This window comes from Marinomonas sp. UCMA 3892 (genome assembly GCF_012726345.1).
Taxonomy (GTDB): Bacteria; Pseudomonadota; Gammaproteobacteria; order Pseudomonadales; family Marinomonadaceae; genus Marinomonas.
This window is the reverse complement of the sequence record NZ_PTXN01000003.1, coordinates 57,672-115,342: the sequence shown is the minus strand read 5'-3', so window position 1 is coordinate 115,342 and position 57,671 is coordinate 57,672. Positions and strand designations below refer to the sequence as shown.

The window sequence follows — 57,671 nt, the reverse complement described above, 5'->3', positions numbered from 1 at the left end:
TCGAAATTGCCATCGCCAATGCTCAACCCCAATGCGCCGATAACGAAAGCACCACCAGCATTCCAAGGCACAAGAGGAGAAACCAAGGTGCCGCCTTCTTCGATTGCACGGGAAAGGTTAAGTGTTGAATACTTCATTCCGCGATAGACTGGCGCATACATACGACCTGGTAGTGCTATTGATAAGTACGGGTCGCCAGCGACAAGGTTGGTTGCAACCGATGTTAGTGTGGCAGATGTCTGAACCCCCTTGAAGGTTTTTACTTTGGTCATAATGGCACTGATGATGGCTTCTAAACAACCTGTTCTCTCAAGTGCACCACCAAAACCTAGTGCAATCAAAATCAACGAGATAGTCCACATCATAGATTGGATGCCACCACGATTAAGTAGGCTGTTAATGGCATCAGAGCTTGTTGTGATGGAATAACCGCTGTTGGCATAGGTTAGGATGTCGTGGATGCCGGCACCTTGAGTAAATGCTGCAACAATTGCGCCTGCAATTACCCCCGCGAATAAAGAAGGAATTGGCGGCATGCGTCTAACGGCAAGTACAATAACGACTAAGGCCGGAGCCAGTAACCAAGCAGAAATTTCGAAATTTCTTTGTAGAGACGATGTGATGGCAGTGATGCGTTCAAAAGAACCATTGTCGTTGTCGATTAAAGTAAAGCCTGCGATTAGATAAATAACCAAAGCGATTAGCATCGCTGGGATAGTAGTTGGCATCATATTTTTGATGTGGGAAAACACATCCGTGCCTGTCACTGCTGGTGCTAAGTTAGTGGTATCGGAAAGAGGTGAAACCTTATCACCGAAGAAAGCACCAGATACAACTGCGCCGGCAGTCCAGTACATTGGAATTTCAAAACCTGCACCAATCCCCATTAGGGCTAGGCCGACTGTGCCGACTGTGCCCCAAGATGTACCCAAAGATAGCGATACAACGGAACAAAGAATCATTGCCGCGGCTAAGAAGATTTGTGGTGATAGTAATGTTAGTCCGTAATAAATCAAAGTAGGGACGGTACCGCTGGCAATCCAAACCCCGACCAGCATGCCAACTAAAATCAATACGGATACAGAAGGCATAGATACGTGGATTACATGAAAAATTCCTTCTTCAATTTGCTTCCACTTTAAGCCCTGTTTAATACCAACTAACGCTGTAATGGCTAAGCCAATAGCAAGAGGTATATGCGGTGTGAAATCACCAAAATAGAAGATTTGCACGCCGAGTAACGCAAGAGTGAGTATGACAGGGACAAGGGCAAGCGCAAGGCTTGGCTTCTGTGTCTCTGATTGTTTTGTGTTGATAGCCATATGTCGTTCCTTTGTTCTTTTTTATTGGGTTCGGATAAAGGAAATAGACATGACGAAATGTCATATTCCATTTTTCTTAATTAATGTTGTAGCAGGAAGGGATAATTAATTCACAAACAAGTCGTAATACTTTGTATGAAAAATGTGAAATAGAAATAGCAAAAAATGCCTTGTTAATCCGCTATTTGATTGGGAAACATTAAATATCACGAGTATTTTTTTTATGAGTTGATGACAAAAAATATGATGAGACACCTTATTTAAAAACTATATCAAATAGGGGGCTCATATTGCTTGCTCTATTACTGTGCATGATGAAGCGGTTAGTTAATCCTAAATAAGCTAGAAAGAATCATCAATGATGACGTGCTGATCAAGGGATAAGTGAAATTGCACCAAGATTGAGCTGAGCAGAAAGAATGCTGTGTTTTGTGGCTTTGTTACTACTTCTGAGAAAAAGTGAATGTCAGCATTTATTTGCTCTGTGATAGCTTTCGTTACGAAATAGTTTTATTTAATGATAGGATTGAAATGAATATTAACAGCTGTTTACATGTTGTGGATTCATTTACATTTAGTTGATATTTTTTGGAAATATTATGCTCTTATCTTTTCTTATCTTAATTGTTATAGTTCGTTGAACAGCCATGAGATGGCTTGTTTAGCACTAAAAATAACGATAATAAAATGATCATGAAACACCTGATTTAACTTTTACCTTTTGTAGTACTTAGCTATGTTAATGTCAGACATTAAAATTCTCGTGGTTGACGATTCTAGCGTCATCAGAGAAACACTCGAAAGCTACTTTGCAGAAGAAGGCTATACGGTCTCAGGGGCTGATACTGCAGAAGCCGCTGAACAGTTATTGAGTGAGCAAGAATTCGATCTTATTCTTCTAGACATTCGTTTACCTGGTAAAGATGGATTGACTTTGACCCGTGAATTACGGAGCCGTTCAGAAGTCGGAATTATTTTAGTAACAGGTAAACAGGACGATATCGACCGCATCATAGGGCTAGAGTGTGGAGCGGATGAATACGTTTGCAAACCTTTCAATGCGCGAGAAGTATTAGCTCGTGGGAAGAACCTTATTCGCCGCGTTAGGAATCAGAGAGAGCTTGCTAAAAAACCAATAGAAGAACCCGTATTTCGTACGATTGGAACATGGCAATTAGATACGTCGCGCCGTGTTTTGCTTAAGTCTGACCGCAGTGTGAGCCAATTAACTGAAGGTGAATTTCAGCTTTTGTTAGCGCTTAAGGCAAATGAGGGGGTTGCTTTGACGCGTGATCAACTTATGGACCGAATCAAAAATCGTACATGGAACGCTACAGATCGCACGATTGATGTTTTAATAGGCCGAATTCGTCGTAAATTAAGTGAAGACCCACACTGTCCACAAATGATCATTACTGTTCATGGTGTTGGCTACCTCCTTAGTAATAATCCTCAAGACGATTTGTAATGCGAGCGGTGATAAAGCGATTATTTGTGGTGATTGTTAGGAAAAAAAACGTTCACCGCGCAACACTCTATTATAGATTTGAAATATACAGCAGAGCTCTTTGGTTATGCTTTATCTGGTTGAGTATGTTGTTTTCTTGGAGTGCTTTAGCTGAAAACGATGCGTTGTCAGTCTCTCATCCACCGCAGAATGGCTTATCTGGATTAACGATAAAAGTGTGTGGAAACAGCGCTTATCCACCCGTTTCATGGGTGAATGCTGATGAAAAAATTGATGGTGTCAACGTTGCCGTTATTAGAATGTTATTAGAGCCACTTGGCGTGAAGGTTGATGCTCGTCAAAATAGCAATTGGCGGCGATGTCTCAAAGAAGCCGAGTTAGGCAACGTTGATATGCTGTCAGGATTCAAAACGTCGAAACGTCAACAGTTTCTAACCTACCTAGATGCTCCAGTTATTCGTGAGTCAATTTACCTGTATTACCCTATTGAGCATCCACTGGTATTTACAGACTGGAAGTCTTTGGCTAGCTTGCGGGTTGGCTCGTTAATGGGCGACAGCTTTGGTAATAAAGTGGATGCCGCTCTACATGAATATCCGAACTTAGAGCTTGTCTCGACTCAGGACCAAAATCTATTAAAGTTGGCTGATAATCGTTTAGACGTTGTACCCATGGGAAAATTATCAGGTCAGTTGGATGTACAGCGATTGGGTTTAGAAGGCAAGATTGGTCACACAAAAACAGATGTTAGCGATTTTTGGTATCTCGCGATTTCCAAAAAGTCTCCTTTAGTTAAGTGGCTGCCCTTATTAAATCAGCGTTTAGACAGATTATTGAAAGACCCTAGCATGGTGCTTGAGCTGGTGGAGCGTTATCACCAAATTTACAATGCTGATCTTGGTTTTAATGGGGAGTTCGATTACTAGTTATGCGCCGATCAATACGGTTCACTTTATTCCCCAATTTATTACGTTATAAGCAAATGCATCCGCTGGCTTATCGTATCTTCATTAAACTTTTGTCATTAAGTTTGTTGCTGGCTCTTATCTCGACTAGCGTTCAGGTGTTCAACGAATATCGGCGCGAGCGAGCCTCGATGCAGCAGCAAACCGATTACATTACATCATCGCATATTGAAGGGGTGCGAAAAGGTTTATGGGATCTTGATAGCGAACAATTAGAATTGCAGCTAAAAGGTATTATGAACTTTTCCAATGTGAATGCGGTTACCTTGCATTCTGCGGATTGGCAAGATGACATCATAGTCGGGGATAAAGACTCGATTGTGAACAATAATAATGGTACCACTTTGCCTATCTATTACATCGACCGAGATGGCAAGCAGACGCAGCGTATGCTTGGCGAGCTAACGGTGTATCATGATATGGCGGCTATTCAGTCAAAATTGCTGCGATCTGCTATCGAAATTGCGCTTTTTCAAAGTCTTCTGGTGTTAATTAATGGAGTTTTGTTACTGCTTATTGTGCATTTTATGGTAACGCGGCATCTGGAATACATGGCCAGTTATACCCGCTCTATCGGTGCTGGAAATCTCAAAAAAAAGCTTATATTGCCGCATAAAACACCGCGTTCAGAAAGTGATGAAATCGATTCTGTTGTGAATGCGATGAATGACATGCGAGAAGCAATTTTAGCGGATATCAAGCAAAAAGATGTGATCGAAGCTGAATTGCGCTATCACCGAGATCAGCTGCAAGAGCAAGTGAGCCGCCGGACTCGACGATTACAAGATGCTAAAGAGACGGCTGAAAAAGCGAACTTAGCTAAGAGCCAGTTTTTGGCAACTATGAGCCACGAAATCAAAACGCCGTTGAATGGTATTTTGGGTATGGTGGAGTTACTACAGAGCCAGCCTCAGTCCTCTCAGAGTCACGAGAAGCTTTCCGCGATTTACCAGTCTGGGGAGGCTCTATTAGAAATTCTCAACGGTCTATTGGACTACGCTCGTCTAGAAGAAGGTATGTATAGTCCGGAGATTCTGCCGTTTTCAATTAGTGAGCTAGTAAATTCCACGAGCTTGCTGTTTTTGGCTCAAGCCCAGCAACAAAATACGCAGTTGAATGTACAGATTAGCGATCAATTACAGGACCGCTACCAGGGAGCCGTTGGTGCGTTACGGCAAATTTTATCAAACCTTGTGTCTAATGCCATTAAGTTTACTCGAGATGGCTCTGTAACCATTTCTGTAATGCCTGCAGAGGAGAATCCTGAGCAATCTAGTGGTGTACTTATTGAGGTAGAAGATACGGGAATGGGCATTCCTGATCGCTATCTTTCACATATATTTGAGCGCTTTAGCCAAGCAGATGAAAGTGTCACACGACAATTTGGCGGTACAGGGCTGGGGTTAGCTATTACAGCCCAATTGGTGAGGTTGCTCGAAGGTGAAATGGGTGTAGAAAGTGAGGAAGGCCGTGGCAGTGTCTTCTGGTTCTATGTGCCATTAATTGCGATAGATAAAGCCGATATCGCCTCGGTTGAGGCTATTGAACCGCCTCGGAAACTAGCGCCTATGTCGATTTTACTGGTTGAAGATACGCCAATTAATCAAGCCGTTACTACGGAACTATTGGAGCAGGATGGACATCAAGTGACACTTGCTGTGGATGGCCAAGAAGCGCTTCATAAAGCAAACAACAGTCACTTCGATTTGATTCTGATGGATATTCATTTACCCTCGTTAAGTGGTTTAGATGTTGCTGATCAAATACGCAATGGTGGCCAGATAAATGCTCAAACGCCTATCGTAGCGCTCACCGCTAATGTTCTGCCAAGCAATGTAAAACAATGTCATGATATTGGCATTCGAGCTGTTATCCCTAAGCCCTTTAAACGTGAATTGCTTTATCAGGTAATGGGGGAGCAGCTCAACCTCAACAACCAGATAGCACTAGACCAGCAAGTAAGTAGCGGCTTGTTAAACATCAGCCTTATTTACTCTCATCTAACCGCATTGGGTCAGCAGCGTTTACAAAAATTGGTGTCGCTGTTTTCGTCGTCGATTGAGCGAGGCTTGGAAGAGTTGACTGAAATGAATGCACAAAAAGATTTGTACGAGTTGGCAGACATTACTCACCGTTTAGCAGGGGATTCTGATGCTGTCGGTGCACAAACCTTAGCAGCGGCTTTCCGCGAATTAGAAAACCACTGTAATGACAGCACCAAAATGGATTTTAGTGTTGAAATAAACGCATTGAGACCGCTTTATGAAGAGACGTTAGATATATTGTTAAACACTGTTCATGGCCATTAAAATCGGTCGACTCGCAATGCCTTCATTGGAATTCGCGTCGGACGCAATTCTAGTTTTTCCAGTAATAGCTCTGCACTTATCGCGGCCTGTGTAATCCCCAAATGCTGGTGGCCAAAAGCAAAAGACAAACGAGAATAAATAGGGTGCTGGTCAATTACTGGTAAGGAGTCTGGCAAAGAAGGCCGATGCCCCATCCATTCGCTCGACTGAAGTTTAGGGTTATCGAATAGTTTAGGTAGCAAGCCTTTGGTGTGCTCGCGTAAAACCTGATAACGCTTTTTGATTGGTGGTAAATCTAATCCTCCTATCTCACTCATTCCTACCGCACGCAGTCCTGCATCTAGTGGCGACAAAACTAACTTTCGGTCTGCCGATAAAATAGTGTGATGTATGCGTGTTTTATCGTTGGGGAAAGTTACGTGATAACCACGTTCAGCTTCCAATGGCACATGAATTCCGACCTGTTCTAGCAACGTTTTACTCCAAGCACCAGCGCAAATGGAAACGCGATCAAATGTCTCTGTTTGTTGTGTTGTGACTAACCTAATGCTGTCTTCATAAGGTTGAATGGCGTTCACTCTAGCGGTGATAAAGCTTCCTCCACGTTTTATAAATGCCTCGAATAATGCTTTGCAAACATCATAAGGGTCCGATAACCGATGAATTTCTGGGAAGAAAACCGCATGGCTGAGCGTTTGGGATAGTTCAGGCTCTAACAAGGCTAACTTGTTCCCATCGACTAATTCGCAGGAAATGTCGTAGCTGTGCATTTTTTCAATCAACTTTGAAGCTTCATCACGTTTATCGGGATTTTCCCAAACAACCAAATGCCCACCTTTGATGAGAAGAGCTTCCGCGCCGATATCGGTTAAGGTGCGTTTCCAAGCGCCAACAGATTCTTTATTTAGCTGATGTATCATCTCTGTTCCGCGTTGCGCCTGATCGGGTTGAGCTGCTTTTATGAAACGCCAATACCATGGCGCAGCTTTTGTTATATAGCGTATTGGTGTACAGATTGGTCCTTTTGGATTTAACCAAAGCTTGGGAGCAGATCTAAGTACCTCTGGTGTTCCCAGTGGGTCGATGATCTCTGTGGCTAAATACCCTGCATTGCCTGAGGACGTAGATTTACCCGGAGCCTTATCGTCAATCAATATGACTTTGTGGCCTCGCCTTTGAGCTTCTAGTGCCACACATAAACCGACGACACCCGCACCTACGACAGCAAAGCTGCTTGTGGTCTCTGGTTTTTTATTGTCCAGCGTAGGTGATTGGGTGTTGTTTTCCATTGATTTTCTCCAAAAAAGTGCGTATTTGATGTTGTTAAGTCGATTGAATTTTGACTAAAAAATGTTATGAGCTCTGGTACGCCAGAATTGCCGCGGCTAAATCTTCACGGGAATCACCTACAGATTTGAATAAAGTGATGGCTTGATCTGGTTGGCGAAGAGATGATCTGCCTTGATGAGTATTGCCACAAAGCTCAGTTAACTCCGCGTGAATGTCGTCAGCCGAGATAGCTCCTTCTCTAATGGGTATGATCAAATCACCTGTTTCGGATAGGGCACCAGCTCGAGTATCGACAAATATTTCTGCTTTTTGCATAGCTAGGTTATCTACTTCGCGCATGGTTGGAGTGAAGCTACCGACTAAGTCTACATGCACGCCAGGCTTGAGCCATTCACCTAGAATGATGGGCTCGTTAGCAAGTGTGGCACAGCTGATGATATCTACGGTACCTGCGATTTCTGGAAGTTGCTCTGTGTTACCGACACGAGCATCAATGCCTTGGTTTTGTAGTTCGGCGACAAACTCTACCGCTGTCGATACAGTTCGGTCCCAAACCCAGACGGTTTCAATAGGACGAACACTACAGTGTGCAGGAACAAGATGATGGCCCATTCTCCCTGCGCCAACCATCAACATAGAACGAGAATTTGGGCGAGATAGAAAGCTAGAAGCCAAGGCTGATGCCGCTGCAGTACGTATGGCTGTTATTACATTACCATCCATTTGTGCCAAGGTTTGTCCTGTGTTGCCGCAACTTAAAGTGTAAAGGCTGGTTAATCCTGGTAGGCCTTTTGCGTTATTACTCGGAAACACGCTGACTTGTTTTACGCCCAAATATTTACCTTCAATCCATGCGGGCATCAGTAGCAGGGTGGCTTGGGCTTCGCCTGGTACGTCTATAAAATGGTGATGACGAACGGGAGACTGAACGTCATCGATGAAAATATCGCGTAGAGCGTTGATCACTTTTGGCCATGTTAAGTGTTCGCGTAAGGTTTCGGCTGAAATTTGCATGTCACGACTCCTATCTATTGAGTGAAGTATCATCCTAGCAAGTTGGTTATTCCTTTAGTTGTCCAAAACTATGACGATTAATACCAAAGCTATGCAGTGCCATAGGGAGCTGCTATAAATATAGTCGTTATGATATTTAAGGTAAGCTGTAGTGCTATGAACAGTGAAATTCGTCACAATTTGATCTCGACACAGCAAGGTGAGCATCTGCATGATTTTTCTCAAATCCTGATCGGGTGGAAAGGAAAAATGACATGTGAATTGCCTCAATCTTCGGGAGCGTTGGGGCGTGGGCACTTTGCGTTAGCACCGAATAACATTCCGCACTTATTTTCGGGGCAGACCAAGGATTGCGAGCTGCTGGTGGTAGATATGCATCGCCAAGATCCTTTAATGACTTACATTGCCGAAAGTTCAGGTTCTTCTCTGGATATTTTATTGTCTTCAGCGCCATTCTTTTCCCAGTTACCTGTTGAATTGATTGGCTGTCTTGAATTTACCGCCAAGCAATTACAGCATGCGTCAGAACAAGTAAGGCGTCGAGTTAGCACACAGATGCTGCCTATGGTGCTGCTGCAGGTGACTGACATCGTCACTGAACAAGACAGTACATGGAGAAGTGTTGCCCATCAGCGATTAGACTTAGTGATTCTCAACAGTTTGATTGATAGTAAGCCTGATCAGACTTTTAGTAACGAATGGCTTGCACATTATTTCAATATGAGTGAAAGCCATTTTTATGTAGTGTGCCAAAAGCAGTTTGGTATGAGTCCACAAAAATATATTTTGACGCGTAAACTGCAACAAGCACATCAACTAATTATGACATCATCGATTCCTATTGCCCTACTGGCGGAAAAATATGGGTTTTCTAATGCTTCTTCGTTCTCGCGAGCTTATCGCAAAATTATAGGTTTTTCGCCAACACACAAGCGTAGTAAATAGTTATTGTTTCACTTTGTAAGACGTTGGTTAATTTGTGTTTTTTCGTTACAAAAATGTTCTTATTTTTGGACGGATAATAGTGTTTTATATGCCAGCTATAATTCTTAGGTGCATTTTTTGCTAATCTAGTAACTTTTTGTCAGTTTTTGCTTTAATCATTTGGAATCTTGTGGACATGGCTATTAAGTCGCGCTTTTTAATATCGACTACTCTAATCTTGTTGCTCACAGGTTTTTTTTCTTGGCTTTCAATGAGAGTTTTGGCCGAAGATATTATTGTTAGCTGGGTTGAGCGCTATGCCGAGAAGCAGATTCAATATGATAAAGTACGAACTTTATTACCATTGATTCAAGAAGTGAAATTATCTAAAGAATTTGCTGAGCTTGAATCGCTAAAAGCGTGGGCTAAACATCCATTTAATGACGCTTTAAAACAGCAAGCGCTTTATGATACAGAAGCATTTCGACATCGCTTTTCGGATAAATCTTACTTCATCGCCTTAAAAGGGAATGAGCACTATTATTATAGTGATGGTAAGGAAGCATCTAATCTTGATCCTTATCGGTATACACTTCACGAATCTAATCCTGATGATGCATGGTTTTACCAAATCATGGCGAAAAAGCTAAATCTACATTTGAATGTAAATCCAGATGTAGAATTAGGGGTTATTAAGCTTTGGAGTGATGTCTTAATACGTAATGGTGATGACGTTTTGGGAGTGGTAGGGACAGGCTTAGATCTTTCAGGATTTTTACGCCAAATGGTTGAAAAACAAGATATTTATTCAGCTATTGTTTTTATTAACAATGAAGGCTCTATTCAACTTTATCAGAGAGAAGAATTAATTGATTACTCTTCATTAACGAAACAATCCGAAAATAAAAGCTTAGTTTTTCAGCTGCTGGATGATGAACAATCTCGCATGCAGTTAAAGCAAACCTTGGGAATGGCAAAAGAAGCGCCTAATCATGTCAAAACCTCTCCTGTGTATAAAGATGGTGTTCGTCAACTTGCGAGTGTTGTTTACATACCTGAAATCGATTGGTTTCAAGTGAATTTTATTGATATCAATGGTTTTCTTCCTCTGACAGAGTTTTCAGGGTTGCTAGTCGTGTTTTTCATTAGCCTTGTATGCGCTTTAATCGTGTTCTATCTATTGCTCACGCTGATTGTGACAAAGCCATTGTCTGAGTTGGATCTTTCTATTGGGTCATTGGATAAAAAACAGTATCGAGCGCCAAAATTAGGCCGTTTTGCTGGCCTAGAAATCAAAAAACTGGTTTCCCATTATCAGAAGATGTCGACATCTCTATTGGAGTATCAGCTTGAACTTGAGAATAAAGTTGCTGAGCGTACAGAGGCATTGAGTCGCCTTGCTAAGCTTGATCCTTTGACTGAGCTATATAATCGCCGGGGTTTTGAAGTGCATATGACCGAATATATGCAGCGTTGGCAGAAAAACCACCATTCATTTGGTCTAATTAATGTGGATGTTAATCGTTTTAAATTAGTTAATGATTTACATGGGCACGCTGCAGGGGATCTAGTATTACAGGAAATTGCTACCTACTTAACCAATGTTGTTGGAGATAAGGGTGAGGTGGCTCGCTGGGGAGGGGATGAGTTTTTGATACTCGTAAAGCAAAATAGTGATCAAGACCTAGTCACTATATCTGAGCAACTACAGAGCGACCGTGAATCACTTGTTATTCGGATTAATGAGCAAGATATTACGATTCAATTTAGTGTGGGTAGTGCATTGGTAGAAGATAATGACACATTAGAAAGCCTATTACACAGAGCGGATAAAGCAATGTATGCGGTTAAGTTCAGTAATCGCTAATGGTGTTACTCAATGATTTTTTTGCGCGAGATATGATGTGTTAACAATGTTTTGATGGACGATTTACGTTAGGTGTCTGATCTGCTTGGGAGCTATGGCGTGTTTTTTTATATTTCATAATCATGTAAGTAAAAAACATAATGCCTTTTTTTTCAGTATTTTTTACTTAATTTGGCTAATTTTAATTATTTTGCATATCTCTATTTTTATAAAAAAGCAATATATATCAAATAGTTAAATTTAAGTTTTATAGTCTTAAAAAATTAAGTAAAAAATAAGAATAATTCTTGATGTTGTTTTGTTGTAATAAAGTTACCGAAATGTATTATTGGTTACGAAAACACACGTTTTTTGTTAATGCTCTATTTATTATAAAAACAACATAAAATTAGGTCTGAAATCATGAAAAAAACTATCCTAGCTACTGCTATTGTTAGCAGCATCCTATCTGTTAGCGCCGCTCATGCCGCTCCTATATTTGACGCCAATTTCGAGTTAAACACAGACGCTGTTGATACTGAGACTGGCGATACAACTTATGACCAGAATGGTCGTGTCGAATTGAATGCATATAGTAAGCATACTGCGGGTGATAACTTCTTTGCTGGTAAAGGTACTGTACTATTGAATACTGATGGAGAAGCAACTGTTGATGATGCTTTTATCCAACTAGGTAATAGTACGTGGGATTTCCAGCTTGGCCGTTTTGAAGCAATCAACTTATTCCCATTAGCGAAAGATACTTTGATTGTTCATGTTAGCGATGATTATGTGTATCAGGCCAATAAAGTGCGTGGTCGTATTGGCGATGGCGGCGGTCAAATTGCTTTCCATTACAATGCTAGTGAAAAGCTAAAATTTGAAATCGATACTTTGTATGGTGATGGTTCCACTAAAGCTGACGATACTAGCCCTTATGGTGATAATACCACTGCGATTTCGGGTATTCGCCCGTCTGTGACTTTTATCACAGATGCAGCAACAATTTCTGTGGGTTATGAAAGCGTTAAATACGATACCTTAACTGGTCCAGCTAATGCCCCTACTGCTACAGGCAAAGTTGACTTATCCGGTTATGCCGTTACTGCAAATTTTGATGTTGCTGATGCAAACGTAAACGTTTCTGCTGCTTTCAGTAAAGATGACGTTACAGACAAAAAGATATCCTCATTCGTCGCTAACATGGTTTATGGAAACTTTGGTTTGGGCGTAATTGGATCAAATGTTGATAATAAGACGGGTAATGATCCATCTATGTTAACAACCTATATTGCCTATACTGTTCCGTTATTAGATATTGAAAATGCAACGGTGACATTTGCTGGTTCATATTCGACTGCTGATGACGTAGCAGCAGGCGCAAATGATAAAACAACCGCGGCACGAGTTCGCTTTAACTATGGTTTCTAATAAATAGTTATAAAAAGAGCAATATCGCTAGTTATTCCCTTTTCTAGTGATATTGATCTTTAAACTGTTGACAGATAAGACATAGTTGAAAACAAGAGCGATATCGTTGGTTACTCCCTTTTCTGGCGGTATTGTTCTTAACTTGTATTACTTCCTTTCCTTTTTTAATTTTTCCTTATCTTCAATTGAAGCTTTACTCCCTTCAAATTAATGCGGCTCCATATTAGTAAAGACAGTAGAACCTCTGGGTATTTCTACTGCCTAATTAGGTTTTTACATCATTGAGCGACTATTCATTGAATGGATTAATATCAAAATGTCTTCTTCGCTATATTGCTGACCGTTGAATACAGGTAAATTACGCAACGGCATATCTGCCACCATAGATTCCGCCATCAGACGATCTGCTTCGGCTGCTGAGTTGTTTTGATCTCCCCCCATCATTTGTGTAAACACAGATAGCATGTCATCGAAAAGAGGCTTTCCTAATGGCTCGTTGGCAATGTCGCCTAAGGTCGAATTCACTGTGTAAGGCGTAATGGGTGTTGGTGTTGGAATGTCGTAACCCAATAAAGCACTAAAAGCTGCGTCGTTGAAGTCGCGTTTAGCCGGATCAAAATACGTAGCCAAAGCGCAATTTGGTTGCTCGGCCACGATGCCTGTCTCTAAGGCGATTGTCGCGGTGTCTCGAATGTCATTAACAGAAGAGCCTATATGAATTTGATAGTCACCACTTTCGGCAATCCAAGCCGCTTTTTCTTTGTGCCAATAAGCGAAGGCTCGATAATCCAGTTCGAACATAACTTCTTTGCTCTCACCCGGCTCTAAAAAGACTTTCTCAAAGGCTTTGAGCTCTTTTGCTGGGCGAGGTTGTGACGGAGATTTTTGTCCCACATAACACTGGACGACTTCTGCACCAGCCTTATCACCCATGTTGCTAATGGTAATTTGCAGCTTGATGGAATCGCTTTCATTAAATTGCGTTTTATCACCGCTGAGCAGTTTCAAATGATAGTAAGTGAAATTGGTATAGGACAAACCATGACCGAATGGGAACAGCGCTTTCGTTTTAGTGGTATTGAAATAGCGATAACCTATCCAAATCGCCTCGCGGTATTGAACTTGCTTAGTGGTACCTGGGAAATAGGGTTGGCTTGGCACATCTTCTAAATTGGCAGGGAAGGTTTCGGCCAATTTACCACTTGGGTTGACCTCACCAGACAAGATTTTTGCAATCGCTGACGCACCTGCTTGGCCGCCTAAATAGGCTTCAAGTATGGCGGCGGTTTTATCTACGAAAGGCAATAATACGGGGGCGCCATTCTGTAAAACAACCACGGTTTTATTGAGCTGTTCGCCAAGGGCTGCTATAAGGTCCAGCTGGACTTGTGGAAGATTCAGGTGCTGGCGGTCAAAGCCTTCTGATTCATATTTTGGCGTTAGCCCGGCAAACAAAAAGACTACATCTGCTTGTTTTGCCAACTCAATCGCCTTGGCGATCTCGGTACTATCTTCCGCATCATTAAGGTGATAACCCGCAGTATAACTGACGTTATCATTACCAAATTGTTTTTTAATTTCGTCGAGAGGCTGTTCCAATTTGAATGGATTAATTTTAGAGCTGCCCGCGCCTTGGTAACGAGTGTTGTTGGCTAAAGCGCCAATAACGGCGATTTTCTTTCCGACGGGAACTGGTAATAAGCCATCATTTTTCAATAGTACACAGGTTTCTTCTGCGATTCTTGCTGCGAGTTCATGGTGAGCTTGTAAGTCTGCTTGAACTGTATTGGCTTCTAGAGAAGCTTGTGATTTCAGAATCAGTTCCAATACTCGAGCGACGGATTTATCTAAAGCTTCTATCGTTAGCTGGCCGTTCTCCACAGCAGTAATGATCTTCTTAGTATTCATCTCACCAGAGCTTGGCATCTCAAGATGCTGACCGTTTTTAACGCCTTCTACACGGTCATTATTTGCGCCCCAATCGGTTACGACAATGCCTTCAAATCCCCACTCGTTAACTAGAATATCATCAAGCAGTTGTTTATGCTCTGCCGCGTACGTGCCGTTTATTTTGTTGTAGGAGCACATGACAGTCCAAGGTTGTGTCTGTGTAACCGCTCTTTCAAAAGCGGGTAGGTAAATCTCACGAAGAGTTCTTTGGTCGACGATAGCATCGACTGTCATACGGCAGTGTTCGTGATTGTTCACCGCGAAATGTTTTAAGCTGGTGCCCACGCCTTGGCTTTGTACGCCTTTGATCCACGCGGCCGACATATCGCCTGCAAGTAATGGATCTTCGGAAAAGTATTCGAAGTTACGACCACCTAATGGGTTACGTTTAATATTGGTGCCAGGTCCAAGCAAGACAGACACATCTTCGGCGCGGCATTCTTTGCCAAGTGCTACCCCCATTTCTTCAATAAGCTTGGTATTCCAAGATGCCGCAAGCCCTGATGCTGTTGGGAAACAGGTGGCTTTTACCGCTGCGTTTAGGCCGACATGATCGCCTTCGCCTGCTTGTTTACGTAAACCATGGGGCCCATCAGTCACCATGATGGAGGGTAAGTCTAAGCGTTCAATACCATGTAGATTCCAAAAGTTCTTGCCAGTACAGAGCATGGCTTTTTCTTCTAAGGTGAGTTCGGCTAAGAGTTGTTTGATTCTTGTGTCACTCATTGTTTCATCCTTTTTAACTTTGTGGTGATGGCTTCATTCCATCCATTAGCAATTGAATTAAAACCGGGGTGAGTTTAGGGGTAGCTTCTTGCTCAATTTCCATTAGGGCATCTCGGCGTAATAGCATGCGCCGGAAGAAGGTGGTGATCGCGTTGAAAATAGTGACCATCAAATAGTCGGCTGGAATATCACTGCGGATACTGCCTTCTTTTTGTCCAATAAGCACAAGGTTGTATAGGGATTGTGAGATGCTATCTGGCATCAGTAGCTGCTTTAGATTTTCTCGAAACCCGCTAGGGATGCGTGAGCCTGCATAATAACCATCAAATTCGGCAATGAAACGGTCGTCGTCGGCATATTGAAGATCTGAATAGGCCTGCATTAACACGCCAAGGCCTTCGTGAATGCTGGAATAGTGATGTGCTTGGATTTTTTCTATGATGCCTTCATAAACGCTGATCTTACGTGCGAGAACCACCACCAGAATGGCAAAACCTAAATCGTATTTGTCTTGATAGTAGCGGTATAAGGTATTGCGACTCATGCCTATGGCAATCGCAATATCTTTCATTTGGGTATCTGCAAAGCCGTTTTCGATAAAAAGTGCTTCGGCAATATTGATGATTTTGTCCCGAGTGGCTTCGGTTTGATGGATCATTCTAGAAGTCATAAAAATGTTACACTTGTTATATTTGTTGCTATCTAATCTAAAAGGCGTGCTGTATGGAGTCAAGGTTTTAATGGTGGAAAAGGACTGAATAAAATGGAGTGGATGAAATGGAGTGGATGAAATCAAAACCAAAAAGTGACGTTGAGAAACATCACTTTAGTGTGTAACAGATAGGGGAATAGTTTGCTTTTAAGGTACTAGATGAGCAATGTTCGCAAGGCCTTCACGGCGCTTTCTGGTGTGGTTAGTACAGGAATAGTCAGTCTTTCTCGAATTAAAGGAGCAGCTTTAGCAAGAGAGAACTGTCCCAACACTAGCACGTCGATATCGTTTAGTTGGAAACAGGCCTCGGCAGCAAGCCTATTGTGAGTATCCACATCACCGCTTTTTAATGCAGTTAAAGCACCTTCAACTAAAACAGGAAGTACATTAATGGTTTTACCCAGTGACTCAGCCATAGTTTCTAATTCAGCTTTGAGCGCAGGTAAAGAAGGGCCAAACGTAACCATCAAACCGATACGATTACCCATTTTAATAGCTTCTTCAAAAGCCGATTCATTTGGCCGCAAGACCGGTATTGTTAGCTGACTTTTAACCGCATTAATAGCAGGGCCAAAGGCAGAACAAGTGAATAAAATAGCATCGGTTTTATTTGCTTTACCAGTAGTACGTGCAGCGTAGTCCGCTAACTCGCTAAAGCGCTCCATCATAGCGTTATCGAGTTTACCGGCATTCGCTAAATCGATGGCCAAGGAGGTATCCAACAAGTCAAAACAAAACGCTTCAGGCCATTCTTTGAGGAAGGTTTCACGGGCTGGAATGACAGATTCTTCTAAAGCATGGATCAAGGCAATACGAGGTTGATTCGTCATAAACAGTCTCTTAGTGTTGATCATGACACACCAATACGGGGTACAGGTATTGGTGTGTTTAGGATTATTTGTTATCGATGAGATCGTCGTTTTCGATAACGCGCAAGGTCATTAAATCACTGTCTTTGGTAATGACCAAGGTTGGATCCACGCGCAAACAACTACCTGCGTAATGTCCTGCTACAGAAAAAGTACAGACTTGTGAGCGATAACCCTCAATGTCTGGCAGTTTCCATAGAGCTTGGAAGATTTGATCTTGATGAGAAAAACGACCAGCGGTTTCTTCCATTAAGGCATCTTCGCCATCGTACATGCTGATGTTAAAACCACAGCGACCAGCAATCGGTTTGCTCACGTAGCCGTTAGTTTTTAGCTCATCACTTAACTCAAATGACGATTCCAATAAATACGGATGATCGGGGAAAAGCATCCATAAAACGGGCAAAATCGCCTTATTACTAGGAATAAGCGTCCAAAGTGGTTCATAGACCATTACGTCTTTACGCAATAATACATCGACTAAACGTGGAGCTTCGCTACGAGGCACATCGGTTTTGTAATTTCGTAGACGCTGCTCATCGTCATCGCATTCAGCACGGATTTGATCGAGGGCCGTTTCCCATGCCCAAGTTTTCCATACCCAGCGGATCTTAACGCCATCTGCGTCAACAACATCTCCGTCTTCATCCCATCTTAGGCTACTGACGCCTTTTATTACTTTGCAATTCAGCCCGGCTTTTTCCATGGTGCGTTTCATGAAAAGAGCGTGGTAATTCTCTTCAAGGTCCGTGTCCTGCATGATGTGAATCACGCCTTTTACCTTGCTATTTTTCCAAGCTTCTATCAATTCATCGACCAGTTCAGTTGCTGAGCCTTCACCTTCATTGGCACCATAATGCTTGGCCCACTTTTCTTGGATGATACCGGCTTCCATATAGCAAGAAGCAGAGTCACAGTTGTACTCGTAGACCTTGATACCTTGCGATGAAAGACTGAAATCAAAGCGTCCAGTGATCATCTGATTGCGGCGATTATCCCAAGACTGGTGGATTTTGGGCCACAAGGCAGGTGGAATATTAAAGCTAGAAAGAAGATCATCGTTTTGTAATACGTAATCTGTGGCATGCATAAACAAGGCGTGCAATTCATTGGTTGCGCGTTTTAGCTCACGTTCGGCGCTTTCCGTCATCACCATATATTTGTAGTCGTCTTCCGGTCGACTGGCGAGCTTATGTCCGCCCATCATATCTACAAAGGCTTCTTCTGCGGGATTGGCTACATTTAACCAAGCGCGAGATGCTTGGCCTTTGTTAGGAACGTGGCGTATTTGCAAGTCAAACAAGGCAGGATCATCGGGTTCGATTTGTTCGGAATGGGTCTCATCATCGGTTTGTATTACCCAGCCCATTACTGAAGCATCACCATAAGAACAACGTAGCCAATAGCCGCCGTCTTCGCTAACGCGAGCATCTAATACTCGAGAATAGTCTTGGCCTTCTTGCCACACTTGATGACCGACGTTTTGCTCGACCAAGTACAAGCGATCTGGCAAGACTTTTGTCACAATTGCCACGTGTCCGGTCACTTCAAACTCACCGCCTTCGTTCCAAATCAGCAGGGCGCCGACTTCTGGATGACGCAAGGAGCCATTACGAAATGATTTTAGCGGCAAGCGGCTTTCGTCGGCGATTAGGCGTACTGAGGTGAGGCGAAAAATATCATATGCCATGGCGACGTCATCAAAGATGTAACCTTTGTTTAGATACAGCCAACGACGGGCAAACTCTACGCATTGCCATTTGTAGCCCATAAAAATACCGTCAACATAACTACGATAAGCGTGACGGTTTGGTAGCTCATTATCATCAGCGGAATCGTAATCGGAAGAGTAAACCGGCACATTACCTGGAGCTATGCCTAACAAGGTGCCAAATGGAGCCATTGGCCTATTGGAATCAGATGTCATTAGGTTTAATTCCCTCACACAGAAAGTGTTTTAAAGGGTAAAAGAAAGGCGACATAACTATCGTCTGGTGCTCGCAATATAGACCTTGAAAAGTTCAGCTGCAAGCACTGGTAGTGCTTATTTTTCGAGCTACTATTTATTGAACTTGGAATGCCTATTCAGGAAAGAAAGTGCACTAGATTGTTTTTTAAAATAACTGCCATATGTAGTGTTTATCCTTGATATCAAGATTGAAACTTATTCCGGAGTTCATAATGACAAGCACAGAAACAAACCTGTTCAGCCCAGTAAAGTTGGGGAGCTTAGAGTTGCCAAATCGTTTTATTATGGCTCCTTTAACCCGCACTCGTGCACCAGGGCATCTGCCAAATGCTTTGATGGCCGAGTACTATGCTCAGCGAGCAAGTACCGGATTGTTGATTACGGAATGCACAATGGTAACGGAAGGTTCATCCACATTTGGCGATGACCCCGGTATTTATTCGCAAGAGCAAATAGAAGGCTGGAAACTAACTACACAAGCTGTACATGAAAAAGGCGGCCGTATTTTTATGCAAATTTGGCATGGTGGCCGTGCTGCGCATCCTTTGTTAAATGGTGGTAAAGAGTCGGTATCTGCCAGCGCGATTGCCATTGACGGTGAAACCCATACTCCAGAAGGCAAAAAACCGTACGCCGTGCCTCGTGCGTTAACCGTTGAAGAAATAAAAGACATTGTTAATGACTTTCGCCAAGCGGCAATTAATGCAAAAGAAGCGGGCTTTGATGGCGTAGAAATTCATGGTGCTAACGGTTATTTGATTGACCAGTTTTTACGTGAAAGCTCAAACCAGCGCACCGATGAATATGGCGGTTCTTTAGAAAACCGTGTGCGTTTTTTGACTGAAATTTTAGAAGCTGTAACAGATGTTTTGGGCAGCGGCCGAGTTGGTTTGCGCTTGTCGCCTTTAAACACTTTCCAAAGCATGAGAGAAAATGACCCCGTTACTTGGACGCGCTTTTTATCCGAGCATTTAAATCAGTTTAACTTGGCATATTTACATTTAATGCGTGCAGACTTCTTTGCGGAGCAACAAGCCGATGTTGTGAGCGTGGCTCGTGAGCACTACAAAGGGCATTTAATGGTTAATATGGGTTATTCACCTGAAGAAGCCAATCAAGTGATTGAGAGCAATCAAGCGGACAGTGTGGCCTTTGGTAAAGGCATTCTGGCGAATCCAGATTTTGTTGAGAGAGTTCGAGTGGGAGCTGAGTTAAACGAGCCTAACCCTGATACTTTCTACACATCTGGTAAAGAAGGTTATACCGATTACCCGTTTATGACAGCGTAGAACACTATCCTGATGTAACCTAAAACGCCAAGGCTAGCCTTGGCGTTTTTATGTCTACTGGATTTATCCGTGGGGAAGAAAGGCTCTTACGAGGATAAATAAAATCGAAGAGCCTAAAATAAACAACCTAGTGCAGTGTAAAAAGCCGCAGTAATACAGCCGTAAGAAATCAATTTAGCATCTGTGGTCGCCAGTCCTGCGGCGACCTCGCTGGATGTTCCCATTAAACCGCCAACTAAGCTTATTTGTTAACTTTAAATTGAGCGCTTAATGATAAAAGCTCGCTGCTAATTTTGGATAAGTTTTCACTAGCACTTGATACTTCATTCGCTCCTTCAGATGAGGAATTACCTAGAATTACAATTTGCGTAACGTTTTTATTTATTTCTTCCGCTACCAAGCTTTGTTCTTCCGCAGCGCTTGCTATTTGGATGTTCATATCGGTTATTGCTGTAACTCCTCTAGATATCTCGCTTAGTGCATCTTTAGCTTTGTAAGCTTGTTCTATTGTTTGGTTCGCATGTTCTTCGTTCACCGCCATAGCGCTTACTGCTTCCTTGCTACGATTCTGAAGCATATTAATAATGTCATTGATTCGTAGTGTCGATTCTTGGGTTCGAGCCGCCAACGTACGAACTTCATCTGCAACGACAGCAAACCCTCGTCCTTGCTCTCCTGCTCGTGCTGCTTCGATTGCAGCATTTAATGCCAGCAAATTAGTTTGTTCAGCAATGCCGTTAATTACATCAAGGATTTGAGAAATTTGTTGGCTATCTTCGCTGAGTCGGTGAACAACATTAGAGGAATTTTTTAGCTCAACATTTAATTTTTGTAAATGAGACTCTGTGCTTTCAATGGTCTGCAATCCTATCTTTGCAGCGTTATCAGCATCTCTGGCGGAAGTGGCTGCCATTGATGCGTTGTTAGCTATTTCATTTACAGTGGCGACCATCTCGTGCATTGCTGTAGCTAGCTGCTCACTCTCACCTTGCTGCTGTAGCATATTTTTTTGAGTCTGGTGACTGACATCAGCTAAATGCTCAGAGGATGTAGCAAGTTGATTCGTTGTCCCCGTGATTTGCTTAACAATATTTTCGAAGGTTTCTAATAAATTATTAATATTGTTACTGATTTCTGATATTTCATCTTTCCCTGCTATTGCTACTCTTCGAGATAAATCTTTATTAAGGCTAATATCATTAATAAAACGATTGAGCTTCATTATTGGTGTAGTGAGCTTACTCGAAAAAAACAATCCAATAATGACCGCTAAAATACTAGCTCCAAGCAATGATAGGAGTGCAGTTATTAGGATTGAATGAGCTAGATCTGTAGCTGCTTGAAATGCTTCTTTTGTATCAATTTCGCTTATTAGTACCCAATTTAAGCCGGAAAAATTAACCGGAGTATAAGAAGATAAAACTGAAATGTTTCGATAGTCGAAGATTTTTTTATTTCCAGACTCTCCTGCCAACGCAGCTCTTACTGAAGGGGTATCTATTGTTTGAACCCCAACATTATTTTTTCGAAGTGATATCTCTTCTATTTCTATTTGAGGTATTTTAGTACTTTTGAGACTGGCTATATAGCTATCTGGATTTTCAGCCAAAAAACGATTAATACTTGCAGCTTTTAGATTATCGTTTACAAGGTAGCTCTCTCCAGAAAGACCTAGACCAGAGTTAGACCAATCATTATCGCCAGTCATGATGTTATTAATTTGATCGATAGGGATTTGAAAAGCCAATACTCCTACTTTTTTTCCGTCTACAAATAGCGGTTTTGCTATAAATGAAGCTGCAGCGCCATAAGAAGCGGTATAAGGAGAAAAGTCTACAATGGCGTATTTTTCGTTGTTGCTGAGTTCATTTGCTTGGCGGAAGACATTTGCTAGGCCGCTATCTATATTAGTTTCATTCATTAGCGAAGTTGCGAAATCTATTTCTTTGTAGACGCTATAAACTACCTCGCCAGAAGTTGAAATCAAAAAAATATCATAAAGTCCGAACGTTTCTAAGTAGCTACGAATATAAGGGTGATACTGAGCATGTACTTGATCATAAATTGCGGCAGATTTTGCAGCATCCAGTTTATGTTTAGCACCAAGAGGCTGTTTGTTATTCGAGATGTAACGAAACTGTAAGGATTTTTCTTTGGTACTTAGAGAATCCATAAGCATATTAATATCTATAGACTTATGATTTAGTCTTTCATATTCTTTTGAAAATACAGTTTCGTAGTAAGATGCTAGGTTAGTGTTTTCTTCTGTTGTTAGACTCCCATCTGCGTTCTCACTTTCAAAAGCAGAACTGAAATCTACCATCGCTGTTTTAATGGTCGGATTGTTAGATTGAGCAGTTATTTGATTAACCGTAGAGTTTAAATAACGCTCAATACTTTTTTTGCGAGCTTCACGAACCGAAATTAATTTATCGGTTGCAGATTGTTCTAATGACTCACTTGATTTTTCTTTCGTTTGGAAATAAATAACGCTTGTTAATAAGGATAGCGATAAGATCGTGGACAATAGAAAAATGAAAGTGGTTTTCGCCTTAATAGACATATTTTAATCCTCAAATACGATGTCTGAGAATTCTAATTTCTTAGTGTTTTTATTCAAGTTACATGGTGTTGTGGAAATGTTTCCTTTCTGTAATGTTAAATTTTTTTCAGTAAAATAGCTGGCTTTTGATGTGAAACAAAACCTAATTTTGAACGTGAAACATAACTGTGAAAATAGCGACGATAGCCTTTGACTCAGCGTTCTTTTTTCATGGAAAATGAGTTTCTATCTACTAATGTACGTGCCTCACTTTTAACAGGGTAAAACATCGTGACCATCGCTTCAGTTCTTATTTCCAAGTTGCCCTCTGTTGGCACTACTATTTTTACCAAAATGTCCGCTCTTGCGGCCGAAAAAGGGGCGATTAACTTGTCGCAAGGATTTCCAGACTTCCCACCTGACTCTCGATTATTGGAGCGCGCATCCCAAGCTATTTTAACCGGCAATAATCAATATTCACCTATGACAGGCTTGCCGATGCTCAGAGAGGCAATTGCCCGTTTGATCGAGGGGCATTATGGCCGAAAAGTTAATTCGAATGATGATATTACGGTGACGAGTGGGGCATCGGAAGCCATTTTTGATGCGATTGCAGCTTTAGTTCATGACGGCGATGAAGTGATTTTATTCGATCCCGCCTATGATTTATATGAACCCGCGGTGACGTTAGCGGGCGGTGTTTGTCGACGAGTGATCTTGAAAGCGCCAGACTTCCGTCCTGACTGGCAGGCGTTTTCTGAGTTGCTAACGGATAAGACGCGTTTGGTCATCATCAACACGCCACATAATCCAACTGGCAGTTGTTGGTTGGAAGAGGATTTAGAATCTTTGTGGCAAGCAATTGCCCAGCGTGACATCTATGTCTTATCCGATGAAGTGTATGAATTCATTCACTTTGGTAAATCCGCAGTAAGTGTTCACCAACACCCTGAGCTAATTAAACGAAGCTTAGTCGTATCTTCTTTTGGTAAAAGCTTTCATTTAACTGGCTGGAAGGTGGGCTATATTGTGGCTCCGAAAGCCTTAACGGTTGAACTGCGAAAAGTGCATCAGTTTGTTTCTTTCTGTACGGCCACGCCGTTGCAACAAGCCTTGGCGGAGCATTTAATAGCGGAACCTGAAGCCAGCGCGGGATTGTCAGGGTTTTACCAACAAAAACGGGATGTATTGCGAAACGCGTTGGCAGACAGTCGATTCACTCTGCTACCTTGTACTGGGACCTATTTTCAATTGCTGGATTACAGTGAGATTAGTGATTTGGACGATGTGGCTTTCTGTGAATGGCTTATTGATCAAGTCGGTGTGGCAGCGATACCTGTGAGTGTTTTTTATCAGCAACCACCAACAAATCAGCGCCTCATTCGCTTATGCTTCGCGAAAGAAGAAAGTACCTTGTTAGACGCTGCTCAGCGGCTAGCTCGCCTATAAAGTGACTCGGCGAAACATAAGGTTCGCCGAGCTGTATTTTACTGAGGCAAGGTCTCAAATGCCGGAACCTCGCTGAGGTGCTCGTCCCAGTTGCCTTTGCTGCCCATAAATATGTGGGCTTGCGGTGTTATGTCTACCTCGCTATCTAGGCATCCGGCTGGAACCACGACCACGTCACGCGCTTTTGCATCGGTTGGAACATTTGATCCGCATGCAGAACAAAATGTGCGTGAAAATGGGTGTTTTCGAGCTGATAAAAACTAAGCTTGTCTTCACCACTTAGCCAAGTTAGCTTCGCCCCAGGAGCGAATAAGTTAGCGCAATGGGCGCTTCCTGATGTTTTTTGACAGCGGCTGCAATGACAAAGGAAGAACTTCTTAAACTCGCCTTCCAATTCAAATTTAACCGCGCCACATAAGCAAGATCCAGTGTGAAGATGGCTCATAATTACTCGCTCCAATAAAAGAGTTGTAAAGCTAAACGCCTACGGAAAACATGCCTTCTAGGTCATCTTTAGAATAGGCTTTAAACGCTAGCATGGTCTCTGTTTTGATAATGTAATCAATTTGTGCCAGTTGTTGTGTTACTAGATCAGAAATCTCATCGTTGCTTTGTACGCGTGCAATGGCCGCGATATCGTATGGACCACTAACTGAGTAAACTTCTGCCAAACCTTCAATGGAAGCGAGCTTTTCGGCGACTTGGTTAATGTATTTTTTCTCAACAGAAAGCATGATGATAGCAGTAACCATGGGTGTTTCCTCTTTGGGTTATTAGTGTGCGCTGTTATTCGAATAAAACAGATTTCGAAGAGAGTGTGTCAGCGAATAGAAGGGAATTAAAGCACCTTAAGCGACGATTTACAAAGGCACATGTTAGCAAGGCTTAGAGATGCTTATGCCTAAGTTCAGCTCCACTTCGAAACCATCTTGTTTTCCGCTGGCGGGAGAGCGAAGTTGTAAGGTGAGTTCTGCTCCTTTGGCAATTGCATCGACAATCGCTAGTCCCAGACCGGAGCCAGGCGCCGTTGTATTTGCTCGCACAAATCGATTACGTAATAAAACGAGGTCTTGCGGTGCAACAAGATCGCACTCATTTACCACTCGTAGCGTACCGTCTGCCTGCAAACTGACATCCACTGGACGATTAGGTCGGCCATGTTTGAGCGCATTTTCAATTAAGTTACGCGCGAGAATGGCAAAGGCATCGGGGTCTAACAAAGAGTTAATGTCACCTGTCGGCAAGGTTAATTTAATACGTTCTGGGGTTTGACGACTAAAGTCGCCCACTATCATCTTCAATATAGGTACAAGGTTATGTGGTTGTTGTGAAATGGCACCACCACCTTCTGCTTTGGCTAATTCGAGTAATTTCTCTGACTGCTTTGATAGACTTTTTAGCGAGCTTTCAACATCCGCAATTTGCCGTTTTAATTGCTCGTCTTGTGTGATCGATTTGATTCGTTGTACCTTGGCCAACGCTGTCGCCAGAGGCGTACGTAATTCATGGGCACTGTTGGCGGTAAAACTGCGTTCTGCTTCTAATGTGCGGCGTAGTCGTTCGAGCAAGCGATTGACGGCTACAGCGATAGGTTTGAATTCTTTGGGTAGTTTTTCCATTTCCACTGGCGATAAGTTCCCTGCGCCACGTTCTTCAATAGCATGTTGAAAGATAACGACTTTACGAAGAGACAATCGAATAATCCACCAGATACCTAACAAACTAATTGGTGCTAAAAACAGTAAGGGAAGCAGTAGTGCAATCGCTGCCTCCATGAGATCTTCTTCCCTGTGCTCTAGCGGTTCAGCCACTGCAATATAAACATGGTGCTCTAATGCGGATGTGGTGTAAATCCGATGGGTCGAGGTATTAGAGAAGCCTATTTTTAGGTCTTCGCCAAATATCTGCGGATTGGCATCTTTAGAGCGCAATAGAACATTGCCTTGCTGGTCTTTGACTACATAGGTCAGGTATTCATCATCGTTTTCTAAAGTAGGGATACCTAATTTATCGTTATTTTGTTGTTTGAAGGAATCGGTAATCACCAAGGGCAGAATATGTTGGGCCGATTTTTTGAGCGCTTTGTCGAAAGATTCGTTCATCTCCTTTTGCACCACCAAACCCGAAGTTATGGCGCCGAATAGCCAAAGTAATGAGACTCCCAAAGTCAGGCCGATGCTCAGGCTTTTCTTTAAGCTGGTATTAGTGCTCATAAGTCTCCAAACGATAACCCATGTTTCTGACGGTAATAATGACATCTCGGCCTAGTTTCTTGCGTAACCGACTGATGTAAACTTCAATGGTGTTGCTCTCGATCTCGGCACCGAATTGGTACAAGCGGTCTTCAAGCTGCGAGCGAGATAGAAGCGTCCCTGGGCGTTGTACAAAGCCTTCGAATAGCGCCCATTCGCGCGCAGTCAACTCCACTGCTTGTCCATTCGCCCTAATGCGATGTTCACACAGATCTATTTCTAAATGACCGATTTTGACGAGTGGATTTGGGTCGCCACGATAACGCCGAGCAACGGCTCCGACACGAGCGGATAATTCAGAAAGGTCGAAAGGCTTGATTAAATAATCGTCGGCTCCGGCGTTTAGTCCTTCAATTCGGTCAGACACCTGATCACGAGCTGTAAGAATGATTACGGGGGTTGAGTTTCCTGATTTTCTAAGGCTTTTTAAAAAATCAAAGCCATTACCATCCGGTAACATGAGATCGAGTAGAATCAAATTATAGCTGGTGGCTTTCACGCTGACTTCGGCAAAACTCAGGCTTTGTACCCAATCTACAGCGTGGCCGTCGTCACGAATTTGATCCCGAACGGCTTCTCCTAACCCAGTTGTATCTTCTATTAACAATACTCGCATGCCATATCTCTGATTCTATTGTTTTGCTCATCATAGCTCATCGACCTGACATTAACCTGAATGACGCGGATTTTTGTCTTGTTAGCTTTTTGTGCCTTCTTAAGAACTTGTGTCTTTTTCAGAAAAACATTCGCGTTCAGCTCAGAGTCAGGTAAGGGTTATAGAGTGTGCTTAACAGACATAAAAGGAAACCACGATGAAACACATTCTATTGGCGTTAAGCATTTTTTCAGGCTTGGCATTGTCCATGTCAGCACAGGCTCGGGAAGTAACCTTTACTACCCAACTGGCTCGCTACAATGGCAGCGGCGCGTATTTTGCGATTTATCTTCTGGACGCCAATGACAAGTACCAGCAGACGATTTGGGTTGCAGGAAAAGAACGTAAGTATTATTCGCACTTACGTGGCTGGTCTCGTGCAAGCGGTAAAAAAAGTGCTGAATACGATGGCAAAACTGGAGCGAGCATTACCAGTGGTAGAGCGTTAAACATTACTCAGAACATAGACGATAGCTTGATCGACTCTGGCTATAAAATAGTGATTGATAGCGCTGTCGAAGACGCAAACAGCAACCAAGCGGATGTGTCGACGCCTTTGACAACAGCAGGATCCGGCAAAGCAGTAATCGGATCTGGATACGTGATGTCATTTACCTACGATCTTAAATAAGCGGGTGGAGTAAAGGTTATGTTGCGCAAATTGCATGGTTTACCAAGTTTGGCGGTGATGTTGTTTGTTATAACGCTGGCCTGTACTGGTGCGGTGCTGTCTTTGATGCCGACATTTCATCGAGCCGTCGCTGTGATTCCTGCCGCTGGCGAAATAAGCGCGGCAACGCTGGCGCAGCATGTCGTGACACATTTTCCTCAAGTCGAACGCATCGAGCGAGATCTTTCTGGCGAAGTCATTGTTCATTATCAACAAGATAATAAAATTCACGCAGACTTGGTTAATCCGTTAACGGGTGAAAGCATTGCTCCGTATAAACCTTCCGCTGTGATGGTTTGGGTAAAGAATCTGCATCGTTCTTTTTTATTGGGTGATACGGGTCGAATCATGGCGGGCGTGACCGCTGGTTTTATGGTGCTGATTTGTCTTTCTGGAACCTTTTTATTGGTGCGTCGCATTGGTGGTTGGAAAGCCTTAGTTAGACCTTTTAAAGGCAAAGGCGGCAAACGCATTCATTCGGAGTTAGCGCGTTTCGCCGTACTTGGTTTGCTACTGTCCTCATTAACCGGTGCCTATATGTCAGCACTGCGCTTTGGTGTCTTTACCGATCATACTTATGTAGAAGCCGAGTTCCCGAATGCTGTATCGGGTGGACGGCCAGCTTCTGTTAGTTCGTTAATAGCATTAAAAAACATAGATTTAAGTGAACTGCGAGAGCTCACCTTTCCTGCTCCTAATGACCGACAAGATGTCTATTCTTTAACGACTCGCCATGGTGCTGGTTTTGTCGATCAATCAACAGGGCAATGGCTTTCTTTTGAGCCTTTACCTGAAAGCGGTGCGTTTCAGCAGTGGGTGACGAAACTCCACACAGGTGAAGGTTTGTGGTGGTTAGGGTTAATCCTAGGAGCTTCTGCGTTGACTGTGCCGGTGTTGTCTTATACTGGTGCTCGGTCTTGGTGGATTCGTCGCCGTTCGGCCATTACCCAAACCAATAGCCAGACTAACAAGGTGAGTTTTGAGCAAGCGGATACCATTATTTTGGTCGGATCAGAGGGCAATACAACTTGGGGATTTGCTCGAGATCTGCAAGCAAACCTCTGTAAAGCGGGTTGTAGGGTGTATTGCGCTGAGATGAACCAATTGGCGGATTATTATCCACAAGCTAAGCGATTGTTTATTTTAACTTCGACCTACGGCAATGGCGATGCACCGTCTTCTGCCCATAATTTTTTAACAAAATTAGGGAGCTTTCGGCCGGATCAGACCCTGCAATTTGCCGTATTGGGCTTCGGTGATCAGCAGTTTTCGCAATTCTGTCAGTATGCGCTAGATGTGGATGCAGCTCTGCAAAACAAAGGCATAGCTCGTCTTCATTCGGTAGGTTTGATCAATCGAGGTTCTTCTGCACAATTTCGGGAATGGGGTAATCTGATTTCTCACGTTACAAATATTCCGCTAGCCTTAACTCATAACCCACTGCCCACTCCGACCGCAAAACTGACATTGATAGATCGTGAAGACTATGGCCTAGAAGGCTTGGCTGCCACGAGCATTTTTCGTTTTAGCGCAACGGGTAAGGATCCCTTACCTCTTTTTGAAGCGGGAGACTTATTGGGGATTGTGCCACCAAATGATGACGTGGCGCGTTTTTATTCCTTAGCATCCTCAACAACAGATGGCGTATTAGAAATCTGCGTACGCAAACAGCCTCATGGTGTTTGTTCTGGTTATTTACATAGCTTAAGACTAGGTGATGGAATTAAAGGTTTTATTCGCCAAAATCCTGAGTTTCGTCCTGCGGTTGGTGATAATCCAGTCATTCTTATTGGTGCTGGCGCGGGCATAGGTCCGTTGGCGGGATTTATTCGCAAAAATACTCAGCGTAATCCGATGTTCCTTTACTGGGGCGGACGCAATGAAGAGGCTGATTTTCTTTATCAGCCAGACCTAGGTCGCTACCTTGAGGATCATCGTTTAACTGGACTACAAACGGCTTTCTCTCAGACCAAAAGCCAAGCCGCTGAAAAAGCGTACGTGCAGGACAAGCTGTTAGAAGATCAAACCGCGGTACGGCAAATGTTAGAGCAAGGTGCGCAGATCCTTGTTTGTGGCGGCCGGGACATGGCTGCAGGCGTTGCTCAAGCAATTAATGACATTCTTAAACCCTTGCAGATCAATGTTGACGCCTTAAAAGCCCAGGGCCGTTATTTGGAGGATGTTTATTAGCTCCGTTTACCTAATGATTCATTTATTTACATAATGACATTAAGAAACAACGATAGACTCAATTGGTTACCTAATAACGTCTAAACAACACAGTAAGAACGTCAGTGCCTCTGTTATCCTGAATTTAGTTTTTTGGGATGATTTTCATATCCAATGCATATAAATAAATTCTCAGAGGTAGAGAATGCGCGAGACAATGATGCTGAAAATTAACGATGATGTTGACTTGTTGTCTGCTATTTTAAGCATGCAGAGCAAGGGCGAAATTCAGGCTGAAGACTCTTTGACTATGGCTCTGCACCAGGACTTAGATCATTTGATTCAAACCATTCGTCAGCATTTGGGAATGGATACAGCTTTTTTATCTCGTTTTCATCATGGCTATCGCGAAATGCTTCATGTTGATAATAGTGTTGGCAGTACCACTGTTCTTCATCAAGGTCATAAAGATAAAAATGAAGAAACCTATTGCCGGCTGATCGCGGATAAAAAGCTGCCAAGCATCATTCCAGATACCTCAAAAAATAAACTAACAAAAGACTTAGCCGTTACCAAAGCGTTGAATATTGGTAGTTACATCGGCGTACCAATTTATCTATCCGACGATTCCATTTACGGCACTTTATGCTGTTTTAGCGAGCGAGCAGATAAATCTTTATCAAATAAAGACTTATCGCTTTTAACCCTGTTTGCAAAATTTGCAGCGCGTAATATTGAAAAAGAACTTATTGTTTCAAAAGTGCAGCAAATAGCCCGTGATGATCTCTTCGATATTATCAATAAAAAACGGCTTAATATTGTCCTCCAGCCCATTTATGATTTGAAAAAGAAGAGTGTTCAAGGCTTTGAGTGTTTATCGCGCTTTCAAACCGAACCATACCGTTCCCCTGATTATTGGTTCAATAAAGCCAATGTGTCTGGTATTGGTGAAGTGCTTGAGTTGTTTGCCATTGAGGAGGCGCTTAATTTGTTGCCTGATATTCCAGAGCAATATTATATAACCCTAAATATTTCCCCTAAGCATCTTACCTCGCCTTATCTGCAAGCCATGTTAGATAAAGCACCTTTGCATAGAATTGTTTTGGAGGTGACTGAGCGAGAATGTATTCCAGACTACAAAGCATTTCGTAACGCGATTCGGCCATTTCGAAAACGAGGCATGCGACTTGCTGTCGATGATGCAGGAGCTGGTTTTGCAAGTTTTCAGCACATACTGGAGCTGCAAGCAGACATCATTAAATTAGATAGAAGTTTAATTTCTAATATCAATTCAGATCACAGAAAAAGAGCTTTGGTTGCCGCTTTAATCGGCTTTGCAAAAGAAACCAAAAGCAACGTTCTCGGTGAAGGTGTGGAGACCTTGGCAGAGCTGGAAGCACTACAAGAGTTAGGGGCTCAAACAATTCAAGGATACTTTTTTTGCCATCCGCTGCCAATTGATGATGTGTTAGCTTTTTGCTCTAGTCGAGTTTAGTTTGTACGAAAAGAGCCTCTTTAATGAGGCTCTTTACCATGATTATCGTAATAAAAGTGGCTTGTCTTTTTTAGAATACATGAACCTTTTCGATATCAAAACACAGGCTTATTTCTTCGTCGACTTCAAAGACTTTATCTTCATTAATAGACGCAATTACCTTATTGCCATCAGCTAATGTAATGTCTAGCACGGTTTCGGTACCAAGACGTTCTGATAATGATACACGGCCATGCATTGAACCTTTTATTTCACCGTGATGAGGCTCTAAATACTGAGGACGAATCCCTAGCTCAAGCGTGTCTCCAATGGCAACATCACGATCGTGTCTAGGTAAAACCACCTCATCTATAACGTCTGAACTGACGGTGATGCTGTCGTTATCATGAGCCACCACTTTTACTTTCACAAAGTTCATTGATGGAGAGCCAAGAAACCCTGCGACAAAGCGATTTGCTGGCTTATGGAAAAGCTCCATTGGTGAGCCAATTTGTTGCACTTCTCCATCTTTGAGCACGACGATTTTGTCCGCTAAAGTCATCGCTTCAACTTGGTCGTGAGTCACATAAATCATGGTGGCATCGAGTTTTTTATGCAGCTTTGAAATCTCCATTCTCATATCCATCCGCAAGGCGGCGTCTAAATTTGAGAGCGGTTCATCAAATAAAAACACTTTAGGATTACGAACAATGGCGCGACCTATCGCAACACGTTGTCTTTGACCTCCAGACAGTTGGCTAGGGCGACGATCCAGCAAATGTTCCATTTGCAGAATCTGTGCAGCTTCGTTTACCCGTTGCACTTTTTCATCTTTAGGAACGCCAGATACGGTTAATCCAAAGCCAACGTTCTCTCGTACCGTCATGTGAGGAAAAATGGCATAAGATTGGAAAACCATGGCGATCCCTCGGTCCTTTGGTTGTAAGTCATTGACGACTTTTCCATCTATGGTTAACTCACCACCAGAAATATCTTCAAGCCCTGCTATCATGCGTAAAAGAGTGGATTTACCACAACCAGAAGGGCCAACAAAAACAACGAACTCGCCGTCTTTGATATCGATATCGACGCCCTTAATAATACGAGTAGAGCCGTAGTTTTTTTCAATGGATTTTAGCTGTAAATCCGCCATGACTACTGTCCTTTTTTATTGTTATCGTCTGTACTTAACAATCCTTCATCATTCACATGTACTGCGACAGGATCTAAAATTTCACCAACAAAGCCATTTGGGCCTTGATCATGAAAACCTATGATAACGGGACCAGTATCGGTTTGTAGGATTCGTGCAGCATATCGGTAGCATGGTTCATCGCCGTCTAGGAACTCACTTTCTGGGAGGCTCCATGGCCCTTCAGGGTTGTCCGCAACCAAATAGTGATTACCAGTGACTGGTTTACCAGCACGAGCTTTTATAAAAGCATCGGCCCAATGAGAAGACGATGTGCAGAATAAGCAGTACCAACGGCCTTCAAGTTCAAACACTTGTGGTACTTCTAATTGGCCAAAGCCGCCAACAAAAACAGGTTTTTGTAGCTCCCAGTGATATAAGTCGTCAGAGGTAGCAAAGCCAATTGCGCCGCCAGCATTGGGTTCTTCAATGTCTGGTGCACGAGCGGTAAAATACATTAACCAGCCTTTGCCGTTTGGGTTTTTCATCACCCATGGGTCTCGCATCGCTCGATCATGCCAATGACCTACTTGATGTTGGTCTTCATAGTATTGGGCATTTTCGCCGATTATGTCTAAGCACAAGCCGTCTCCCACACGTTTCCAATTATGCAGATCATCGCTTATTGCGTGACCGACACGTTGATATAAACTTTTCTCGGCTAAACAGGTGCCAGTATAAAAGAGGTGATATAAGCCATCATCGTCTTTTACCACGCTGCCGGTCCAAGTTGTGGAGTCGTCCCAGGCTGTTGTTGTCGAAGGCTCAAAACAGGTGCCTAAATGTTCCCAATGGATCAAATCTTTTGATATCGCATGAGCCTGAGATACATTTAAATGGCGCAACTCAGGATCGATAAGTGACTTATCTGCTTGCAGGAAATAGCCATGCCAAACATCACCTTCTTTGTGATACCAGCTGTCCCATATCCATTTTTTTTCTAATGCTATTGTCATTTTTATTACTCCAAAAAAAAGCCTATCCTTTGACACCTGTCGATGCGATAGAGGCGATAAATGCACGTTGTAAAGCGAGATAAAAAGCTAAGACAGGCACAGTGATGATGGTGAGATATGCCATAACTTCTCCCCATGCCGTGTTCAATTGAAAAAAGTACTGTAAGCCAACTAATACCGGACGATATTGCTCTTGCTGCGTCACCATGATTGGCCATAAATATTGGTTATACATTGCTAGGAACTTTAAAATTGCGGCTGTGGCAATGATCGGACCAGACAAAGGCATAACCACTCTCCAGTAAACCTGCCACCAACTGCAGCCTTCTATTCGAGACGCTTCAATAAGCTCCTTAGGCAAATCTTTAAAGTATTGAGCGAACAAGAAAATGGTTAGACCATCGGCGATAAAGGGGATAATTTGCACTCGATAACTGTTTAACCAGCCCCAGCTAAAGCCATCTAATCCAAGCCAAGGCAATTTTGAAACCATCAACAACATTGGAATCGCAATGGTTTCAAAAGGCACAATTAGGGTGGCCAAAATAATGGAAAAAGCGATGCTTTTTCCTCGCCAGTTGAGGAATACAAACGAAAAACCTGCCATCGAACAAACTAGCAGACCAAGCACAACCGTCACGCCTGTTACAAGGAGTGAGTTCAGCATAAACATACCAATGGGAGCGCGTTCAAAGGCTGCTTTATAGTTGTCAAAACTAATGTCCCCAATGGGTAGAAACGCTCTAATAGAGGATGTATCTGCTAACAACTGTTGATCAGGTTTTAGCGACGACATCATCATAAAAAGAATCGGCGTGACAAAAATGAGCGCGATGAGAGTCAATACCATATAACGCACGATTAAGCGCAATGTTGGGTTGTCCTTATCTAGTTGAAACATCAGTTTTTCTCCCGAGTTAAGTAGCGCTGTAGTAGAGAAATACTCAAAACGAGTAGGAATAACACGACAGACATCGCTGAGCCTCCAGAAATATCCTGCTTTCCGTAACCGCGCTCTACTGCCTGATAAACAATAGTCTGAGTGCTATCCAGAGGACCGCCACTTGTCATCACATCGATCTGCGCAAATAGCGAGAAGGCTTGCATGGTAATGACGATTACGACTAATACGGCCGTATTACGTAAGCCTGGCCATGTGACGTAGCGGAATGTCTGCCAAGGACTTGCACCCTCAATTTTCGCTGCTTCATAGAGTGTTGGAGAGATAGTTTGTAAGCCTGATAGCCAGATAATCATGTGAAAACCTACCGCCTGCCAAATAGACATAGCCATGATTGAACCGAGCGCCGTATCTTGATTACCCAGCCAGTCCACCGCTTTGAAATGACCAAATGTGAGAGTATTCAGCACACTATTTAATAGTCCGTTTTGGCCGTCATAGATAAAACGCCATAACAAAGAGACGACCACGATCGATACAACGACAGGCATAAAATATATCGACCTGAAAATCTGTATGCCGCGTAATGGTTGGTTAATTAGTAATGCCAATATGAGTGCCAAAGCACCTTGAATAGGGGCAACAAACGCCACGAAGGTAAGGGTATTAACCAGAGCTTTCATAAACACAAGATCACTGGCCATAATCGCGACTTTTTGCTCCCCCCAAGAGAATGAGAACCACTCTTTCATCCCTTGTACATTGGGATAGTCTGGATTATTTCGGGTGAATTTTCTGAGTCTTGGGTATTTATTGTCTCCGTTCTTATCCACTAAAATGTTGCCACTAGCATCGATTTCAGGATCAACAACCAAAATGCCTACATCTAGCATATTGGTGTAGTTTTCTAACCCCACGAACTCTGCTGCGTTAGGTGACATCAAACGCTGATTCGTCAAAGAAAATGCAATTGCTAAAATAAATGGAATGACAATAAATAGAAGCATCAAGCCGAAACCGGGAGACGCAAACAGCCATCCTGTGGTGTTATGCCGCGTTAATATCGAGTTTTTTTTCATAAAAAATACCAGTATCGCTAGCTCTAAAATATTTTGCTAAAAGTGGGCAGGTAGAGAAGTTCTATACCTGCCAAGGATCTATCAAACCCCATTAATGGCTGTAGCCGCGGTTTTTCTCAATATCGGCATTAATTTCATCTGCTGCGCTATCTAACGTGTCCGCAACATCTGCACCATCAGCGATATCTGCTAAGGCTTTTTCAAAGACTTTTGCTTCAACAATATAGCCAGGAGTGACGGGGCGAACTAAGGCCTGTGCTTTGGATAGGGCATAAAAAACGGCCAAAGCTCCGCCTTGTCGATAATTTTTTGTTAATGCTGCCGCGGATTGTGTTGGTGGTATTACGCCAATGCTGTCTGAAAATGCAGCTAAGTATTTATCTTGAAGAGCAAATTCAATAAAGTCCGATGCGCCTTGTGGGTGTTTAGAGGCCGAAGAGACTCCGAATTGCCAACTTGCAGCACCTATTTTAGGCCCATGTCCAAAATCAGGTGCAGGTAAAAACAGCGCATCATCACCAAACTTATTTAAGTTTTTTAAAGCCGCCCAGTTTCCGTACCATTGCATCGCATATTTTCCCTCTAATAATCCTGTTTCATGGTCTGCTGGGTCTTGAGAGTTGCCTGGCGCATAGCCATTGACGAATAAGCTTTGCCACCACTCACCAAAGGCTATGGCTTCGGGGCCATTTAATGTACCTTCAGCTGTTTTATAGGTGGAACGATCAATCAGGTCACCACCGAAGCTTTGCAGAAATGGGCTAAATGCATAGGGAAACCATTCGCCACTTTCAGCCATACCTAAATCAAGCGGATAATCATATTTTCCTGTCGCTTTCAGCTTTTTAAGAACGTCGTTGAATTCTTCTTCAGTCCATGGTGAGTCAATTGTTGGTATACGAGCTCCGACTTCATTTAAGGTTGAGCGGCGTGTCATCATAGCGACGGCAGAGTCCCATAAACCGATTGAATACAGCTTCCCGTCCCAATAGCCTTTAACTCCTGGTAAAAAATCAGCAATTTTTGCTTCGTCGATTAATAAAGGTCGTAAATATCCTGCCCATGCCCAATTAGGCATCACTGGACCATCTACATCCAAAATATCTGGTAAGTTGTTAGCTAATGCGGCAGCAACAACAGAGTCGTTGTATGAACCTTGGGGAAATGACTCTAAAACCACATTCCAATCGTCTTGACTGTTATTAAAGTCATTAACAATTTGATTAATAACTTTCGCTTCAACTTTATTACCTGCGCCGTGATACCAAAGCGAAAGATCTGTTTTTGCAAAGGCGGAAGTCGAGACAAAAGCGCTCCCTAAAACACTTGCAGACAATATGGTTAATGCCAATTTTTTTGTTATTTTCATGTTTTTCTCCCATTTATATGAGCTATTTTTAAAATGACACCGATGTCATTTTAATTAAAAGAAACACATCGTAGCTCTGATGCGTTACTCGATAAATTTATTGGTGATTAAATCTTAAGTATTGATTGTCGCCAAATAACAGGACTATCAACGATGGTTATTGCTGAGTTTGGTGCTTTTTGGTCTTTACCATCAATCAACTTTAAAAGTTGTCGTGCCGCTTCTTGCCCAATTTCTTGATAAGGCAGATGTACCGTGGTTAATGCTGGGTACAAACCTTCAGTAATCGCAAGATAGTTATCATAACCTGCAATGGATATTTGCTCAGGTATACGGATACCCTTGACTCTTAAAATACCATAAAGCTTGAGTGCCATTTTGTCGTTACCACAACAAATAGCAGTAGGCGGACAGGCCAATGAAAGCAAGTGATCAATCGCGTCGATGATCAATTTTTCGTTGTCTAGTAGATCTAGTGTGTCTGCACATAAAACTAACTCAGGATCGTACGCAATGTCGTTTTCATGTAAGGCCTGTTGGTATCCTTCAAGTCGTTGATGCGTTGCGACCATGGATGGGTCTAAGGTCAAGTATGCAATTCTGGAGTGACCTTCTTTTATGATTTTATCCACTAAAGATTTTTGACCCATTTGGTCATTTGGAACCACGGATGTTGTGTGGTTTGTATCAAAGCAGTTTGCTAGTACAGTGTGGATGCTTTTACTGGCGATAGGTAAATCTATTTGCTTATGATAATTCGCCACATAAATAAGCCCTTCAACACGATGTTCTTGAAATGTCCGAATTAAATGAGACACCGATGCAGCAGAATCTCCTGTATCGGCGATTAATAACGTTTTACCAGAGGCTTGCATTACCTTTTGAATACCCTGAACAATAAATAAATCAGGCAAACCAGTGGGTGCATTAGATGTGTCAGAAAAATGAGAAATAGCACCTGTGACCAAGCCGATAAGCCCCGATTTATTTGATCGCATAGATCTCGCCGCAGTACTTGGAACATAGCCAAGAGCTGCAATGGCAGCTTCTACTTTCTTACGGGTCTTTTCTCCGACAGGAACATCATTATTTAATACGCGAGAAACTGTCTTTGGAGAGACTCCAGCGGCTTCTGCAACATCGTAAATGGTCGTCATTTTTATTCTTTTCTCGTTATGACATCGGTGTCATTTTTATTTAAAAATAAATGCCTGTCAACCTAATAGAGTATAAAAAGATCAATTTTCAAGAGCGATCTGAATAAAAAGAGCGCTTACTTTTTGAGTTAAGCGCTCTTTTTATAGATAAAACAAAGGTTAAAAGCTTGTGACGACAGTGACGCCCGGTGGGTTGATCTTGTCCATATTGGTTAGCGCGACAATAGATTCTTCCAAACTGATGGTTCGACCAAGCAGTTTCTCTGGGCTGAGTTTGCCTGATTTGATCATCGCCAGCATAGCGTCGTAACGAAATGCCTGCATACCATGGCTGCCGATGATTTCTAGCTCATGAGCGATAACCAGATTCATCGGAATCGGCGGTGTGGCTTGATCGGCTAATAACAAGCCGACCTGAACGTGCTTGCCTAGTTTTTTCAAACTTTTAATAGAGTTGATGCAAGTCGTTGGGTGACCTAAAGCATCGATCGATACATGGGCACCGCCGCGGGTGATTTCTTTAATCGCTTCAGCCACATCTGCCACGCTGGTGGCGTTAATTGTAGCGTAGGCGCCTAGAGCTTTTGCGAGCTCAAGTTTATCGTTTGTCACGTCCACGGCAATAACATTGGCACCAATACTGTTGGCAATCATGATGGCTGACAGTCCAACGCCGCCGCAGCCATGAACAGCTACCCACTGACCTGCGCTGACTTTACCTTGATCGACAACCGCTCTAAACGAGGTAACAAAGCGACAGCCAAGGCTCGCAGCAGTGGTGAAGTCGATCGTTTCTGGCAAAGTCACCAAATTCACATCCGCATGATGAATGGAGACGTATTCCGCGAAAGATCCCCAATGGGTAAAGCCTGGCTGAGTTTGATTGCCGCAGACTTGATGATTCCCGCCGTGGCATTCTGGACAAGAACCGCATCCACTAACAAAAGGTACGGTCACTTGGTCGCCTACTTTAAAACGCTGAACATTTTTGCCAACGGCTTCAATAATACCGGCAAACTCATGTCCGGGAACGTGTGGCAGCACAATGTCTGGATCGTGCCCCATCCAACCGTGCCAATCACTTCGGCAAACGCCAGTGGCTTCAACTTTGATCACCACACCATGATTTTCTGGTGTTGGATCTTCGACATTCATAATCTTTGGTGTGGTCGAAAAACTTTCGTAGACAACTGCTTTCATGGTTTGCTCCTTTGGTGCTCAATACGTCAGCTTAATAGACTACTTAATACACTAGAAATTACCTTGCTCTTTTCCTTGTGTATTAGAGAACTTAAGAAATACTATTTCAGATATAAGGTTAATTAGAGGGGAATCTTTCAATGGCGGCTTTGGATAAGGTAGACACTGATATTGTTCGGCGTATGCAGCAAGATGGTAAATTGACCAACGCGAAATTAGCCAGTGAGCTTTCGTTGAGTGAAACGCCATGTTGGCGTCGATTAAAACGCCTAGAAGAAGAGGGGATTATAACTGATTATCAGGCGAACCTAGATCGTCGTAAATTAGGCTTTGGGGTGATGGCCTTTGTGCAACTTACTTGCAACCAGCATGATGCAGAAACCACACAAACTTTCGAAGAAATGATTCAGCGTTGTGACAATGTTTTATCCTGTCATAACACCACAGGCGCGGCGGATTTTTTGTTGCAAGTGGTCGCCAAAGACTTGGATGATTACAGCCGTTTTGTAGACCAAGTGCTTAGAAAATTGCCCGGTGTGTCTGCGATTGCTTCGAATATTTCTTTGCGAGAATTGAAAGCATCAACGCGGTTGCCAATATAAATTTGGTGTAACAGAAATAGGTTAGTTTGCTATGTAAGAATGACGAGTCACGCAGTTACAAAATAAAATTTACATCTACATGGAGGTCAGGTTTGATAACAAGGATGAATAAATAAGTAAGCTTCAGAAAGGAGAGTAACATTGACAAATAATTACGATCATTTGATCCATATTAGAGATCATTCCGAAGTTGCCTTATATGAACTTATCCCTGATGTTGTGTGGATTTTTGACCTTGATAAACACGGCTGGTGGTGGGGCAATTCAGCTTCTCTTAAGTTTTGAGGATTAAACACACTTGAAGACTTGATGAATAAAGACTTGTCTGGTGATACCCAAGGCGCAAAGGATCGCACCGCTCAAACCTTTGAGCTGGCTGCGAAGTCAGGCTTAACGATCGACCCTTGGACAACCTATCCAAATGGAAAACCAAAAACTCTGTATATGCGTCATCGTGCGGTTTTGGTCGGGCCGGATAAACATAGAGCCATCATTGCGTTTATCAATGAAGAAGTAAATATTGGGGATATTCCAGAAAATCTATTACTGGTTGAAGCCATGCGCTACACCAGTGTAGTGGTGACTAGCTTCAGTTTTTCTGGTGATCCAATAATAGAGAATCCAGCCTCTACAGAAGCTTACAAACACCTATCAAGACAAAACACCTCAGAGGGGCAATCTTTTTTTACCTCGCGCTTTGCCAGTTTAGCAGAAGGTCAAAAAGTACTAGCACAGGCAATAGAAGAAAAAGGCGGACAATGGACTTGTGATGTTAACACCTCCGCAGGGCCACGTAAGCACAGCTTAGATGTACGCATGACACGTCACCCTTTAACGGGAGAATTTTTGCTGCTGATGTCTGAGTATGACGTTTCTGCACTACACACGGCTCTAGAAGCTGAGAAAGTGGCGCAAGATAAATTGCGACGGCTAGCACATTATGATGCCGTGACTGGAATTCCTTCATTACATTATTTGTTGGAAAAAGAAGGGGAATTGATCGCGAAAGCCAAACAAGACAACCATTTATTATCCATTTTATATTTGGATCTAGATGGCTTTAAACAAGTGAACGATAATCACGGCCACGAAGCGGGTAATCAAGTTCTTACTAGTATTGCTGAGCGGTTACATTCCCAAACTAAAGATGTTGGGCAAATCGTCAGAGTCGGTGGTGATGAATTTGTTATTTGGCTTGATCGTCTTGATGATCGTGATGAAGTGCTTAAATTAGCCAATATCATTCTAAATGTCGTATTAGAGCCAGTCATGATCAGTGATACGAATAAAACGGTACAAGTGAGTACTAGTCTAGGTATTGCTCATTACCCTGAACATGGTGAGGACATGAAGTCGCTTATACAAACAGCTGATAGCACCATGTATCGAGTTAAAAAACAGGGAAAGTGCGACGTACAAGTGGCAATTTAAATAATGAAGCCAACCCTTGATGGTTGGCTTCATTGCTTTTAGGGGCGGTTAAAAGACGAGAAATTACAAGGTCATTACAATACGGCCTGTAATTTCACCTTTTTCCATATCAGCGAAGATCTCATTAATATCGTCTAGGGATTTTTCAGCGATAATCGCTTTTACCTTGCCGCGTGCGGCAAATTCCAAGCACTCTTCCAGATCTTTACGAGTACCGACGATGGAGCCAACGACACTGACGCCATTGAGGACTGTGTTGAAAATAGGCAATGGCATGTCTTCTGGTGGTAAACCAACCAAGACACATTTACCACCACGTCGAACCACGTCATAACTTTGTCTGAAGCCCGCTTTGCTGACAGCAGTACAAACGGTGGCATGAACACCTGAGGTTGTTTCTAAAATCTCTTTAACAACATCGTCAGTTTTGAAATCAAAGAAATATTCCGCACCTAATGACATCGCTAACTCACGTTTGGCTGCGCCCGTATCGACAGCAACAACTCGAAAGCCCATAGCAACGGCGTATTGCACGGCTAAATGGCCTAGACCGCCAACACCAAATAGAGCTACCCAATCGCCTGGCTTGGCACCGGACACTTTGAGCGCTTTGTAAGTAGTTACACCGGCACAGAATAAAGGTGCCGCTTCAACATAACCTAAACCTTCTGGAACTTTAACGACATATTCAGCATGAGCTGCGCAATATTCAGCGTAACCACCATCGACGGAGTAACCTGCATTTTGTTGTGAAAGACACAAGTTTTCGTTACCTGTTAAACAATATTCACAATGTCCGCAGGCACTGTACAGCCAAGGAATACCGACACGATCTCCCAAGGCTAAATGCTTTACTGCACTGCCGACTTCGACTATTTCACCAACACCTTCATGACCTGGAATAAAGGGAAGTGTCGGTTTAACAGGCCAATCTCCATGACAAGCATGTAAATCCGTATGGCACACACCGCAAGCATGAATTTTGACGAGAACTTGATGTGGTTCAATCTTGGGTTTAACAACATCCTCAATTTTTAGAATGGCACCAAACTTACTGGCTACAGCTGCTTTCATAACAAACTCCATCTTTTATTTTTTTGTGCTGTTTAGGACAGCGTTATAGTTAAGAACACTTTCGTTTGCTTCTTAACTTTAAAAGTAACCAAATAAAAAACTTATCCATCAGTCCAATATGTTTGCATCACAGTACAATTTACATTTAAAACTAGTTTTTTTGCTTTTTTAATCTGATAACTTTTTGTTTTTAATCAGCTTTTATTTTTGTTGGATAGACTTTCTCTAAGCGAGCTAATCCAACCGCCGAACTTATGCATAACTGTGCTGCCTTTACCGAGTAGCTCATGCATCTCTTCTTCAAATAAAGATTGCTTGCTTTCCTCTGGTTCAGGTAGTGGTGGTAAAATGTGTGCGAAATAGGTTTTGTCGAGCAAGCGATGCAGCAGGCGTTCACCCATAAATGGCTTGCCACTATTGAGTGCTCTGGCGCCTTTAATCAAGTTACGAATATCGTACTGAGTCGGGCTAATATCAGGCACTTGTTTAGGAATGTTTAGTAGTTTATAAACACCAATTCGAGCGGTACGAATGGACGCTTCCATGGTGAAAATAATGTCGTTGCGAGTTTCTACAAACTGTCCAATTAAACCTAAATTAGTGCAACCTTCTGGCACTGCATGAGGGCGATCGCCAGCGGCTCGGGTCATAAATTGAGCTGTTATATAGGGCATGAGTGCGAGGCGTATTTTGGTATTGGCAACAATCTCATCAAGCTGATCTTCAATGCCAAGGTGATGACAAAGTTCAGTAAGGATTTCTTTACCGGTGCATTGCGCCATGGTTTTGTGTATACGATTACCTGGTTTATCCATCAATAAGCCATATACCCAAAGAACCAATGTATCCTCTGGTTGGTCTGGGAAATGAGGCTGGCGATTACAGGTGACACTCAACAGCCAGTTGGAATCGGTAATCGTGATGATTCCGCCCGTGACAGAACGACCAGAATAGGGATCGTTCACCGACAGGGTTTTTAGCTTGTCGATAAGAGGAGAAGGTTTGCAAGTCAGCGTGGCCGATTCCCAGATGGATTTATCCACATTACCGTAGAATTTTTCTGGCTTACCGAATACTGGCGATTTCTTCGCAAGATTTTTCCATAAGGTCCAGCCGCTTTTTTCACCCGGATCATGCTTGTCGCAAGTGAGCTCTGGCACGTTTTCCATATCGCCATAAGCCGTGTGTTCCGTCATTGATCCAGTTAGTGTAAAGACCAAATCGCCAAGCCCGACATGAATGTGTTTGGCTTCTTCTTTGCCTTCTTTGATGACAACTGCTCGAATACCGGTGACGGTTTTTTTATCGCCAGAGAAGTTGATATCAAGATCTTCCACCCGAGTGCCGAACTGAAAGGTAACACCTTTCTCGCGCAGCATATCTGCCAGCGGCTTAATAAAGGTATCGTATTGATTGTACTTAGGAAAAACCAATGCCGACATATCAGCAAAGCCATCGATAGAGTCGAGGAAACGATGCAAATACAGTTTGGTTTCCAATAGACTGTGGCAATTTTTGAAGGCAAACATAGAGCGGAAAAGGAACCAAAAGTTTGTTTTTAAGAAACCTTCACTGAAATAATCTTCGATACTGATGTCGTCTAATTCTTCCTTACGTTTTAGCATCAAACGAATCAGTTCCCATTGCTGGGATTTACTCAGACCAAAGTCCTTCGCGTCCAACAATTCGCCACATTTGTGCATTAAACGCGCTGCGGAATAGTTAGGATCGTTGTCATTAATAAGACGGTATTCATCAAGAATGGAATAGCCTTCTGGCAACTCGACTGCAGGTACATCTTGAAACAAATCCCACAGAGTATCGTAGTTCCAATTCATCTCACGACCGCCACGGATGATATAACCTTCTTCAGGATTACCCGCACCATCCATAGAACCACCTTCCACAGTCATTTCTTCTAAAATGGTGATGTTTTCAGCAGGCATGTGCGCATCACGAAGCAGATAAAAAGCCGCCGCAAGGCCGCCGATGCCACTGCCAACAATCCACGCTTTACGGTTTTGAATACCTGGAGTTGGCAAGGTTTTATGACGAGCATAAGGCGCAATAAAATCATAAGGCGGTAAGGTGTTTAACGCTTGGTGATGCCAATAATCGCGGGTGCTATCAGGTTCATGTTCGAATCCCTCTGGGGCAGTGGTAGAAATAGTAAACGTCGAAATGTCTTTATGACTCATCACATTTTTCCCTTCTTTAGGCGCATTAGTCGAAATGCTATGTGATCATAGTGGCACAGAAAAAGGTGGTGGAAACTGCGTTAGATCAAGGGTTGTGTCTTAATTTTTTATAAGAAAAAGAGGGGGTGTAAAAGAGTCTCTGCTTATTGCAGTAAATATGCAGTCTAAGTGCATCTCCTGAAATACGGTTGTTTTTAGTCGTGTCATCGTCAACTATGTATGCAGGAACACGAAATAAAAGAAACGTTAACTAGAACAATTTAGCTTAGGAGGAAAATATGCAAAATCAAACTGCACATGCCCACCACATTACAGACATTATTAAAGTAATGAACGGCGGTATTGAATTCTACCAAGAAGCGAAAACCAAACTAGATGACAGCACTTACAACGCTTTTTTTGATCGCATGATTGGTGCTAAAACGCAGGCTGATACAGAGCTACAACCATTCGCTATCGATCAGCAAGGTGAAGTAGAAAACGATACTGATAATTTGGTAAAAGCGCGTCAGGCTTATACTAAATTAATATCTAAAATCTCTAGTGAATCCACTGCTTTTACTTATGTTGACCAGCTAGAAGAAGTGGAAGATAAGGTACTTGAAGAGCTCGACCTCGCGTTAGAACGAAACCAAACGCAAGACTGTGAAGTTACTCTACGCCGCGTTAAAGTCAGAATGAAAGAGTGCCATGACGAAATGAAAGCTCTGCAAGTAGCAGCTCAGCATTAACAGTTTGTACTTGAAATAAACTGTATTTTCCAAAACGGCAGCGTCTTATTTCGCCGATTAGTATCCGTTTTTTAAAACGAGACCAAGGTGAAAATTAAGCAAAATAGTCGCTGAATACTGCTTTAATTCAAAAGCCAGCATTGACAGGTTAGGGGTCAATGCTGGTTTTTTTGTGTCTATTTAACGGGTTCACTTATGGCAATAAATGATTAGACATCTAATCATTTATTGCAATTATTGTCAGCTTTTGTCAAAGTATGCATAGAGGAGGAGCCTTTATGACCAATTCACAAAAGACGGCAACGGGTGCAATTTTGCTACCTGTATTTATTCCAACCGTTATTGTTACCCTATTTCTTATCGTTGGAACTCTAAGTAATCCAGAGCTTGCAGGGGAAGTATTTCAAAGCGCATTGGCTTGGGTGACTAAGACCTTCGGCTGGTTCTATATGCTGGCTACCGCGATTTTTCTTGTATTTCTTGTTTGTATCGGATTCAGTCGTTGGGGCAATATTCGCTTAGGCCCAGATCACGGCGACCCGGAATACAGCTTTCCTGCTTGGTTTGCGATGTTATTTTCCGCCGGTTACGGTATTGCTTTATTGTTCTTTGGCGTTGCTGAACCTGTCTTGCATTTCTCCCAACCACCTAATGCAACCGCCGAGACGATCGGTGCTGCTCGCGAAGCGATGCAAATTGCCTACTTCCATTGGGGCTTACATATTTGGGGCATTTACGGCCTGATGGGGCTGGTGCTCGCCTATTTTGCTTTTCGCCATGGTTTGCCATTGTCTGTGCGTTCGGCGCTTTATCCTCTGATTGGTGATCGTATTTATGGTCCTATTGGTCATATTGTCGATGTGTTTGCCATTCTCGGTACCTTATTTGGTTTGGCGACCACGCTGGGTTTGTCGGTTACGCAAATCAATGCGGGTTTACATTACCTTTGGGAAGACATACCGATTAACACCACGGTGCAGATCACTGCCATTGGTTTAATCACACTTGCCGCGATTGGTTCTGTGGTTGCGGGTATGGATAAGGGTGTGAAAAACCTTTCGATTTTGAATATGGGACTGGCTGTATTCATTATGGTGATTGTGTTTTTCGTTGGCCCAAGTATTCACATTCTTGATGCCTTCGTACAAAACACCGGCTCGTATCTGAGCAACATTGTTGAGCGTACCTTCAATTTACAGGCTTATACGCAAAGTGATTGGATTGGTAACTGGACGCTATTCATCTTCGCGTGGACTATCGCTTGGGCGCCGTTCGTCGGTTTGTTTATTGCCAAGATCAGCCGTGGTCGTACTATCCGTCAGTTTATTTTTGGCGTGCTTGCCGTTCCGACATTATTTACCTTCCTATGGTTTGCTATCTTTGGTGATACCGCTCTGTATTTGATTATGGAACAGGGCAAGGATGTTTTGATTGGCGAAGTACAAGCCGATCATTCTGTTGCGTTATTTCAGTTCTATGACTTGTTACCTTGGTCTACTTTTTTATCAGTGATCACGGTATTTTTAATTATTACTTTCTTTGTTACCTCTTCGGACTCGGGTTCATTGGTGGTCGATTCATTGGCTTCTGGTGGCGCACTAGAAACGCCAGTTTGGCAGCGTGTGTTTTGGGCGTCTCTTGAAGGTATCATTGCCGCAACCTTATTGTTGGCTGGTGGCTTAGGCGCACTGCAAACCATGAGTATTTTGGCTGCTTTGCCTTTTGCCATCATCATGTTGATTGCAGCACTTGGTTTATGGCGAGCCTTGGTAATCGAGGGTCATCGTGGAGCAGCCGTGGAGGCAGCAGCAACTCCAGGTCGAGCTTTCAGTAATGAAGGCAGCTGGCGCAAACGTTTAAGCACCTTGTTTAAGTTTCCTGGCGAAGCCAAGGTGACGCACTTTATTAAAGACGTAGTTGAACCGGCGATGGAAGAAGTTCAAAAAGAGCTGGCGATTCATGGGTGGAAAGCCAATATCACCAGAGAAGAAAACGGCGTAACTTTCCAGCTAGAGCGTGACGAAAAATTAGACTTCTATTACCAAGTTGTAGCGACGGAACATGAGATACCAGAGGCGCACAGTGAGAACTCCAAATACGATACGCATTGGCAAGCGGATGTGTATATTCGCAATGGTGCTCTGGGTTATGAACTATATGGCTGTAGTCAAGATGAAGTAATACGAGACTTGATTGACCAGTTAGAGCAGTACTTCAATTTTGTTGATGCCGCGCCGGGGCAATTACCTTGGAATACGGTTTCTTAGTTTAGATCTAAAAAAGCACTAAACAAAAAGCCAGCATTGACTCAACAAGAGTCAATGCTGGCTTTTTATTTTGTTAGTACCGATTTTTGCTTTGGATTTGACTCGTAAAAAAGGTGAGGGTATATTATTTTTTAAACAGTAATGATAATCATTTGTTTTATTTGAGAGAATGAGAAATATTGATACTGTTATGCTGCCCGAGATAATTTTCATTCCAGATAAAAAATCCCATGATTTTTTTGATAGTTAGTTTTTTAAATATATGGATGTATGGAGAAGAGCTAGATGGCTTTTTTGGCAATTAAAATAGTAAAAGTGATTATATTTTATATAGTCGTATTTATACTTGGGTATTATTTTATTTTTGATAAAAATATATCAAAAACATTACGATATTCTATTTTGACTAGTGTGGCTCTACTTGTTATTGACGTAGTATTCCCTACTTTTCTTTTGTATTTTTATCGTTATTGATTTATATATTAAAAAGTATGGGTTTAGTTTCTGATCCATACTTTTACCATGATTTAAAATAGTATTATTCTTAAAGTTTGGATGAATTGCAAAGCCAGCATTGACTCAATAAGAGTGAATGCTGGCTTTTTTGTTGGCAGCTTCATCCAGCCATACGAGCTAAAACTTTATCTTTGAACCAAAAGCGGTGTATTAGTGCCATTGCTATGTGGCCTATCATTAATCCTGCCAGTAGCCATGAAAGAGGGCTGTGTAATAGATCGGCAGGAGCAACCATCCACGCAATATGACGTTCTGCTTCGGGCAGCATGGTCATGCCATATAAACGTATTTCATAGCCCTCACCATACTGGCGTAGCAAGGCAATAGCGGGTAATAGAAGTAGTAATACATAAAAGGCTGCATGTACTAGACGCGCTAGCTTGCCATCCCAGCCTAGTGTTTTGGGGGGGCGTTGTTTTCTGTTTAGCCATGTCCAATATAAACGAACAAGGGTGACGACCAGAATCAGCAAACCTAATGACCCATGTGGGCCAATGTTAGCCAAGAATAATGTAACAGCGTTTTTTCCTGTTCCCCGCCAAGCTAACACTACGAAGAACTGTAATATGACGAGGGCTGCGGTAAGCCAATGTAACGTACGGCTGACTCTTCCGTAGTAATTTTGACTGTCTCGCCATTTTGTATCACTTTGATTTATGATGCCTGTGTTTTCTATATGAAACGTCATTGAATCTAGAGCTCCCTAATTTTTTAACCTTGTCCTGAAGTTTGTAACTCATGCTAGCGGTTAAAAAGCTTTGTATAAAAGAGTTTGATTATAACGATAATTGTTATCATTTGAAGGCGTTTGTTGTGGAAATTATGACACTAAAACGAGAGTCTAATGAAAATTAGGCTCTCGTTTTAGTGTTTTGAAAGGATGGTAGAGCTAGCTAACTACCGATTCAGGCACGATGACGCTTAAAGATTGAGGTCTGACGACCACTTCTAGCTTCTCTGCTTCACGCTCTTCGCCATCCACTACATAGTGACCAACTTGGCTTATATCCACTGTGACACGCTGTGCAGAACGGTGAAAGATCCCATTGTTGCCTTCAGGGCTATTGCTGTCTTCTGGTAATTCGCTATCTTCGTTTCTGTCACCCATACCTAGCATGGCTAATTCTGCTAAGTTTAATATTTGCATGCGTTCTGGGTCTAACCAAGTTAAATCCAATTCGCCATCCATGATATTCGGCACACCTTTACCTTGTGCTAACAAAGTGGTGATTGGCGCTGCGTTAGCAATGGTTAAACTCGGAGTTTTGATGGTAAACGGCTCTTCGTTATTGAGCTGTACGGTAAACTCATAGACATCGTTTTGCCCGATGGCTTCCCATAAACCTTTCAAATAGGCAAGTTGCCCGCTAGTGTTCTTTTTACTACGATCGGCTTTTTCAATCATTTGTTGTTCAAAGCCAACACCAGCCAGTAATAGCATTAATTCGCCATTGCAGGTTGCGGTGTCGATGCGTTGCTCGCAGCCGTCGATCAAATTCAAGCAGATTGTTTCCAGTGGGGCGATTTTCGACATAGTGCCGCACAATACATGGCTTAAGGCGTTAGCGGTTCCAAATGGAATAATGCCCAACTTGATATTTGTGCCTACCATTGCGGCAGCAACCTCGGTGACGGTGCCATCTCCTCCACAAGCAATGATCATATCTGGTGAGGCTTTGACAGCTTCTTTGGCTAGATCAGTACCGTTTATTTCCGGTGTTGTTGTTTTTACCGTGATATCAAAATAGGCAGATAAGTAACGCAAGATAAGGTCTTGTTGTTCTTCCCATTGACGCGTACCAGACACTGGGTTGGCGATTAACCAAGCCGAGTTATGAACCACTAGCAGCTTATTATCCAAAGCACGTTTTAAATACTTAAACTGGCGCTTATTCAAACGAGCTGTTTGGCGTATTTCACGTATTTTATCCATGATATCGCTGGGTGACGATTTTGGATTCTGGCTGAGTAAATACGCCGCCATCATAAATACCGAGCGGCCACGGCCCAAAGCACAATGCACTACAACGGAACGTCCCGTTTTACGATGCGTATGTATCCAGTTTAGCGCACGATGTATTTGGGTATCGGAGGGAACTGAATGGTCAAGAATAGGGACGTTTAAATAATCCACATCGGCTTGGTATAACATCCAATTCAAAGAGCTGAATTCAGCCGTTACATCTAATACTGCACTGATGTTCTCGCTTTTGATTTGGTGAATATCAGAAGGAAACAAACGTCTCGCAAGGTATAAACCTTCGTCTATTTTTTGCAGCGCAGGAACAGAGTCCGTGCTTCTCGCCCAGCTGTTATAAAGTTGCGTGCTCCATAAAAATGGCATAAAGACCCAACGAACATACACGGGTACAGTGCCATCGGAGCGTTTGCGAAAAATGGTGGGCTTATTAAGAAGGTAGGCAAGACTGACAGTGAAAAAAGACAAGGCGAACCATGCCCAAGCTAGCTGAAAATAGATGTTGTTGGTCATGATAGCCAACACAACAAATACAGCAGTAACCAATAAATAATAGTTTGGTTTAAACAATACAACTCTCCTTAGAGCCCAGCCATAGTCTAAACAGGGTACCACACCGCTTTGTAAAATAAAGGCAAGGAAACGTGATTGTGCTAGGTACTTCAATATATGCGACTAGAAAAACATGATCTACCTACTTTCGCTTCTTCTTACCTGTTTTGCTGCTTCATGATTAGTCGTTCCGCGTTATGGCTTGTGGATTAAATACATTGTTTTCCACAATGATTTTTTCTAAGCGCAGCGTGGCTTCATTGGCCTTTTCTGAGGTAAAAAGCGTGACCTCCATATCAGGAAGATTAGGCAAATTATCATAGATAACTAGATCCTCTTCTAAGGTATGGTAGGGAATAATGGCAACGCCAATGCCAGCTCGAACTGCGGCAATAACACCTGAGCGACTCTGGCTAGTAAAGGCAATCCGATAAGGGATTTTGGCTTTTGTGAGTGCTTCACAGGCAAATTGACGATGCTTGCAGCCTTCTGCAAATACCACTAATGGCAATACCGCTTGGGTGTGAACAAAGTGGTCCTTTGAGCCGACCCAAACCAACTCATCTCGACGTAATCGAATACCACCTTCTGTATCCGCAAGCATCTCTACCAGAGCGATATCCAGCTTGCCTTTTTCCAGTAAATCCACCAAATAATCTGGACGATAATCACAGAAGGCTTCTAGCTCCGCTTCGGGATAGCTCAAGATGAAATCCTGCAAAATTGGAGCAAGTGTTCGACTTGCATATTGATCATGGGTGCCAAGGCGAACCACGCCGCTGATCTCTATATTTTGAAAAGATCCCACGATTTGATCATGCAGGTTTAAAAGTTGCTGAGCATGTGCTCTTAACTGCACACCAGCAGCAGTCAATCGTACGCCATGTTGTCCCCGTTCCATTAAAGGATTGGTGATCAGGCCTTCCAAACGATTGAGTTGCATACTCACAGTAGATGGCGCTTTATGCAATTGCTTGGCTGCCTCTGTCAGATTCAGCGTCTCTGCGACCACCATGAAAGTACGGAGTAAGTTTATTGGTAAATCACGCATTGTTTAGTTTTCAATAAAGTTGAACGTAGATTTGAATGTTTATCGATTTACCGAATAAATGCAAGCCACTACTATAGCGCGATTGATGTTTTTTTATACACGTCTTCCATGGGTGTTTTAGCAAGGAGTGTTGCGATGCGTATTCCAATAACATTTGGCTTCAATCAGGTGATTAGCCATGGCTTTGGTATTTTCTTGTTTGCAGCGTTGGTTCCAACGATGCAAAGTACGCTTGATATTAACAGTTGGCATCTCGCTCTTGCAGGGGCGTTAACGCAAGTGTCTTACCTTGTTGGGGCAATGTTATTAGGTGTGATTGGACCACGATTAGATTCTGCTCACTTATTATTAATTACGGGCACTCTTACCACGTCTTTATTGTTCACCATGGCTTGGCTTGATAATACGATCATCATGATATTTGTCCTTACTATTATGGCAGCGAGCGCAGCGATGAGTTGGGGCTCGATTGTTGAGCTGGTGACCCGATATGGCCGTGCAGATCGTACGGCCACTAACCTTTCTATTGCCTCAAGTGGCACAGCTTGGGGGTACAGTGTTAACGGTTTAATCATTCTACTAATTGTACCTCTACTTGGCTGGCGTAGCGGTTGGGTAGCAGCTTCAATATTTGGGCTGGTGACTTTGTTGGCTACTTTTAGTTTGCTCAAAAGTGTTCGTTCTAAAGCGCAAGATCAAGAGATAGATGTCACTTTTGCTATGGGGACGCGACAGCTATTTAAGACTGTGTTTAGTGAGCGCACCGCTTTTCTTGCTTGCTTGATATTGTTGCTAGTTGGCGCGTCAACCATGACGTTTACCACTTGGCTGAATACTTATCTAGCAGAATTGTCATTGCCGCCAGCATTGGGCGGTTACACTTGGGGGATCATTGGTTTAACGGGGATGATTGCTGGCTTTTTTGTCGGTAAATTGGCGGATAAAAAAGGCCATGGCGTTGCGCTTTTGAGCATTTTCGGAGTGTTTGCCTTGGGACTGTTGGTTTTCACTTATCGACCAGCGCAATTTGTCATGATCGCAGGCTTCGGCTACGGCATGATGTACTTTCCTATTTGGGGGGTTATCGCAGGTTGGGTAAGCAAGCAGTACTCTTCAAAAGCAACCATGCAGATTAATGGTATTGGCATGGTTGCTTTTGGCCTGGGCGGTGCGTTAGGTAATGTTTTGGCAGGGATTGTTTATGATGCAGCGGGCAGTTTATCAAATGTATATTTATTGATCTGCGGGCTGAGCGTCGTGCTTTTTGTGGTGGCAATCTATATTTTCTTGCATGATCGTCAATCCAATAAACCACATGCGGATAGCTTTCTACAGTCTGAAATATAATAAGAATACAGGTACTTAATTTACTAGCATTTTAATGGTCCGGCTTTGGTGTATGCATTGATTCATAATAGTTTTGATGCATGCGTTTTTTCAGTATAGTCGTGGATATTTCCTGAGTTTTTGGTGCGTAGAGAACAGTAATTTGCATCGAATTAAGTATGGCTTCGAGCTTTTGCCAACGAGATGAACCTTGCCATTCTTCACCGCATACGACGGTATCTATATCAAGACTTTTAATCCATGTTGCTGCGTTTTCTGTATCATCCATCCGAGCGAGAACCAATTGCGCATCATCAACTTCTGCTAGATTTTCTATCAATGTTTTTCGTTCTATTTCTGTTTGAATTGGTCCATACCCTTTACTCAATAAAGAGAAGCTGTCAGGTGCGACCCCAACGATTAATTGCTCACCTTTGGATTTTGCATAGCGTAGATAATTTAGGTGACCTATATGGAAGAGATCAAAATACCCAAGAGCAAGCACCCGCTTTTTGCGCTCGCTGATTTTAGGGTTATTGATACTTGATATGTGATTCGCAAGCTTTTTTAAAAAAATATCCTGCGGCAGCTTGGTCGTTAAAGAGTCGAGTATGCGTTTGCAAGGCTCGATATTGCTGTTACGCCAATGTTCATAAAGACGTGAATAAGCATAACAGCGATGCAACCAAGAGAGGCCTTTAAGATTATAAGCACATACAATGGTATCGAAATACGGGTCTTCCTGCTTCCAATTTGGGCCATAGAGCGACTCCAAGATAGATTCAGGTGATGTTAAATAATAAATTGGCCCTGCAGGAGATACTTTAGACAACAGAGATATAGCAGGAAAATAGGTAATGCGATTCCAATCAAAGGGCACCTCTTTCATCCATAATCCAGATATAGCTTCTCCTGTTGCTTCGTTAGTTCCATAGCCACATAGATCAACAATTAACCCAGATGAATGACGAAAACAGCGTGGGTTGATTAGATTGTAAGATCTTGAGAACTCAACCCAGCCGTTTGATTCAAGCAGTTGGATGGCTTGAGACATTTGTATCCAATCAACACCGATATCAATGTCTTTGTCATTTGGCAGTAATGCACCAGATCGCTCAAGACCTAGGAGAGTTCCTGCGGTTGGAAAGGCATAAATTCCCGCGGCATAAAATTGAGCTAATACTTGCCAAAGTAACTGAAGTGCCATGTCTGAATCAAAATTGATAGCCTTAGGCTTTGGTGTTCTATGTTTAGTCTCTACTGAATTTATCGGCTGTTCCCCTGACCACTTTGCCATTAATGCTTGATAAAACGATCGAGCAGCATCTGGTAGTTTGCCCGATTGTAGATAGCATTGACCAAGAATGTGATGACCGTCTGATAATGCGGGAAGTAGGTTCAGCAGGGTGTTCAAACTTTCTATATGGTTTGACCCATTACCTTTCAAAATACCCAGCTGCGCCAAATAGAGCTGACAAATACCTTGATCTGGATAGCTAGTCGCAAGCGCTGTAAATCGCTCTTCGGCGGCATCATAATTTTGTTGCTGAAAAAGAGTAATCGCATCTTGAAGTTGTTGATCAAAAGACATTTTACTTACGACTCAAAGTAGAGGGTTGATGCATAGTATAATAATCTATTGTTTGGAAGACGAGTTCACCAAAAACAAATACTAAAAATGACCAGAACATGGGCCACTTGAAGTGTTAACTACTAACAATCAGATCGTTCAAGGCTTTGGATATCAGGTCTTTTTTCACCAAAGTACGTTTAACGGGTTTATCAAACCAGAAGTCCATCGTTTGATCAAAACCTATACCATGCATGTAGTTGTAGAGTGCTTTACGCAATCCGTCCCCCAGCATGTCGTGATCTGTCCCTGTTGGGTCGGTGAAATCCACGTCGTTTTCTGCGAACAAAATATCAGGGCGTTCAGCAAGCGTAATGCCGTATTCTTCTGGATTAATACCAATCGGACTATGGGCTGTGGCTGCGAATCTATGCCAGAAGGCAGATTGGAAGCATTCTTGCGCCATCATCTGACGTACCATTTCTAGGGCATCAATGGTTTCTTGTTCGGTCTGTGTTGGGAAGCCATACATCAAATAAGAATGCACCAGAATACCCACATCACTGAAGGCTTTAGTGACACGCGCCACTTGTTCGACACTGACGCCTTTTTTCATCAGCTTGAGTAATCGATCTGACGCCACTTCCAAACCACCACTGACGGCGATACAGCCAGAATCTGCTAACAACTGACAACGCTCTGGCGTAAAAGTCTTTTCAAAACGAATATTACCCCACCAGCTGATCACCACGCCGCGTTCGATTAGACGTCTTGCTAAAGCAAACAAGGCTTTTGGCGGAGCCGCTTCATCGACAAAATGGAAACCTGTTTGTCCTGTTTCTGCGATCAACTCTTCAATACGGTCCACCAATATATCGGCACCAGCAGCGTCGTAGCGGTCGATATAATCCAGTGTGACATCACAAAAGCTACACTTACGCCAGTAACAACCGTGGGCAATGGTCAACTTGTTCCAGCGGCCATCGCTCCAGATGCGGTGCATCGGGTTGAGCATCTCACACAAGGATAAGTATTCAGTTAACGGCAAGCCATCGTAAATCGGCGTACCGACATCGGTTTGAGGAATGTCATGCAACTCTGCATTTTCGTTGTAGTGAACGTAAGACTTACCATTTTCGTCTTCTGCTAGGAAGTAAGTACGTACTAACTCGTCAATTTCTCGCTTGCCGTCAAAGAATTCCAGCAAGGTCATAAAAGGCCGTTCGCCATCGTCTAGACAGATAAAATCGACAAATTCGAACACTCGAGGGTCACGCAAGGCACGCAGCTCAGTGTTCACAAACCCTCCACCCAGTACGACTGGCAGATCAGGATTAATGTCTTTACAAGTTTGCGCAATTCGCAGTGCACCCAACATATTGCCAGGAAAAGGCACGGTTAATGCCACCACGCTTGGCTGAGTTTCTTCCAGATATTGCTCGACTAATTGCTCTAAAATCTCAGAGCTAAAGCTTGGCTCACCCATCAGTGTATTGTATAGATCATCGAAACTTGGGTTGGCTGCGGCTAAACGCTCACCATAACGACTTACTTCAAAATACGGATCAACGCCTTGCGTGATCACAGCTGACAAATCATTGATAAACAAAGTGGCTAAATACTTGGCTTTGTCTTGCACGCCAAGCTGACCAAAGGCGGTTTTGAGAATATCGCCCGACACGGCTTCCATTTGGGCAATGGCGTCGAACGCTGGGCCTTCTGGCAAAAAACGACGCGAGACAATACGTAAAGCAAGACTGGAATCTTTGCCTTGTAAAAAGCGAATAACTGGTTCGACACAAAGGCGATAACGATCAAATTCCGCTAAAAAGGTAAAGATAGCATCGGGTAGTTCATCGTCTTCAAATGACTCGAAGTTTTCTTCCACATGCTGGCGAATAATATCCAGAGCTGGTGAAGTCATCATCTCAAGGAACAGCTCAATGGCCGGATCTCGTTGCGTCGCTTCATAGCCCCGAGAGCGCAAAAAGCCAGTCAGATACGCCGTTGCTGGATACGGCGTATTCAGTTGCGTCATGGGTGGGGTCATCAGAAGAACGGTCATAGCCTGCCTTTGCATGTATTAGCGGATAAATAATGCGACATTCTAGCAGTAAAAGAAGCCAGAGCTCTTATAAATAATAGGGATGTTAATCTTGCTTGAAAGGAGGGGCTGTCGATGTGCCCCCAAGGATTCAATCTAGCGTACTAACAATATTGATTTATCCGTATGAGACGCTAAAAAACTACCATGTGAATGAAAAATATGGTCTTTAAAGCTTGGCACATGAGATGCCATGACCACGAGATCGACTGGATTTCCATGGAGCCAATGATTGAGTGATTTGTCCATATCGGCTGCTGGATCAGCACAGGGGATGACAACCGCCTCAAATATTACGCCAAATTCGCCTTCTTGCGCTTTCGCATAACTGTCTAATCTTTCTTTAAATTCTTTAAGGTTATGAGCGATACTGCTAGGAGCAGATGCTGTAACAGCAAGAAGATACACCTTAGAAGAATAGAGTTTAGCAAGGTCCCCTGTGACTTTTAACGCTTTCTCAAGTTTATCTGTATGAGATAAATCCACGGGCATAGCGATACTTTGATACATAACAAGCCTCCTATATTATTGTTGGACTCTATATAAGTGTAGAAGACTCTGACGTTAAAAAACGATTATATATAGCAAAGATAAATCAAGCTTGTGGATAGGCTTGTCTTTACCACCAACCCTTATGTTCTGAGTTGGTGGTTTATATTGAAGGTTTAGTGGAGGATGGCAACCACAATATCCATGACATTGGTATTAGTGGGGCCAGTAATAAAGATAGCATCCTGTTCACGCAAGTAGGTTCCGGCGTCAGCACGTTTCAGTGCATCGCGTACGGCGTGCAGATCTTTTGCTGTCGAACCATCTACGATGCCACCAGCGGCATCAGTTGGGCCATCACTGCCGTCTGTGCCGGCAACCAGTACCAAGATATTATCGCGACCAACGATATTTTCTGCAATGCCTAGCGCGAGAGCTTGGTTACGGCCACCGTTGCCGGGATTTTCCGGCAGTTTGACCGTTGGCTCTCCACCGAAAATGTACACGCCTGGTTCGGCGTTTATTAGTTGCTGGCCAATATAAGAAGACAGAACTTCAACATCGTCATACAGATTTTCTTTATTGTCGATAACGTGATAACCAAGCTCGGTTGCTTTGTTTGCTGCTGCTTCT

The 57,671-nt window shown here is 42.9% G+C and carries 46 protein-coding genes and 1 pseudogene (2 of these 47 cut by a window edge); 17 read left to right on the top strand and 30 right to left on the bottom strand.

The window, feature by feature from the left end:
* Positions 1–1,322, bottom strand: the 5' portion of a protein-coding gene (nhaC, locus tag B6N13_RS05850) for a Na+/H+ antiporter NhaC (protein WP_011978036.1). It extends 163 nt beyond the left edge of the window; the window shows 1,322 of its 1,485 coding nt (coding positions 1–1,322); the start codon lies at positions 1,320–1,322; the stop codon falls past the left edge of the window.
* Positions 1,323–2,064: 742 nt separating this feature from the next.
* Here nhaC and B6N13_RS05845 point away from each other — a divergent pair.
* The 3 genes from B6N13_RS05845 (at position 2,065) to B6N13_RS05835 (ending at position 6,064) form a co-directional block, all read left to right on the top strand.
* Positions 2,065–2,790, top strand: a complete 726-nt coding sequence (locus B6N13_RS05845; protein WP_157035917.1) for a response regulator — start codon at positions 2,065–2,067, stop codon at positions 2,788–2,790.
* Between the two features lie 125 nt (positions 2,791–2,915).
* Positions 2,916–3,716, top strand: coding sequence for a transporter substrate-binding domain-containing protein (locus B6N13_RS05840; protein WP_011978038.1), 801 nt, complete (start codon positions 2,916–2,918; stop codon positions 3,714–3,716).
* A gap of 2 nt (positions 3,717–3,718) precedes the next feature.
* Positions 3,719–6,064 carry an ATP-binding protein gene (locus B6N13_RS05835; RefSeq protein ID WP_169458805.1) on the top strand — a complete coding sequence of 782 codons (2,346 nt, stop codon included), beginning with the start codon at positions 3,719–3,721 and terminating at the stop codon, positions 6,062–6,064.
* Here the strand turns inward: B6N13_RS05835 and B6N13_RS05830 are convergent.
* Both B6N13_RS05830 and B6N13_RS05825 read right to left on the bottom strand, forming a co-directional pair.
* A complete protein-coding gene (locus B6N13_RS05830) occupies positions 6,061–7,353 on the bottom strand; it encodes an FAD-dependent oxidoreductase (protein WP_169458804.1) in 1,293 nt (430 codons plus the stop codon). The two genes, B6N13_RS05835 and B6N13_RS05830, sit on opposite strands and share 4 nt — an antisense overlap.
* A 64-nt stretch (positions 7,354–7,417) precedes the next feature.
* A complete protein-coding gene (locus B6N13_RS05825) occupies positions 7,418–8,368 on the bottom strand; it encodes an ornithine cyclodeaminase family protein (RefSeq protein ID WP_169458803.1) in 951 nt (316 codons plus the stop codon).
* Between the two features lie 156 nt (positions 8,369–8,524).
* Between B6N13_RS05825 and B6N13_RS05820 the strand changes: the two genes are divergently transcribed.
* The 3 genes from B6N13_RS05820 (at position 8,525) to B6N13_RS05810 (ending at position 12,569) form a co-directional block, all read left to right on the top strand.
* Positions 8,525–9,313: an AraC family transcriptional regulator gene (locus B6N13_RS05820; protein WP_048813859.1), complete on the top strand. Its 789-nt coding sequence runs from the start codon at positions 8,525–8,527 to the stop codon at positions 9,311–9,313.
* 175 nt (positions 9,314–9,488) lie between these two features.
* Positions 9,489–11,159, top strand: coding sequence for a GGDEF domain-containing protein (locus B6N13_RS05815; protein WP_169458802.1), 1,671 nt, complete (start codon positions 9,489–9,491; stop codon positions 11,157–11,159).
* A 402-nt stretch (positions 11,160–11,561) separates the two neighbouring features.
* Complete coding sequence (locus B6N13_RS05810) at positions 11,562–12,569, top strand: carbohydrate porin (protein ID WP_169458801.1); 1,008 nt, start codon at positions 11,562–11,564, stop codon at positions 12,567–12,569.
* A 273-nt stretch (positions 12,570–12,842) separates the two neighbouring features.
* Here the strand turns inward: B6N13_RS05810 and B6N13_RS05805 are convergent, their stop codons facing one another.
* The 4 genes from B6N13_RS05805 to gss form a co-directional block, all read right to left on the bottom strand.
* Positions 12,843–15,245 (bottom strand): glycoside hydrolase family 3 C-terminal domain-containing protein, encoded by a 2,403-nt coding sequence (locus B6N13_RS05805; RefSeq protein WP_169458800.1) that lies wholly within the window; start codon positions 15,243–15,245, stop codon positions 12,843–12,845.
* A gap of 13 nt (positions 15,246–15,258) precedes the next feature.
* Positions 15,259–15,915, bottom strand: a complete 657-nt coding sequence (locus B6N13_RS05800) for a TetR/AcrR family transcriptional regulator (protein WP_169458799.1) — start codon at positions 15,913–15,915, stop codon at positions 15,259–15,261.
* Between the two features lie 197 nt (positions 15,916–16,112).
* On the bottom strand, positions 16,113–16,787 hold the full coding sequence (locus B6N13_RS05795; RefSeq protein WP_169458798.1) for an aspartate/glutamate racemase family protein: 675 nt from the start codon (positions 16,785–16,787) through the stop codon (positions 16,113–16,115).
* A 64-nt stretch (positions 16,788–16,851) separates the two neighbouring features.
* Complete coding sequence (gene gss, locus B6N13_RS05790) at positions 16,852–18,753, bottom strand: bifunctional glutathionylspermidine amidase/synthase (protein WP_169458797.1); 1,902 nt, start codon at positions 18,751–18,753, stop codon at positions 16,852–16,854.
* 254 nt (positions 18,754–19,007) lie between these two features.
* Here gss and B6N13_RS05785 point away from each other — a divergent pair, with 254 nt between their 5' ends.
* Entirely contained in the window at positions 19,008–20,084 is a 1,077-nt protein-coding gene (locus B6N13_RS05785) for an alkene reductase (protein WP_169458796.1), read from the top strand.
* Between the two features lie 113 nt (positions 20,085–20,197).
* Here the strand turns inward: B6N13_RS05785 and B6N13_RS05780 are convergent, their stop codons facing one another.
* Complete coding sequence (locus B6N13_RS05780; RefSeq protein WP_248280242.1) at positions 20,198–20,308, bottom strand: hypothetical protein; 111 nt, start codon at positions 20,306–20,308, stop codon at positions 20,198–20,200.
* A gap of 17 nt (positions 20,309–20,325) precedes the next feature.
* Positions 20,326–22,647 (bottom strand): methyl-accepting chemotaxis protein, encoded by a 2,322-nt coding sequence (locus tag B6N13_RS05775; protein ID WP_169458795.1) that lies wholly within the window; start codon positions 22,645–22,647, stop codon positions 20,326–20,328.
* 270 nt (positions 22,648–22,917) lie between these two features.
* Here B6N13_RS05775 and B6N13_RS05770 point away from each other — a divergent pair, with 270 nt between their 5' ends.
* Complete coding sequence (locus B6N13_RS05770) at positions 22,918–24,075, top strand: methionine aminotransferase (RefSeq protein WP_169458794.1); 1,158 nt, start codon at positions 22,918–22,920, stop codon at positions 24,073–24,075.
* Positions 24,076–24,113: 38 nt separating this feature from the next.
* Here the strand turns inward: B6N13_RS05770 and B6N13_RS23535 are convergent.
* The 5 genes and pseudogenes from B6N13_RS23535 to B6N13_RS05750 form a co-directional block, all read right to left on the bottom strand.
* A pseudogene (locus B6N13_RS23535) lies at positions 24,114–24,263 on the bottom strand (aldehyde-activating protein); the annotation flags it as partial.
* Positions 24,221–24,520: a GFA family protein gene (locus B6N13_RS05765; protein ID WP_282434068.1), complete on the bottom strand. Its 300-nt coding sequence runs from the start codon at positions 24,518–24,520 to the stop codon at positions 24,221–24,223. The gene B6N13_RS05765 and the pseudogene B6N13_RS23535, both read right to left, overlap by 43 nt.
* Positions 24,521–24,551: 31 nt before the next feature.
* Positions 24,552–24,827 carry an Lrp/AsnC ligand binding domain-containing protein gene (locus tag B6N13_RS05760; RefSeq protein ID WP_169458793.1) on the bottom strand — a complete coding sequence of 92 codons (276 nt, stop codon included), beginning with the start codon at positions 24,825–24,827 and terminating at the stop codon, positions 24,552–24,554.
* 123 nt (positions 24,828–24,950) lie between these two features.
* On the bottom strand, positions 24,951–26,288 hold the full coding sequence (locus B6N13_RS05755; RefSeq protein ID WP_169458792.1) for an ATP-binding protein: 1,338 nt from the start codon (positions 26,286–26,288) through the stop codon (positions 24,951–24,953).
* Positions 26,278–26,943 carry a response regulator transcription factor gene (locus tag B6N13_RS05750; RefSeq protein WP_169458791.1) on the bottom strand — a complete coding sequence of 222 codons (666 nt, stop codon included), beginning with the start codon at positions 26,941–26,943 and terminating at the stop codon, positions 26,278–26,280. The genes B6N13_RS05755 and B6N13_RS05750 overlap by 11 nt, the downstream gene beginning before the upstream one ends.
* Before the next feature lie 196 nt (positions 26,944–27,139).
* On the opposite strand from B6N13_RS05750, the gene B6N13_RS05745 reads away from it, so the two are divergent.
* The 3 genes from B6N13_RS05745 to B6N13_RS05735 all read left to right on the top strand — a co-directional run bounded on the left by B6N13_RS05745 (position 27,140) and on the right by B6N13_RS05735 (position 31,316).
* Positions 27,140–27,613 carry a DUF2271 domain-containing protein gene (locus tag B6N13_RS05745; RefSeq protein ID WP_169458790.1) on the top strand — a complete coding sequence of 158 codons (474 nt, stop codon included), beginning with the start codon at positions 27,140–27,142 and terminating at the stop codon, positions 27,611–27,613.
* Between the two features lie 18 nt (positions 27,614–27,631).
* Positions 27,632–29,842, top strand: a complete 2,211-nt coding sequence (locus B6N13_RS05740) for a PepSY domain-containing protein (RefSeq protein WP_169458789.1) — start codon at positions 27,632–27,634, stop codon at positions 29,840–29,842.
* Between the two features lie 184 nt (positions 29,843–30,026).
* The gene (locus B6N13_RS05735; RefSeq protein ID WP_011978064.1) at positions 30,027–31,316 is read left to right on the top strand and encodes an EAL domain-containing protein; all 1,290 of its coding nucleotides are present in this window, start codon (positions 30,027–30,029) and stop codon (positions 31,314–31,316) included.
* A gap of 70 nt (positions 31,317–31,386) precedes the next feature.
* Here B6N13_RS05735 and ugpC read toward each other — a convergent pair whose 3' ends face one another.
* The 7 genes from ugpC to B6N13_RS05700 form a co-directional block, all read right to left on the bottom strand.
* Positions 31,387–32,448, bottom strand: a complete 1,062-nt coding sequence (ugpC, locus tag B6N13_RS05730) for a sn-glycerol-3-phosphate ABC transporter ATP-binding protein UgpC (RefSeq protein ID WP_011978065.1) — start codon at positions 32,446–32,448, stop codon at positions 31,387–31,389.
* A 2-nt stretch (positions 32,449–32,450) separates the two neighbouring features.
* Entirely contained in the window at positions 32,451–33,443 is a 993-nt protein-coding gene (locus tag B6N13_RS05725) for a levansucrase (RefSeq protein WP_169458788.1), read from the bottom strand.
* 22 nt (positions 33,444–33,465) lie between these two features.
* The gene (locus B6N13_RS05720) at positions 33,466–34,344 is read right to left on the bottom strand and encodes a carbohydrate ABC transporter permease (RefSeq protein ID WP_011978067.1); all 879 of its coding nucleotides are present in this window, start codon (positions 34,342–34,344) and stop codon (positions 33,466–33,468) included.
* A complete protein-coding gene (locus B6N13_RS05715) occupies positions 34,344–35,423 on the bottom strand; it encodes a sugar ABC transporter permease (RefSeq protein WP_011978068.1) in 1,080 nt (359 codons plus the stop codon). Before B6N13_RS05715 ends, B6N13_RS05720 begins: the two co-directional genes overlap by 1 nt.
* A gap of 91 nt (positions 35,424–35,514) precedes the next feature.
* Complete coding sequence (locus tag B6N13_RS05710; protein ID WP_211172791.1) at positions 35,515–36,792, bottom strand: sugar ABC transporter substrate-binding protein; 1,278 nt, start codon at positions 36,790–36,792, stop codon at positions 35,515–35,517.
* A gap of 107 nt (positions 36,793–36,899) precedes the next feature.
* Entirely contained in the window at positions 36,900–37,949 is a 1,050-nt protein-coding gene (locus B6N13_RS05705; protein ID WP_100186368.1) for a LacI family DNA-binding transcriptional regulator, read from the bottom strand.
* Positions 37,950–38,108: 159 nt separating this feature from the next.
* Complete coding sequence (locus tag B6N13_RS05700; protein ID WP_169458787.1) at positions 38,109–39,149, bottom strand: zinc-dependent alcohol dehydrogenase family protein; 1,041 nt, start codon at positions 39,147–39,149, stop codon at positions 38,109–38,111.
* Positions 39,150–39,289: 140 nt separating this feature from the next.
* Here B6N13_RS05700 and B6N13_RS05695 point away from each other — a divergent pair, with 140 nt between their 5' ends.
* The 3 genes from B6N13_RS05695 (at position 39,290) to B6N13_RS05690 (ending at position 41,182) form a co-directional block, all read left to right on the top strand.
* Entirely contained in the window at positions 39,290–39,751 is a 462-nt protein-coding gene (locus B6N13_RS05695; RefSeq protein WP_011978072.1) for an Lrp/AsnC family transcriptional regulator, read from the top strand.
* A gap of 141 nt (positions 39,752–39,892) precedes the next feature.
* Positions 39,893–40,036, top strand: a complete 144-nt coding sequence (locus B6N13_RS23305) for a hypothetical protein (protein ID WP_248280241.1) — start codon at positions 39,893–39,895, stop codon at positions 40,034–40,036.
* A 24-nt stretch (positions 40,037–40,060) separates the two neighbouring features.
* Positions 40,061–41,182, top strand: coding sequence for a GGDEF domain-containing protein (locus tag B6N13_RS05690; RefSeq protein ID WP_248280240.1), 1,122 nt, complete (start codon positions 40,061–40,063; stop codon positions 41,180–41,182).
* A 63-nt stretch (positions 41,183–41,245) separates the two neighbouring features.
* Here B6N13_RS05690 and adhP read toward each other — a convergent pair whose 3' ends face one another.
* Together adhP and B6N13_RS05680 are read right to left on the bottom strand one after the other, a co-directional pair.
* On the bottom strand, positions 41,246–42,256 hold the full coding sequence (gene adhP / locus B6N13_RS05685; RefSeq protein WP_169458786.1) for an alcohol dehydrogenase AdhP: 1,011 nt from the start codon (positions 42,254–42,256) through the stop codon (positions 41,246–41,248).
* Between the two features lie 194 nt (positions 42,257–42,450).
* Positions 42,451–44,454: an oleate hydratase gene (locus B6N13_RS05680; protein ID WP_011978075.1), complete on the bottom strand. Its 2,004-nt coding sequence runs from the start codon at positions 44,452–44,454 to the stop codon at positions 42,451–42,453.
* Between the two features lie 278 nt (positions 44,455–44,732).
* Between B6N13_RS05680 and B6N13_RS05675 the strand changes: the two genes are divergently transcribed.
* Positions 44,733–45,185, top strand: coding sequence for a PA2169 family four-helix-bundle protein (locus B6N13_RS05675; RefSeq protein ID WP_169458785.1), 453 nt, complete (start codon positions 44,733–44,735; stop codon positions 45,183–45,185).
* Between the two features lie 278 nt (positions 45,186–45,463).
* Positions 45,464–47,452, top strand: a complete 1,989-nt coding sequence (locus B6N13_RS05670) for a BCCT family transporter (RefSeq protein WP_011978077.1) — start codon at positions 45,464–45,466, stop codon at positions 47,450–47,452.
* 616 nt (positions 47,453–48,068) lie between these two features.
* Here B6N13_RS05670 and B6N13_RS05665 read toward each other — a convergent pair.
* From B6N13_RS05665 to B6N13_RS05655, 3 genes are all read right to left on the bottom strand, one after another.
* Positions 48,069–48,656 (bottom strand): cytochrome b/b6 domain-containing protein, encoded by a 588-nt coding sequence (locus B6N13_RS05665; RefSeq protein WP_169458784.1) that lies wholly within the window; start codon positions 48,654–48,656, stop codon positions 48,069–48,071.
* A 201-nt stretch (positions 48,657–48,857) separates the two neighbouring features.
* Positions 48,858–50,516, bottom strand: coding sequence for a diacylglycerol kinase family protein (locus B6N13_RS05660; protein WP_083766307.1), 1,659 nt, complete (start codon positions 50,514–50,516; stop codon positions 48,858–48,860).
* Between the two features lie 163 nt (positions 50,517–50,679).
* A complete protein-coding gene (locus B6N13_RS05655; protein WP_011978080.1) occupies positions 50,680–51,549 on the bottom strand; it encodes a LysR family transcriptional regulator in 870 nt (289 codons plus the stop codon).
* Between the two features lie 135 nt (positions 51,550–51,684).
* Here B6N13_RS05655 and B6N13_RS05650 point away from each other — a divergent pair, with 135 nt between their 5' ends.
* Positions 51,685–52,896 (top strand): MFS transporter, encoded by a 1,212-nt coding sequence (locus tag B6N13_RS05650; protein ID WP_169458783.1) that lies wholly within the window; start codon positions 51,685–51,687, stop codon positions 52,894–52,896.
* 31 nt (positions 52,897–52,927) lie between these two features.
* On the opposite strand, the gene B6N13_RS05645 is transcribed toward B6N13_RS05650, so the two are convergent.
* The 4 genes from B6N13_RS05645 to B6N13_RS05630 all read right to left on the bottom strand — a co-directional run.
* Positions 52,928–54,466: an adenylyltransferase/cytidyltransferase family protein gene (locus B6N13_RS05645; RefSeq protein ID WP_169458782.1), complete on the bottom strand. Its 1,539-nt coding sequence runs from the start codon at positions 54,464–54,466 to the stop codon at positions 52,928–52,930.
* A gap of 115 nt (positions 54,467–54,581) precedes the next feature.
* A complete protein-coding gene (locus B6N13_RS05640) occupies positions 54,582–56,510 on the bottom strand; it encodes a radical SAM protein (protein WP_169458781.1) in 1,929 nt (642 codons plus the stop codon).
* Between the two features lie 135 nt (positions 56,511–56,645).
* Complete coding sequence (locus tag B6N13_RS05635) at positions 56,646–57,059, bottom strand: universal stress protein (protein WP_169458780.1); 414 nt, start codon at positions 57,057–57,059, stop codon at positions 56,646–56,648.
* Between the two features lie 155 nt (positions 57,060–57,214).
* A protein-coding gene (locus B6N13_RS05630) for a DUF4147 domain-containing protein (protein WP_011978085.1) crosses the window boundary here: on the bottom strand, positions 57,215–57,671 show its 3' portion. Its footprint extends 674 nt past the window's final position; 457 of the gene's 1,131 nt are visible here — the last part of the coding sequence; its start codon lies off the right edge, out of view; it ends in the stop codon at positions 57,215–57,217.

Excerpts from the sequence above, each read along its gene's own strand:
- B6N13_RS05715 (WP_011978068.1), bottom strand. The coding sequence starts at position 35,423 with ATGAAAAAAAACTCGATATTAACGCGGCATAACACCACAGGATGGCTG.
- B6N13_RS05710 (WP_211172791.1), bottom strand. The coding sequence starts at position 36,792 with ATGAAAATAACAAAAAAATTGGCATTAACCATATTGTCTGCAAGTGTT.
- B6N13_RS05775 (WP_169458795.1), bottom strand. The coding sequence starts at position 22,647 with ATGTCTATTAAGGCGAAAACCACTTTCATTTTTCTATTGTCCACGATC.
- B6N13_RS05830 (WP_169458804.1), bottom strand. The coding sequence starts at position 7,353 with ATGGAAAACAACACCCAATCACCTACGCTGGACAATAAAAAACCAGAG.
- B6N13_RS05760 (WP_169458793.1), bottom strand. The coding sequence starts at position 24,827 with ATGGTTACTGCTATCATCATGCTTTCTGTTGAGAAAAAATACATTAAC.
- B6N13_RS05650 (WP_169458783.1), top strand. The coding sequence starts at position 51,685 with ATGCGTATTCCAATAACATTTGGCTTCAATCAGGTGATTAGCCATGGC.
- B6N13_RS05805 (WP_169458800.1), bottom strand. The coding sequence starts at position 15,245 with ATGAGTGACACAAGAATCAAACAACTCTTAGCCGAACTCACCTTAGAA.
- B6N13_RS05820 (WP_048813859.1), top strand. The coding sequence starts at position 8,525 with ATGAACAGTGAAATTCGTCACAATTTGATCTCGACACAGCAAGGTGAG.
- B6N13_RS05735 (WP_011978064.1), top strand. The coding sequence starts at position 30,027 with ATGCGCGAGACAATGATGCTGAAAATTAACGATGATGTTGACTTGTTG.
- B6N13_RS05795 (WP_169458798.1), bottom strand. The coding sequence starts at position 16,787 with ATGACGAATCAACCTCGTATTGCCTTGATCCATGCTTTAGAAGAATCT.
- B6N13_RS05745 (WP_169458790.1), top strand. The coding sequence starts at position 27,140 with ATGAAACACATTCTATTGGCGTTAAGCATTTTTTCAGGCTTGGCATTG.
- B6N13_RS05755 (WP_169458792.1), bottom strand. The coding sequence starts at position 26,288 with ATGAGCACTAATACCAGCTTAAAGAAAAGCCTGAGCATCGGCCTGACT.
- B6N13_RS05655 (WP_011978080.1), bottom strand. The coding sequence starts at position 51,549 with ATGCGTGATTTACCAATAAACTTACTCCGTACTTTCATGGTGGTCGCA.
- B6N13_RS05705 (WP_100186368.1), bottom strand. The coding sequence starts at position 37,949 with ATGACGACCATTTACGATGTTGCAGAAGCCGCTGGAGTCTCTCCAAAG.
- B6N13_RS05785 (WP_169458796.1), top strand. The coding sequence starts at position 19,008 with ATGACAAGCACAGAAACAAACCTGTTCAGCCCAGTAAAGTTGGGGAGC.
- B6N13_RS05675 (WP_169458785.1), top strand. The coding sequence starts at position 44,733 with ATGCAAAATCAAACTGCACATGCCCACCACATTACAGACATTATTAAA.
- B6N13_RS05765 (WP_282434068.1), bottom strand. The coding sequence starts at position 24,520 with ATGAGCCATCTTCACACTGGATCTTGCTTATGTGGCGCGGTTAAATTT.
- B6N13_RS05690 (WP_248280240.1), top strand. The coding sequence starts at position 40,061 with ATGAATAAAGACTTGTCTGGTGATACCCAAGGCGCAAAGGATCGCACC.
- B6N13_RS05835 (WP_169458805.1), top strand. The coding sequence starts at position 3,719 with ATGCGCCGATCAATACGGTTCACTTTATTCCCCAATTTATTACGTTAT.
- B6N13_RS05845 (WP_157035917.1), top strand. The coding sequence starts at position 2,065 with ATGTCAGACATTAAAATTCTCGTGGTTGACGATTCTAGCGTCATCAGA.
- adhP (WP_169458786.1), bottom strand. The coding sequence starts at position 42,256 with ATGAAAGCAGCTGTAGCCAGTAAGTTTGGTGCCATTCTAAAAATTGAG.
- B6N13_RS05695 (WP_011978072.1), top strand. The coding sequence starts at position 39,290 with ATGGCGGCTTTGGATAAGGTAGACACTGATATTGTTCGGCGTATGCAG.
- B6N13_RS05680 (WP_011978075.1), bottom strand. The coding sequence starts at position 44,454 with ATGAGTCATAAAGACATTTCGACGTTTACTATTTCTACCACTGCCCCA.
- B6N13_RS05720 (WP_011978067.1), bottom strand. The coding sequence starts at position 34,344 with ATGTTTCAACTAGATAAGGACAACCCAACATTGCGCTTAATCGTGCGT.
- B6N13_RS05740 (WP_169458789.1), top strand. The coding sequence starts at position 27,632 with ATGTTGCGCAAATTGCATGGTTTACCAAGTTTGGCGGTGATGTTGTTT.
- B6N13_RS05635 (WP_169458780.1), bottom strand. The coding sequence starts at position 57,059 with ATGTATCAAAGTATCGCTATGCCCGTGGATTTATCTCATACAGATAAA.
- B6N13_RS05780 (WP_248280242.1), bottom strand. The coding sequence starts at position 20,308 with ATGGGAACATCCAGCGAGGTCGCCGCAGGACTGGCGACCACAGATGCT.
- B6N13_RS05645 (WP_169458782.1), bottom strand. The coding sequence starts at position 54,466 with ATGTCTTTTGATCAACAACTTCAAGATGCGATTACTCTTTTTCAGCAA.
- B6N13_RS05840 (WP_011978038.1), top strand. The coding sequence starts at position 2,916 with ATGTTGTTTTCTTGGAGTGCTTTAGCTGAAAACGATGCGTTGTCAGTC.
- B6N13_RS05750 (WP_169458791.1), bottom strand. The coding sequence starts at position 26,943 with ATGCGAGTATTGTTAATAGAAGATACAACTGGGTTAGGAGAAGCCGTT.
- B6N13_RS05800 (WP_169458799.1), bottom strand. The coding sequence starts at position 15,915 with ATGACTTCTAGAATGATCCATCAAACCGAAGCCACTCGGGACAAAATC.
- B6N13_RS05815 (WP_169458802.1), top strand. The coding sequence starts at position 9,489 with ATGGCTATTAAGTCGCGCTTTTTAATATCGACTACTCTAATCTTGTTG.
- B6N13_RS05670 (WP_011978077.1), top strand. The coding sequence starts at position 45,464 with ATGACCAATTCACAAAAGACGGCAACGGGTGCAATTTTGCTACCTGTA.
- B6N13_RS05665 (WP_169458784.1), bottom strand. The coding sequence starts at position 48,656 with ATGACGTTTCATATAGAAAACACAGGCATCATAAATCAAAGTGATACA.
- ugpC (WP_011978065.1), bottom strand. The coding sequence starts at position 32,448 with ATGGCGGATTTACAGCTAAAATCCATTGAAAAAAACTACGGCTCTACT.
- B6N13_RS05825 (WP_169458803.1), bottom strand. The coding sequence starts at position 8,368 with ATGCAAATTTCAGCCGAAACCTTACGCGAACACTTAACATGGCCAAAA.
- gss (WP_169458797.1), bottom strand. The coding sequence starts at position 18,753 with ATGACATCTGATTCCAATAGGCCAATGGCTCCATTTGGCACCTTGTTA.
- B6N13_RS05640 (WP_169458781.1), bottom strand. The coding sequence starts at position 56,510 with ATGACCGTTCTTCTGATGACCCCACCCATGACGCAACTGAATACGCCG.
- B6N13_RS05810 (WP_169458801.1), top strand. The coding sequence starts at position 11,562 with ATGAAAAAAACTATCCTAGCTACTGCTATTGTTAGCAGCATCCTATCT.
- B6N13_RS05700 (WP_169458787.1), bottom strand. The coding sequence starts at position 39,149 with ATGAAAGCAGTTGTCTACGAAAGTTTTTCGACCACACCAAAGATTATG.
- B6N13_RS05725 (WP_169458788.1), bottom strand. The coding sequence starts at position 33,443 with ATGACAATAGCATTAGAAAAAAAATGGATATGGGACAGCTGGTATCAC.